This window comes from Bradyrhizobium sp. P5_C12 (assembly GCF_054049735.1).
This window is the reverse complement of the sequence record NZ_JBFULU010000058.1, coordinates 1-41,137: the sequence shown is the minus strand read 5'-3', so window position 1 is coordinate 41,137 and position 41,137 is coordinate 1. Positions and strand designations below refer to the sequence as shown.

Genomic DNA, 41,137 nt, shown 5'->3' with positions numbered 1-41,137 from the left:
CTCCCCGCAAGCGGGGAGAGGTGAAGAGCCGCCTGCGCCCGTGGCTACCCCCCTCCCTGCCCCTCCCCGCAAGGGGGGGAGGGAATGAGAGAGCGGTGCGTCTCTCACTTCGAATGCGCGCTCTTTCGAAAATCCTCCACGCCAGCACCGACTTGTCCCGTTTCACCGGCATCGCCCGGCCAAGCGCGGTTCTACTGTGCATGGGGTTGTTTGCGACTTTTTTGCCACCAGGACGCGGCGAACAGCATTCAGACCCCATTCATCCCGGTTCCGGTTCCATAGGGCCGTTCACGGAGAGGGACCTCACTTATGTACATTTCCAACGAAGGCCTGCTCGTCATCCTGTTCGTCGGCCTGGTCGCCGGCTGGCTGGCCGGCAAGCTGGTGCGCGGAACCGGGTTCGGCATCATCGGTGACATCGTGGTCGGCATCGCCGGCGCGCTGGTCGCGAGCTTCCTGTTTCCCAAACTAGGCATTCGCATCGGCACCGGGCTCGTGTCCGAGATCGTCTATTCCACCATCGGCGCGGTCATCCTGCTCGTGGTGGTACGGCTGGTGCGCGGCGGCGGCCGGTTCTAGCGGTCGGGTCCAGTCGATCGGAACTTTCCGCCTCTCCCCGCCTGGGGAGGGGCAAGATGTCTGCAAGAAAAAGCCGTAAGCCTGTGAGATTCCGGATTTGCGTGCGAGGCCGGTCGGGGTAGATGTGGGCCAAAGGGGTCCTGGATTATTCGACTGCGTTGGACAATTGGCGCAAACGCGATCTTAATCCGGGTCAAGTACCCCTGAATTTGCCTTTGAAATCAGGGGTGTTGGCCCCCACCCGAAAGAGATCAGACTGATGGCAGCCGTTCCCGGCCTCCGCCGTTCAGAGCTCGGTGACGCTCTGCGTGCCTGTCGCACGGCGTTTGTCGGCGTCGGCTTGATGAGCTGCATGATCAACCTGCTCTATCTGACCGGGTCGATCTTCATGCTGGAGGTCTATGACCGGGTGCTGCCGAGCCGCAGCATCCCGACGCTGGTCGGCCTGATCATCCTGGCCGGCGGCCTCTACATGGCGCAGGGCGTCCTCGACATGATCCGCGGCCGGATCCTCGGCCGGGTCGGCACCGCGCTCGACGAAGCCCTGAACAAGCGCGTGTTCGACACCATCGTGCGTTTGCCGCTGCTGGTCGGCAACCGCAATGAGGGTCTCCAGCCGCTGCGCGACCTCGACAATGTTCGCTCCTTCCTCGGCGGCATGGGACCGAGCGCGTTCTTCGACCTGCCCTGGCTGCCGCTCTATCTCGCCATCTGCTTCGCCTTCCATGTCATGATCGGGGTCACCGCGCTGATCGGCGCCGTCATCCTGGTCGGACTGACGCTGGTCACCGAGTTCATGTCCCGCCAGCCGGCCCGCGAGGCGATGGGGCTTGCCAATCAGCGCAACGATCTTGCCCAGTCCAGCCGCCGCAATGCGGAGGTGATGGTGTCGATGGGCATGGCCGGCCGGATGAACCAGCGCTGGAGCGAGGCCAACGAAAAATATCTCGCCGGCAATCAGCGCGCCAGCGACGTCGCCGGCGGGCTTGGCGCGGTCGCCAAGGTGCTGCGCATGATGCTGCAATCGGCCGTGCTCGCGGTCGGCGCCTATCTCGTCATCCACCAGGAGGCGACCGCCGGCATCATCATCGCGGGCTCGATCCTCTCCGCCCGTGCGCTGGCGCCGGTCGATCTCGCGATCGCGCACTGGAAATCCTTCGTCGCCGCCCGCCAGAGCTGGCACCGCCTCAGCCGCCTGCTCGAACAGATGCCGGCGCTGGCGACGCCGACCCAGTTGCAGGCGCCCACCAGGCGGCTCTCGGTCGAAGCCGTCTCCATGGTGCCGCCCGGCGATCAGCGCCTCATCGTCCAGGACGTCACCTTTGCACTCGAAGCCGGCAATGGCCTCGGCGTCATCGGGCCGAGCGGCTCCGGCAAATCGTCGCTGATCCGCGCGCTGGTCGGCGTCTGGCAGCCGGTGCGCGGCAAGGTGCGGCTCGACGGCGCGGCGCTCGATCAATGGGCCTCCGACATGCTCGGCCGCCACATCGGCTATCTGCCGCAGGACGTCGAATTGTTCGGCGGCAGCATCGCGCAGAACATCAGCCGCTTCGATCCCGACGCGACCTCCGACGCCATCATCGCCGCGGCGAAAGAGGCCGGCGTGCATGAGATGATCATCAAGATGCGCGAGGGCTACAACACGCAGGTCGGCGAGCAGGGCACCTCGCTCTCCGCAGGGCAGGCGCAGCGCGTGGCGCTGGCGCGCGCGCTCTACGGCAACCCCTTCCTGATCGTGCTCGACGAGCCCAATTCCAATCTCGATACCGAAGGCGACGAGGCGCTGACCCGCGCCATCCGCTCGGCGCGCGAGCGCGGCGCCATCGTCATCGTGGTGGCGCACCGGCCGATCGGCGTCGAGGCGGTCGACCAGATCCTGGTGCTGCGCGACGGCCGTGTGCAGGCCTTCGGGCCGAAGGAGCAGGTGCTCGCCCAGGTGCTCCAGCCCCGCGTCGCGCCGCCGGCGCCGATCAAGATCGTCAGCGAAGGCGGGGTGGCCAAACCATGAGCACGATGGCGATTGGCGGCGGGAAGCCCGCCGCGAAAAGGAGCGTGCGAGAGTCCATCCGGTTTCACCTGATTCTCGGCCTTGCGATCGTGCTTGTCCTCGCCGTCGGTCTCGGCGGCTGGGCCTCCACCGCGCTGATCTCCGGCGCGCTGATCGCGCCGGGCCAGATCGTGGTCGAATCCAACGTCAAGAAGGTGCAGCATCCGACCGGCGGCGTGGTCGGCGAGCTGCGCGCCCGCGACGGCGACGTTGTCAAGGCTGGCGACATCGTCATCCGGCTCGACGACACCGTCACCAAGGCCAACCTCGCCATCGTGACCAAGAATCTCGACGCGGCGCAGGCGCGCGCAGCGCGACTGCAGGCCGAGCAGCGCGGGATCGACAGGATCGAGTTCCCGCAATCGCTGCTCGACCGCGGCAACGATCCCGACGTCAAGACACTGCTCTCCGCCGAAACCAAGCTGTTCGACGTCCGCGTCAACGGGCGCGCCGGCCAGAAGGCGCAGCTTCGCGAGCGCATCCAGCAGCTCAACGAGGAGATCGAGGGCCTCTCCGCGCAGGAGAGAGCCAAGGACAGGGAAATCTCCCTGGTGCAGCAGGAGCTCGTCGGTGTCCGCGATCTCTATGAAAAGCACCTGGTGCAGATCTCGCGCCTGACCACGCTCGAGCGCGACAGCGCCCGCCTCAATGGCGAGCGCGCGCAGTACATCGCCTCGCGGGCGCAGGCCAAGGGCAAGATCACCGAGACCGAGCTCCAGATCATCCAGGTCGACAAGGACATGGTCAGCGAGGTCTCCAAGGATCTGCGCGAGACCAACGACAAGATCGGCGAAATGATCGAGCGCAAGGTCGCGGCCGAGGATCAGCTTCGCCGCGTCGATATCCGCGCGCCGCAGGACGGCATGGTGCTGCAATCGACGGTGCACACGGTCGGCGGCGTCATCACCGCCGGCGACGCCCTCATGCTGATCGTGCCGCAGGCCGACGATCTCCAGGTCGAGGCCAAGGTCAATCCGGTCGATATCGACAAGCTCCAGATCGGCCAGAAGACGCTGCTGCGCCTCTCCGCCTTCAACCAGCGCACCACGCCGGAGCTCACCGGCGTCGTCAGCCGCGTCTCGCCCGACGTCACCACCGACCAGCGCACCGGCCAGAGCTACTACACCATCCGCGTCTCGCTGCCGGCGGAAGAGATCGCCCGCCTCGGCGACGTCAAGATGATCCCCGGCATGCCCGTCGAAGCCTTCGTCCAGACCGGCGACCGCACCATGCTGTCCTACCTGATGAAGCCGCTGCACGACCAGTTCATGCGGGCGTTCCGCGAGAAGTGACGCGCGAAAGCGCGTCATCCCGGAGCGCGCTTGGCGCGCATCCGGGATCCCGCGCCGCGCGCTCGATCTCGTAGGGTGGGTTAGCCCTGCGGCTGCGCGGAGCGCAGCTCGCTAGCGTAACCCACCTCTTTGGTTTCCGCAGGAGCAGAAGTGGTGGGTTACGCTACGCTAACCCACCCTACGCTTCCCCATCTTTGCTATAGTTCGACTCAAGCCCCAGCAACCCGGCGTCGAACCATGCAGACCCCGCCTTCCATCGCCACCGAATCCTTCTCCGACGCTGGCCTCGCCGTCGCCCGCCTCGAACAGATCTACGAGCGCAACACCAAATTCCTGCGTGACCGGTTCGAGGCCTACGTCAACGGCGAGGCGATCACCACGCGCGTGCGGGCCTTCTATCCCTTCGTCCGCGTCACCACTGCGACATATGCGCGGCTGGATTCGCGCCTCTCCTACGGCTTCGTCGCCCGGCCCGGCGTTCATGAGACCAGCGTGACCAGGCCGGATCTGTTCCGGACCTATCTCACCGAGCAGATCGGATTGTTGATCCAGAACCACGGCGTGCCCGTCGAGGTCGGCGAGTCCAGCGAGCCGATCCCGGTTCACTTCGCCTACCGGCGCGACATCAACATCGAGGCGGCCATCACCACCAGCGAGAACTCGCCGGTGACACGATCGCTTCGCGATGCGTTCGACGTGCCCGACCTCGCCACCATGGACGATTCGATTGCCGACGGCACCTTCGAGCTCCAGCCCGGCGCGCCCGAGCCGTTGTCATTGTTTCGCGCCGCCCGCGTCGACTACTCGCTGCGCCGGCTCTACCACTACACCGGGACCGATCCCGAGCATTTCCAGAATTTCGTGATCTTCACGAACTATCAGTTCTATGTCGACGCCTTCGCGCAGCTGTGCCAGCAGCGGCTCCAGGCTGGCGAGGCCGGCCTCGATGCCTTCGTCGCGCCCGGCAACGTCATCACGCTCTCCGGCGGCGCAACGACGGGCATGGCACCCGCGCGCGCGCCGCAGATGCCGGCCTTCCATCTGGTCACGCCCGGCTATCGCGGCATCACCCTGATCAACATCGGCACCGGGCCCTCGAATGCGCGGAACGTCACCGACCACGTCGCGGTGCTGCGGCCGCATGCCTGGCTGATGCTCGGCCATTGCGCGGGTTTGCGCAACACGCAGCGGCTCGGCGACTACGTGCTTGCCCATGGCTATGTGCGCGAGGATCACGTGCTCGACCACGAGCTGCCGCTATGGGTGCCGATCCCGGCACTGGCCGAGATGCAGGTCGCGCTCGAGGAGGCGGTCGAGGACGTCACCGGGCTCGAGGGCTTCGAGCTCAAGCGCCTGATGCGCACGGGCACGGTGGCGAGCGTCGACAACCGCAACTGGGAGATCAGCGGGCCCGAGGTCATTCGCCGGCTGTCGCAATCGCGCGCCGTCGCGCTCGACATGGAATCGGCGGCCATCGCCGCCAACGGCTACCGCTTCCGCGTCCCCTACGGCACCTTGCTGTGCGTCTCGGACAAGCCGCTGCACGGCGAGATCAAGCTCGCGGGCATGGCCAGCGAATTCTACCGCCGCCGCGTCGGCCAGCATCTCGAGATCGGCCTGAAGGCGCTGGAGCGGCTCAAGCAGCAGGAATCGGAGCGCCTGCATTCGCGAAAACTCCGCAGTTTCGCCGAAGTGGCGTTTCAGTAGCGCGTTCCCTCCGACTTGCCGGCAGGATCGGGCAGCAAGACTGTCGCACGCACGACACTGACGTCTCCGTGAGAACGCAAGCATCCCGGAATATCGCTGCCAGAGCAGGGTTATCACCTCGTCCGGGGTCGCGTTGGCAGAAACAGGAGACAGCAATGATCAGATCGATGATCAGATTCGTCGTGCTGGGAATGTTTGGAGCCGCGCTGTTCGCTTCGCCGGCGTTGGCCGCGGGCGGTGGCGGAGGCGGCGGTGGTGGTGGTAGCGTCAGTTCCACGGATCCCTATGCGGGCGCCTATTCAGACCAGAAAGCGCAGCCAGCCTACCCGAGACGCTCCAACCCAAAGGCAACCCAGAAGGGCAAGAAGCCAAACAACCAGTCCAGCATCGACGATCCCGCATTCGCGGCCGGTTACCGCGTGGCCTATGACACGATCTACGAGCGCAACGACTACGCGGCCGCGATCGAGCAGTTGAAGGCGCTTGACCATGACGATCATCCGAACGTCGCCAACCTCATCGGCTACTCCTATCGCAAGCTCGGCGACTACGAGCAGTCGCAGGTCTGGTACGAGCGCGCATTGAAGGCCGATCCGAACCACGTGCTGACCTGGCAGTATTATGGGCTCTGGCAGCTCGAGCGGGGCAACCGCGAGCAAGCGCTCTATCACCTCGGCCGGATTGCATCCATCTGCGGGACCGATTGTGAGGAGTACCGTTCGCTGGCTGCGGCGCTCGATAAGCCGACCGGCACGGCGTTGGCCTACTGAAGGTGGAGAGACGCCGTCTCATGGCGCTGCGCTGGATGGGCTTCGTATGACTGCCATGTCCTCCTGGCGCGGATGGTGACAACGCGTCAGATTTTCAGCATTGTCCCGTTCGGGGGTGCGAACGGGACAATTGGATGCCGCTGACGCGCGACAAAATCATCGGCCATGATCTCGAACGGCTGGCCTTTCGCTTCACGATGTTGAACGACGGCGAGGTCGTGCCGTGTCAGATCAGCGACGCCGCGATGGACGAACTTGCGGGCATGCAGGGCACCGAAAGCAGCGCGCGGCAGGCGCAGTTCTTGTCCCTGCGCGAGACCATCGAGCGGATCGCGTCGGATCTCTACGACGAGGCGCCGCGGTTTCAGGGCTATGTGGTGCGGATTTTCATGAGGCATTTGGCAAGGTAGATGGCCGGGCATGCGGGCAACTTGCCATGGCTGCGAAAGGAATCATTAAGGTCAGCCTGTAGTTGCGTTGGATGGGGGTGACGCGGCGTGAGATCATGCCCGGCAGTAGCCCACGCCATAACGCTCGCATGACCAGACGATCCATATTGCTGCTCGTAGCCGCCGCCCTGCTGGCCGGAAACCTGGTGTATACGCTCCTTGCCGGGCCAAGCGCGTTTGCGCGCGATTTCGATCAGAACATCGCGCGTTTTCCCTTGGCTGCGTCGATCGCCCGCAGCGATCGAAGCCTCAGGGATGTCTTCCTTCGGGAGACCGAAAAGGCGTTCAACGGTGGCGGATGGCCCGCCGCCAATGGTGCGCTCAACATGATCCTGGCTAACGAGATGGAAGCCTATGCCGACGACGAGCACATCAATGCTCTTGACCGGGCGGAGCTGGCGACCTTTCTGAAGCTCGCGAGCAATCCATTGGCGTGCAAGTCCTACCTTTTGGCGGGTTTCCAGCGCGGTGAGTTTCCAGACGCAGCGCAAGAGCTTGCGGATCTTGCGTCGGCACATGGAGCGGCGATCGCAAACGGATTCGAACGTAAAACGAATGGTGTTGCCCGGGCGCAGGCAAGCGACGCGGAGATCACGGCGATCGAAACGCAATTGCGCCTGGGGCCGTTCGCGGAGCTCACCCGGCAAGAACTCGGAGCCCAGGCAAGGTATCTCGACGGCAACCCTGATCTCCTGTGCAGCGCGGCCATCAAGAAGCAGCTCAATCTGCTTTCAGCAGACAGCGCGTACGCTGCTTACGTCTCGCGCATGCGGAGAGCCAGGGAGTGCAAGATTGATATTGTCGAGGTTCGCGCGAAGCTGTGCCGCGAGCCTGGCAGCGGCTTGTCCTGCTCTTAGCGGGGTGCGGTGACACGCCGGGCCGTGGGCTGCGTTACGGCTTGGCGCTGTCGGCGAGATGCTTGCGAAAGAATGCAACAACGTCCGCGTGAAGTCGTCGATGGAAGTCAACGCGATCGAAACCCGGCGCATCGGTGCAGACTGCGGGGGGCTCCTGCGCTTCCTTTGGGGTGCAGGTCGCGAGGAAGGAAAAATGCTTGGCATTTTCCACGAAATGGTAGTCTGGCTTTGCCGGAAGCCTCTGATTCATGGCTGCCGCGCAGCATCCGGATAGACCGTCGGCATTCTGCGCCGGGTCAGAACTCCACAATTGGACCGGCACCGTTATTCCCTTCAGCTTCTCTTCAGGGAAGACGAATACCGGGTAGGGATCAATGATGACGGCGGCCTTGACGCGCGGGTCATGGGTCGCCGGTTGATCAGGAAGCTCGCCGCTTTCGAGTTGTTTGCACGCCTTCAGGCCGGACGTCTCGCAATTCGGCAATCCTTTGCGGAGATCGGGGTTGCCGCCGATGACGACAAGACCGGTGTAGCCACCAAACGAAAACCCGTAGAGCCCGATATGCTGAGTATCGATGCGTGACGCGTCCGGCCACCCTTCCAGCATATAGTCGATCAGCCGGCTCATATCTGTGGGACGCTCGACGAGGACCGAAAGACTATCGGTGCGGCTGGTGTCACGCCAGGTGTCGCCGGGGTGATTGAGCGCTGCCACGACGAATCCAGCGTCCGCCAAAGCCGCCGCAGTGTCGTGGTGACCGCCGAACCATCCTCTCCTGCCGTGCGACATCACGATGAGCGGAAGCTTTTCTCCGGTGATCGGACATGCGGGCACAGCGAAAAAGGTGGCGCCACGTGCATCCATCTCTCGAGGAGGCTCTGCACACGGGGTCCAAACCAACAATCTGATTGCCCGTCCCGCCGGACCGGCCGGAATGTCGAAGTTTTTGACACCGGCCGCTTGCGCCGTTGTTATCCCAAGGACAAGCAGGATAGCGAAGATGAACGCAGGAAGTTGCATCGTTGCTCCTATCGAGCCTGCGCGACGACGCGCAGGCATATAAACCAGGTACGGCGGTCAGAGCATCAGAGGCTCGGCGCGAGTTGGTTCCCCATGCGAGGGCGTTCATCTCTCCAAATTCCGCAGCAACAGCCTCAGCGCCGTCGCCGCGAACACCTGCATATTCGCAAACCGGTCGTTGCTGCCCGTCTCCAGCGTCATCACCTCGGCAGCCGGCCCAGCGACGGCCATGCAGCTGTGGCCGGCGGCATCGCCGTAGCGGTTGCCGGTGGGGCCGGCGGCGCCGGTTTCGGACAGGCCCCAGTCGCAGTTGAAGCGGCTGCGCATCTGCTCGGCGAGCAATGTCGCATAGGGCTCCGAAGACGAACGAAAGCCCTTCATGCCGTCATCCGAAATATCCATCAGCACCCGCCTGGCATCGCGGGTGTAGACCACGGCGCCGCCGAGGAAATAGGCCGACGCGCCGGGCACCGCGAGCAGGCTCGCCGAGATCAGGCCGCCGGTCGAGGATTCCGCGACCGCAATGGTCTGCTTGCGCGCGATCAGTTTGGCGGCGACCTGTTCCGCAATGCCGACGAGATCCTTCATGTCCTGCACCTCTCCATCCCGCAACCGAGCTGCGCCTTCCTAGCATATGACAGCGGCATTGGCCGAGTTGCGGATGACGGGCAGGCCTGCTTGAATGGCAGGGGCAAGACGGCGCGACGAAGCGCTGCGCAAACGTCAAGAGGAAACGAACAAGGGAGACGTCATGGCGTCCCTGATCGCCGGCGGGGTGGATTGCGACGTGCATCCGGCCGTGCCGCATCTGACCAGCCTGCTGCCGTACCTGAACGACTACTGGCGCGATCAGGTGACGACGCGCGGCATGGTCGATCTCGTTTCGCAATCCTATCCGCAGAACTCGCCGATCACGGCGCGGCCGGACTGGCGGCCCGAGAGCGGCAAGCCGGGCGAAAGCCTGGAGGACATGCAGCGCCATGTGCTCGATCCCTTCCAGGTCTCTCACGCCATCTGCAATCCGCTCTACGGCGTGCAGATGGTGTTTTCGGAGGACCTGCAAGCCGCCTTCTGCCGTGCGCTGAACGACTGGCTGGTGAAGGAATGGCTCGATCGCGACAAGCGGCTGCGTGGCTCGATCGTCATCCCCACGCAAAGCGTCGAGAAAGCCGTCGCCGAAATCGAGCGCTGCGCGGAGGACCGGCGTTTCGTCCAGGTGCTGATGCTGGTGATGGGCGACGTGCCGCTCGGCAAGCGCGCGCTGTGGCCGATCTATGAGGCCGCGGAACGGCTGGAACTCCCTGTCGGCGTCCATGCCGGTTCCGCCTATCACAATCCGCCGACCGCGGTCGGCTGGGGTTCCTATCACATCGAGGACTATGTCGGTCAGGCGCAGGCGTTCCAGACCCAGCTCACCAGCCTGATCGTCGAGGGCGTGTTCGTCCGCCATCCCCGGCTGAAGATGGTGATGCTGGAATCCGGCATCTCATGGATCTCGCCCTTTCTCTGGCGTCTGCACAAGTTCTGGCGCGGCGTGCGGATGGAGACGCCCTGGGTCGATCGCGCGCCGCTGGAAATTGTGCGCAGCAACATCCGCTTCTCGTTACAGCCATTTGATGCGCCGCCAGATGAAGTGACATTAATTCGCCTGTTTGATCATATGCAGTCGGACGAATTGGTCCTATTCTCCACGGACTATCCGCACTGGCAGTTCGACGGCCAGGACGCGCTGCCCGAAGGTCTCACCCCCGATCTCGTGCGCAAAATCATGATCGACAATCCACACGCAACCTATCCCCGCCTGACGTGAGCCCACTGCCAAAGGAGGCAAGGCGATGAATATCCAGTTCCGCGAGAGCACCGAAGCCGCTTCCCCCCTGACCGCCAAGGCCGCGATCGCGGACTGCGACATCCACCCGGCACGCGCCACCCGCACCGAGCTCTATCCCTATCTCGCCAAACGCTGGCAGCATCATCTCGAAGTCTACGGCGTCCATGCCTATCAGGGCATGATGGAAGGCCCGCCCTATCCGAAGGCCCAGCCCAATGCGTCGCGCCGCGATGCCTATCCGCCGGAAGGCGGCCCGCAGGGCTCCTCGCTCCCGTTCCTGCAGAAGCAGCTGCTCGATCCCAACAATATCCAGTTAGGGGTGCTCAATCCGCTCAACACCGGGCAGGGCATTCGCAATCACGAGCTCTCGGCCGCGCTGTGCTCGGCCATCAACGACTGGCAGATCGACAAATGGACCTCCAAGGACAAGCGGCTGAAAGCGTCGATCGTCGTCTGCAATGAGGATGGGCTGTCGGCCGCCGCAGAAATCCGCGAGCGCGCCGGCGACAAGAATTTTGTTCAGGTGCTCTTGCTCAGCCGCAATGTCGAGCCGCTCGGCCAGCGCCGCTACTGGCCGATCTACCAGGCCGCGGAAGAGGCGGGTCTGCCCGTCGGCGTCCACGCCTTCGGCTTCGGCGGCAATCCGATCACGCCATCGGGCTGGCCGAGCTACTACATCGAGGAGATGGTGGGCCATTCGCAGTGCCAGCAATCGGCGCTCGCGAGCCTCGTGCTCGAAGGTGTGTTCGAGCGCTTCCCGAAATTGAAGATGGTGATGATCGAGGCCGGCTTCGGCTGGGCGCCGTCGCTTGCCTGGCGGCTCGACAAGGTCTGGCAGCGGCTCCGGAGCGAGGTGCCGCACGTGAAGCGGCCGCCGTCGGAATATATCCGCGAGCAGGTGTGGTGGACCACGCAGCCGATGGAAGATCCGGAGCGCCGCGAGGATCTGTTCGACGTCATCAAGTGGATCGGCTGGGACCGGCTGCTGTTCGCGACCGACTATCCGCATTGGGACTATGACGAGCCGTCGCGTGTGCTGCCGGCGGGCGTGAGCGAAGCCAATCGCGATGCGTTCTATCTCGGCAACGCGAAGAAGCTGTACGGGATCGCCGCGTGATCCAAGAAAGTGCGAAGCGGTTTTTCCTCGCGACGAACGCGGAACGCGTTTGCGCGGCGATCATGCGGAGGACATGAAGCATGGCGCGGCATGTGATCGCGCCGGTCGATGAGCTTCCGCCGGGCACGCGAAAATTCCTCGAGATCGAGGGACGGCCGATCGCGGTCTTCAACATCAAGGGCGAGTATTTCGGCCTGATGAACCGCTGCCCGCATCAGGGCGCGGCGTTGTGCGAGGGCCCGCTGATCGGGCTTGCACAGTCGAGCGACCCCGGCGAGATCGAATACACGAAACTCGGCGAGATCATCCGCTGTCCCTGGCATGGCTGGGAGTTCGACGTCCGCACCGGCCAGTCCTACTGCGATCCCCGCCGCTTCCGCGTCAAGGCGTACGCGGCCCATGTCGCGCCGGGCGCGGCTGTCGTGAAGGGACCGTACGTTGCCGAGACGATTCCGGTGAAAGTCGAGAGCGACTACGTGGTGGTCGAACTCTAGTCTCGCCGCACCAGAACTGGGCTCCCTCGCCCCGTTCCTAGATCAGGCAGCATCTGATTGTCTTGAGCGGCGATTCTCTCAGAGCGTGCATGAAGCGTACGACAATCGGCCAAGCCCGCGGCTCGCCGTGGATGCATCTTCTCCAGCTTTGATTCGCCCCAGGGTCGTGACGATCGGCCGCACCCTGTGTGAATTGAGGCACTTCTGGCTTCATTTCGCTGCCCTTGCGACTTAGGGGAGCGCGTGGATCGCTCCTCTAGCTGCATCTAGCTGCATCCGATGCTGTCATGCCTCCTCTGTCATCAAATGGCATCTATAATTTAATCGTCGCGGCAACAAAAAACTACAATGCCGCGACGCACAAAAGTGGCAGAATGGACCGGGGCGCATGACTGTGATCAGCAGCGGAGCTGAGGCGTGACGATGGAATTGAGCCGGCGTGGACTTTGTATCGAAACCGGCGCGATTGGACTGTGGACCGTTTCGCCCAGTGTCTTCGCCATGCGAAGCGAAGCACGCCTGCGATCGCATCGAGCAGGCATGTAGGGCGCCGCGCTGACAGCGAAGCCGGCAAGTCCGGGCAACCGCTGACGGCGCCATTCGGAGACAGATATGCAAGGGGATCATTGGCCTCACGGCGCGTGCGATCACGCCGGTCGAAGCCTGGCACGCGTGCGGAATCGCGCGTCCGATTTTTTCGAAAACCTGTCCGTCGCGGAACTTGCGCGCGAGGCGCACAGGCATCTGTGGGTTTCGGACTGGTTGAGGGTTGCAGACGACTACCGGATATTCGCCGAATCCGTGCGTGAAGATGATTCCGTTCTGATTGCGCGGGAAGCGTGGCTGTGCTCGCTGACGGCCGTTGAGGTCGCGAGAAGGTTGTCTTGTCCGGAAGATCTCGAGAGTACCGACCTCGCAGACAAGGTCGATATCAGCCTGACGGGCTTCGAGGATGGTGCTGGTCCAGCGATCGAGCGCGTGAAGATTGATGGCTTCGATCAGGGGCCGTTGACCGGCTTGTTTCTGCCGGCGTGCCGTCATGAGCGGCCTTCCGCACCCGCCGTCATCTGCGTCAGTGACGAGGAAATGACGGTGGGCTCGATGATGAGCAGGCTGTTGCCGGCCGCACTCTGCCGGAACATGTCACTCCTGCTCGTCGATGCCCGCAATTTGTCTGGTCGTCGCCTCTTCAAGCCGGAGCATATCCTGCAATGCTGGGTGGACTATCTGGAGGCCCGCCCGGATGTCGACCCGCAACGGATCGCAATCTATGGCGAAGGGGCGGGCGCCAGTCATGCGTCCCGCCTGGCCCTCGCGGATCGCAGGATAGCTGCCGCCGTGTGCGACGGTGGCCTGTTGACGTCGGTCATGCGTCGAGCGTCGCTTCGCTGGATGACCGGCGCTGCGCAGGCCGTCCATGACGGGACCTCGACGGGGTCGTTGCTGCCGTCGCGTCGCATACCCTGTCCGCTGCTCACGGTTGTCGGAAGTCGGTCGATGGTCCGGGAACAAGAAGCACTCGAGCTGCAAGCCGGCTATCGGCAGGCCGGCGCTGATTGCTCGATCGTCGTGCCGAACCGCATCCCGCACCCTCAGGGCGAGGTCGAGAACTTCATCGCCGTGGACAATTTCGTTTTCCAATGGCTCGACAGCAAGCTTGGAGCGGCCCGTCAGCTCGATCCCGTAACCTACCTCTAGCACGTGATGAAATGAGGTTCGGTCGACTGTCCGCGGTTCACCTCTCCCTACGGGAGAGGTGATTCGAGTTCTGGGTCCGCACCGATTCAACCAGAACCTCATCGCGCTTTAGCCGCGTCAGCCGGGCACCGGCGTCTCACGAGACGTCGATAGCCAGCAATCGCGCAGCCAGCCGGGCATTCTTGGCAATGGTTGCGAGCGCAGCATTCAGATCAGCCAAGGTCTTCTCGTCGAGCTCGTTGAACATGGTCGAGTTCAAGGCGAGCTTTCTCTTGGACAGTTTTTCGATTTCCGCCGTCGCCTTTGCCGTCAGCGACATCATGACGAAGCGCGCGTCGTCGGCTCCCGGGCTCCGCGACAGGAAGCCGCCCTTTTCGAGGGTCTTGGTCTGGTTGGTCACGAAGGCCGGATGGACCCGCAACTTGTTCGCAACGTCGATTCCGGCGACGCCTCGTCCCTCGTCCAGTTCGGTGATCGCCATCAGGATCAGCCACTGCGGCTCGGTAATGCCCAGCAGTCCGGCCCAACTGGTGTGGATGTCCTCCAGCTGAGAGTGGATCTCGACGACGTTCCAGATGAAGTCCGTAATTGCCCTGTCGAGTTTCTTCTCGATCATGTGGCTCCTCCCCGTTCCCTTAGATCAGTCTTTTAATGGGATATTGGGGAGGCGTCTCGCATATCGCGCATTGACGATAGTGGTATGTCGCACCGTGGGAACGGTCTGCTTGTTTAGTGCTTGCAAAAAACAATTAATTAAATTACGTCTGATCGCACTCAATTTTGCTGCTCTTGACCTTGTCGACGGACAGCGATGTGAGACCTCCAAGAAAGCCCTCGGGATGCCCCCTGAGGGCTTTTTGCTTTTATGATCTGATACTTATTCGCCGCTATGGCCGCCCCTGTTGCTCTTCGGCAACATCCTCCCCCGAACTTACGATTCACTAAATCAATAAATTGAGGCGATTGTTTTTATAAACTATATGTGAAGCACGACGGAGGGGGGGCACCTCACTGTCGTTTCGGTCCGGACCTYCAGTGCGGATCTGAATTGAGCGGAAATTGAGAGGGTAAAGCGGCCTCCACCGAGGATCCGAGCCCCCTGAACCGACCCTGGAGGTTTACTGATGAAGTTGACGAAGACACTCTTTCTCGGCTCGGCTGCCGGCCTGATGGCCGTCTCCGGGGCGTTCGCTGCCGATCTTCCCGTGAAGGCCAAGGCGGTCGAATACGTGAAGATCTGCTCGCTGTACGGCGCCGGTTTCTACTACATCCCGGGCACCGACACCTGCATCAAGCTCGGCGGTTATCTGCGTGCTGATGCGAACCTCAATACCAACTCGGACTTCAATCCGAACCAGGGCGGCGTTGCCGGTGCTCGCAACCGCCTGATGAACTACTACACCTTCCGCGCTCGTGAAGACCTGAACATCGACACCCGCACCGCGACCGAGTACGGCGTGGTCCGCACCTTCTTCGACGGCGTCTTCACCTGGACGACCGGCAACTATTCGGGCACCGGTTCGGCCACGGGTGGTACCCAGTACAGCGGTTCGCTCGGTCTCAACGCTGCGGGCACCGGCCTCGTCGGTTCGAACGGCTCCGGCTCGGTGAACGGCACCGACGGCAACACCTCGGCCGGTGCACTCGGCGTGTACTACGCCTTCATCCAGTTCGCTGGCTTCACGATGGGTAAGGCCGTGTCGCAGTTCGACGCGCCCTGGACCAACTATCCCGGCAACATCACCGACAACCTCGTCGGCGGCAGCGGCACCGTGACCGGCGTTACCCAGTTCACGTACACGGCCGACTTCGGCCAGGGCATCACTGCGGCGTTCTCGGCTGAAGATGCGACCCAGTACTATCAGGCTGGCAACATCAACATGACCGGCGCGACCGCGGCTGGCATGATCGGCGGCTCGTACGGCACCAACGCCATCGGCGGCTCGCGTTCGCCGAACCTCGTCGGTATGGTGCGTGTCGACCAGGCTTGGGGCCTGTTCCAGGCGTCGGTGGCTGCGCATGACAACCACGTTGGCTATTACGGCGCGACCGAGCCGACTGGCCACCCCGACGACAAGTGGGGTTGGGCGGTTCAGCTCGCTCTGTCGATCAAGAACATCCCGACCGGCGCGGGTGACACGATCAACATCCAGGGCGTCTACACCGACGGTGCGACTCGCTACAACTTCCAGAACCTCTCGGGCAGCTCCTACGCGCTGTACGGTAGCTCGGGCGTTGCCTACCAGAGCATCGGCTTCGCCAGTGCTCCTGACACGGTGTTCGTGACYGGCAGCCAGCAGGAAACCGTCAAGACCTGGGGCTTCCGCGGTGCTTACACCCACAACTGGGATCCCTACTGGAACTCCGCGCTCTACGGTGCCTACGCTCAGGCCCAGTTCGGCACGCTGGCCAAGACCACCCTCTGCGGCGCCGGTGGTGCTGGCGGCGTGTTCGGTGGCCTGGCTGGTGTTACCTCGTGTAACCCGAACTTCGCGATCGGCCAGCTCGGTATCGTCACCCGCTGGACCCCGGTCAAGAACCTGACGTTCTCGGCTGACCTGTCCTGGACCCACCTCGACCAGAAGTACTCCGGTACGGTTGGCGTCACCCCGAACGTCGTGACCGCCAAGCCGACCGCGGCCTACGAGCTGAAGGATCAGGACTCGATCGCCATGATCCTCCGCGCTCAGCGCAACTGGTAAGATCTGTCGAAGTCCACGTGAACGAACACCCGGCGGGAAACCGCCGGGTGTTTTTCGTTGTGCAAGGTACGGCGCCAGCCAACCATGACCGGCGCGCGGCGAGATATGGGCCTGCGCACCGGTCCTTCTGAGGGACGATACCCGGGACTACGAGCGTCGATTTCAGGACGCCGAAAGAGCTGTCCCAAAATCGGCGGTGCCGGCCGTTTACGCCTGTTGTCCGGCGTGGCCGCCGACCGGCTCGGCCACCGCGTCGTATGTCGGCACCGCCTTGCCGCCGCCGCGATAGACGACGGAGGCCGCGATGATGCCGAGCAGCGCCGCGAACATCAGCCAGAAGCCGGGCGAGGCCTTGTCGCCGGTGTGCTCGATCAGCAGGGTCGAGGCGAACGGCGTGAAGGTGCCGAACAGCGCGGCCGCGAGCGCGAAGGCGAGCGAGAAGCAGGTGGTGCGCACATGCGCCGGCACGATCTCGACCAGCGCGCCCAGCATGGTGCCGCTGTAGACGCCGAAATAGAACGAGAACATCATCTCGACGGCGAGCAGCTTGCCGAAGGTCGGCGCCGCCACCAGCCAGTGCAGCGCCGGATAGGCGGTGACGAGCGCCAGGCCGGCGATGGTCAGCAACACCGGCTTGCGGCCGATGCGGTCGGACAGCGCGCCGCCGACCGGATTCCAGAAGAAATTGGTCACCGCCACCAGCAGGGTGACGAGCAGGGCGTCCTGCGTCGACAGCTTCAGCACGCTCTTGCCGAAGGTCGGCGTGTAGACGGTGACGAAATAGAACGTCGTCGTGGTCAGGACCGCGATCATCATGCCGAGGATGACGATGCGCCAGTTGGCGAGCGCGGAGGCGAACACCTCGTCCGCGGTCGGATGCTTCTTCATGGCGAGGAAGGCCGGCGTCTCCTCGAGCGTCCGCCGCAGGAAGAAGATCAGCGGGATGATCATGCAGCCGACAAAGAAGGGGATGCGCCAGCCCCAGGCGGCAACGGTGTCGGCCGGCATCACCTCGGACAGGATGTAGCCGAGGATCGAGGCCACGAAGATCGCGACCTGCTGGCTGGAGGACTGGAACGAGGTGTAGAAGCCGCGATTGCCGGGCGTGGAGATTTCCGCGAGGTAGACCGACACGCCGCCAAGCTCGACGCCGGCGGAGAAGCCCTGCAGCAGGCGGCCGAGCAGCACGATGACCGGCGCGGCGATGCCGATGGTCGCGTAGCTCGGGCAGAACGCGATCACCACGGTGCCGGCGGCCATGATGGCTAGCGTGACGATCAGGCCCTGGCGGCGGCCGATGCGGTCGATATAGGCGCCGAGCACGATCGCCCCGACCGGGCGCATCAACGCGCCGAGCCAGAACACGCCGAAGGTGTTGAGCAGCGACGCGGTCTCGTTGCTGGACGGGAAGAACGCCTTGCCGATGGCGGCGGCATAGAAGCCGAACAGGAAGAAGTCGAACTGCTCGAGGAAATTACCGCTGGTCGCGCGCAGGATCGCGCCGATGCGTGACTTGATCTCGGGCGGATTGGTTGTTGCTGTTGGTCCAGCCATTGGCGTTGCTCCCCTTCAAGACGTGGCCGGACCGGAACTCATATTCGCGGTGCGCGACAAATTGTGCCTGCGACAATCTGTCATACCCCTCTCGCGCGGGGACCCGGGAGTCAACCGATTTTGCGGGCGAAGCTGATGATTTTTCAGGCTTTATTCTGCGTTGCAGCGATCATCCAATCGCGGAACGCGGTGAGCTTCGGCGCCTCGCGGCGGCCCTCCGGCACGACCAGGTAGAAGCCGGCATCGGCCGGCAGCGCGATCTTGAAGGGGACCACGAGCCGGCCCTTGGCGATGTCGTCCTGGACGTAGGAGGTCCGGCCCATCGCCACGCCGATGCCGTCGATCGCGGCCTGGATGGTCATGAAGATCATGTCGAAGGTGATGCCGGGCTGCTTGGCGATATCGGCCGGCAGGCCCGCCGCCGTCAGCCACAGCCGCCAGTCGTCGCTGTTGGCGTTCGATGTGTGCAGCAGCGGATAGCCGCGGAGATCCTCCGGCTGGCGCAGCGGCCTGTCGCCGCGCAGCAGCGAGGGGCTGCACACCGGAAACAACTCGTCCGCCATCAGCCAGTCGGCGCGCAGGCCCGGCCACTGGCCGCGGCCGTAGCGGATCGCGGCATCGACGTTGTCGCGCTGGAAGTCGACCAGGCTGGTCGAGGTGGTGATGCGGACGTCGATGCCGGGGTGCTGCTCCTGGAAATCGGTCAGCCGCGGCAACAGCCATTTTGCCGCGAGCGAGGCCAGCGTCGAGACCGTCAGCACCTTGTCGTCGTCCTTGCGCAGCAGGCGGTCGGTCGCAAGCCTGAGGTCGTTGAACGCGGCGCGGACGCCCGGCAAATAGTCGCGCGCCTCCGGCGTCAGCGCCAGCGCGCGGTTCTGCCGGATGAACAGGCGGATGCCGAGCTCCTCCTCGAGCCTGCGGATCTGATGGCTGATCGCGGTCTGCGTCACGTTCAGCTCGGCCGCGGCCAGCGTAAAGCTGAGATGGCGCGCGGCCGCCTCGAACGCCCGCAACCCGTTCAGGGACGGCAATCTGGCAGTCATTTGGCAGCAATATGCATGAGCTTATTTCATGCGAAGGGGTACAAATTGTCGTTTGTCGAAGCGCGGGGCCAGGCAGATATTAGCATCCAACTTAGCTCCAGGAGCTTACAATGTCTGTTTTGACCCAGAATTCAATGACAAATCATCATGCGCCCGGCGTGCTCTCCCAGATCGGTGAGACCCTCCATGTCTGGCATGAGCGCTACCGGACCCGCCGCGAGCTCGCCAACTGGACCGCCCGCGATCTCCATGACGTCGGCCTGTCCTGGACCGACATTGCCTATGAGGCCGACAAACCCTTCTGGCGGGCCTGATTGGCCGCCAGGCCGGCGCCGCCTGATCACAGGGGCGCCGGCGGTCCCTTTTTCCTCGGGTCATGTGTCATGAGCACTCTCCGTCTGGAAGACCTGAAGCAATATTCGGACACGCTGCGCACCCGGCAGGGTGAGGCGCTCAACGTTCGCTTCGTCGAGCCGCGCGACACCGACGAGCTTCAGCACTATTTCCGTTCGCTCACGACCCGCTCCCGCTACAACCGCTTTTTCGGCGCCATCAGCGAGCTGCCGAAGGGCCTGCTGAGCGAATTCCTCGATGTCGGAGCGCGCGAGCGCTTTACCGTCGTCGCGACCAAGATGGTCGACGGCTTCGAGACCATCGTCGCCGAAGCGCGCTACGCTTTCCATGCCGAGACCTCGACGCTGGAGTTCGGCCTGTCGGTCGACGATCGCTGGCAGGGCCACGGCATCGCCACCGCCCTGATGAAGAATCTCGAATGCCGCGCCGCCGCGCTCGGTGCCGAGCACATGTTCGGCGACACGCTGCGCTCCAACGAGACCATGATCTCGCTCGCGCGCAAATCCGGCTTCGCCTTCGTCAACCATCCGGACGACTGGAAGCTGGTGCGCTTCGACAAGGAGATCAACGTCGCTCCAAAGGACATTCCCTGCGCGAGCTGGCGTCTCGTCGCCCTTTCCCGTCAGGCCGATAGCCCCTCAGCCGCGGCCTGACACCACTGCGAGCCCGGCCTGGTCATCCAGAGCCGGGCATTTTTTTCGTAGCCCGGATGGAGCGCAGCGCAATCCGGGATTCGGGCCGCAATCGCAGGCTTTCCCGGATTTCGCTGCGCTCCATCCGGGCTACGACAAGGCCTATTCTTCCTCGATCCGAATACCCCGCTCGCTTAAAGCCGCGAGCACGGCTTCGATGTCTTCCGGCTCCGTCTTGGTGGAGGGCATCAACTCGTTCAGTTGATGGAACGTGACGTAGCCCGTCTTCTCCGCGAGGAGAGCGGCCTGTCGCACCACCTCAGGCCAATCCATTCCGTCCTCCTGAAAATGGGGTCCTACTATATGGAATGATCTGATGGTCGGGACCGCGTAACCCGGATGGAGCGCAGCGCAATCCGGGATTCGTGCCACGTCGCCGGCTTCCTCGGATCAACTGATTGTCAAACGGACAGTCGCCCTCTAGCTTGACGGAGGGGGCCGCTCGGCGCGCCTATTTATCCTACCCGTGAGACTAAAGAAGCCGCTTGTCATATGCGCGTTGCCATTTTTGCTCTCTCGCTGCTTGGTGTTCTGGCGTGGCCGGAAAAAGTGGAAGCGCTGGATTGCGCACTTCCGCCGAACATTTGGTCCCGGCCGGCCGGCAGTGATGAGATCGCCCGGGAGCAGCAACTTCGCGATCAAGAGGATCGCCTTAGCATCTATCGGCTGGAGCAGGCGCCCATCATATTCCGCGGGCGCGTCGCTTCAGCGCGCTATCTTTCCGATATTCGCACGACGAATACCCCGAGCAGCCTGCTCGTCTTCGACCACGTTGAAATTCTGAAGGGAGGGTTATTTACGGCTTCCAGGGATCGAAGGGCCTTTGTGATCAGCGAACAGTGGTGCGATGCTAGTTGCATCGGCAAGCCATCACCGAAGACGACATGGCCTACGGGCAAGATGGTTGTCGTCGGGGCGCACCCGAACAATTTCGCTGATTCGTCGAAGGCCGTGGAGTTTCCCGACAAGCGTGTCGTTTATCGGGGACGAATCGACGCCACGTTGGGTATGTGTGACGGTGGCCCACTGAGCGATCGGGCGGTGGAGATATTGAATGATCCCACCGAAATGGCTCGCCTGAAGCGAGAGAGCCGCTGAAGGAGCGGCCGCCTCAGGGTGACGGACAAAGATTTTCGAGTGCGTCTACTTCCCCGTGAACACCGCTTTCCGCTTCTCGATGAACGCCTGCACGGCCTCCTTGTGATCGGCGGTCGTGGTCAGGCGGATCAGCCGCTCGGCCTCGTGGTCGCGCGCGGTTTCGAAGTCGAACTGGATGGCTTCGTCGAGATTGTCCTTCATGTAGCGCAGCGCCAGGCGCGGGCCTTCGGCGAGGGACTTTGCCAGCGCAAAGGCCTCGGCCTGCAATTTGTCGTTGGGCACGACGCGGTTGACCAGGCCGATCGCCTCGCAGCGCGCGGCATCGACGCGATCTCCGGTGAACATCAGCTCGCGCGCCCTTGCGGTGCCGACCAGCCGGGTCAACAGCCAGGCGATGCCGTAATCGCCGCTGAGCGCGATGCGAGCGTAGCCGGTGGCGACGAAGGCCGATTGTGCGGCGATGCGGATGTCGCAGGCCATGGCGATGGCGAGCCCAGCGCCGACCGCGGGGCCGGGCAGGGCGGCGATGGTCGGCTTGCGCACCGACACCAGCGCGCCGGTGAGCAGCCGCTGCCGTTCCTGGAGATCGGCGACCTTGTCGTCAAACGACATATCGAGCTTGGCTTTGTCGCGATGCGCGCCCATGCCCTTGACGTTGCCGCCGGCACAGAACGCTTCGCCCGCGCCGGTGAGCAGCAGCGCGCCGACATTCGGATCCTCGCCGCAGGTGCGGATCATCGTCCGCAGCGCCGGCGTCAAGGTGTCCGACAGCGAGTTGCGCGCCTCCGGCCGGTTCAGCGTGATCACCGCGACACGGTCGCGGATGACGCAGAGCAGCTCATTGGTGCCGGTGTCGATGGTGGTGTCCGTGGTCATGATTCCCGCCCTTGTAGGGTGGGCAAAGCGAAGCGTGCCCACCATTTGTTTTCTCGTCATTGATGGTGGGCACGGCGCCAACGCGCCTTTGCCCACCCTACGGCAGCTTGTCTCAAAACTTCTCCACCCAGGGCCGCAGCTCCAGCTCCCAGCTCCAGGCGCTGCGCGGTTGCTGCAACACGTTCCAATAACTCGCCGCGATCGCGTCGGGATCGAGCATGGAATCCGGCTTGTCGGCTGCTTCCGTGCGCGCCGCGCTGCGGATGCCGCCGTCGATCACGAAATGCGCGATGTGGATGCCCTGCGGCGAGAGTTCGCGCGCCAGGCTCTGCGCCAGGCCGCGCAGGGCGAACTTGCCCATCGCGAACGAAGCCGACTGCGCATAGCCCTTGACGCTGGCCGAGGCGCCGGTGAACAGGATCGCGCCGTGCTTGTCCGGCAGCATACGCTTTGCCGCCTGCTGCGCCACCAGGAAGCCGCCAAAGGCGCTGACCGCGATCGCCTGCGCGACGTCGGCCGGGACCAGGTCGACGAACGGCCCGCGCGTGCGGCCGCTGGCGTTGTAGACGACGAGGTCGGGCGTGCCGATCTCGCGCTCGACGAGGCCGAACAGGCGTTCGACCTCGTCAGGGTCGGTGGCGTTGCAGGCATAGGCCTTTGCGCCCGTCTCGCTGCAGAGCGCGCCGAGCTTCTCGATCTTGCGCGCGGCCAGCGCCACGCGAATGCCTTGGGCTGACAGCAGCCGCGCCAGCGAGGCACTCAGTCCCTCACCGGCTCCGACGATGAGCGCGATCTTGTATTTCGGGTGTTCCATGGCGTGATTCCCAGGAGATAAGGAGCCGCTGATCTATGCATGGGCCGCGCGAACGACCAGTCGGGTAGCGGCCCAGTTGATCACAATTCCGCAGAGCGAATTGCTCCCTCACGGCGATCATGCCGCCCTGACAATTTGCGGCTTTATCCATATCCTCGACTGGAGCATGATCGACATCATCCAAAGCGGCAAGCGCTAAAGCGGCGCAAAATGACCGCAGGGCGCGGAAACGAAGAGGACGATCATGCGACAGCCGGCCCCAGCGCAGCCAAAAAATGTCGCGGCCGAGCCATCCGGCCTGCTGGCGCCCGATACGTCAGGCATGAATTTCTACCGCGCCGATCCGGCGTTGACGGATCTGTTGCGCATTCATCTGCCGGACACGCTGTTCCGCCACATCGAGCCGCATCTCGACCGGCTTGGCGAGCTTGCGGGCGGCACGCTCGACGAATGCGCGCGGCTCGCCGACCGGCACACGCCGGTGCTGCACCAGCGCGACAAGTTCGGCCGCGACGTGCAGTGGATCGAATACCACCCGGCCTATCGCGAGCTGGAGAAGGCGGCGTTCGGCGAGTTCGGCATCCATGCGCTCTCGATCCGCAAGGGCATCATGGGCTGGCCGGACAAATATCCCGTCGTGGCCAAGCACGCCTTCACCTTCCTGTTCAACCAGACCGAATTCGGCATGGGCTGCCCGATCAACGTCACCGACGGCTGCGCCAAGTTGCTTTCGAGTTTCGGCAGCGAGGCGCTGAAGGCAAAATATCTCGATGGTCTCACCCAGACCGGCATGAGCAAGCTGACGCAAGGCGGCCAGTTCATGACCGAGAAGGAGGGCGGCTCCGACGTCGGCACGCTGACCACGCGCGCGGTGCAGGAGGGCGACCATTGGCGCCTCACTGGTGAAAAATGGTTCTGCTCGAATGCGGATGCGAAAGTCGTGATGCTGCTGGCGCGCCCCGAAGGCGCCGGCCCCGGCACGCGCGGCGTYGGCCTGTTCCTGATGCCGCGCTTCCTCGACGACGGCTCGCAGAACCACTACCGGATCGTGCGGCTGAAGGACAAGCTCGGCACCCGTTCGATGGCCTCGGGCGAGATCAAGCTCGAAGGCGCGATTGCGTACGCGGTCGGCAAGCTCGACCGCGGCTTTGTGCAGATGGCCGAGATGGTGAATTCGTCGCGGCTGTCCAACGGCGTCAAGTCCGCCGCGCTGATGCGCCGCGCCTATCACGACGCCATGACGGTCGCGAAGAACCGCGTGGTGTTCGGCAACCGCATCATCGACCTGCCGCTCGGCCGGCGGCAGATGCTGAAGATCATGCTGCCGGTCGAGCAGGCGCTGTCGATGAGCTTCCTCACCGCCGACGCGCTCGACCGCGCCGAGGCCGGCAGCCAGGATGCGGCGGCACTGCTGCGCATTCTGACCCCGACCCTGAAATTCCGGGCCACGCGCGATGCGCGAAAAGTCTGCGGCGATGCGCTCGAGATGCGCGGCGGCATCGGCTATATCGAGGAATTCGCCACCGCGCGGCTGCTGCGCGATGCGCATCTCGGCTCGGTCTGGGAAGGCACCGGCAACATCGTCGCGATCGATGCGCTGAGGCGCGCCGTCGGCCGCCATGGCGCCGAAGCCGCGCTCGCCGCCGATCTGCATGCCCGGCTCGATGACAGTGCCTCGGTCCCGCAGGCCTGGCGCGACCGCCTGCGCGGCCTCACCGATCGGGCGATCGGCTTCGCGCGCGAAGTCGCGGGCAAGGCCGACAACGAAGCCGATGCGCGCCGCGCCACGAGCCTGCTCTATCATGTCGCAAGCGCCGTCGCGCTCGCCTGGGAATCGCATCGCATCCACGCCATGCGCGGCGATGCGCGCCGGCTGCTGCTCTCGCGCCTCGTGATCGACCATCGCGTGTCGCCGAGCGATCCGTTCCGGCTGACGGAAAATGCCGTCCAAGCGAAGATCGCCGCGCTGCTGCTCGGCGATCGCGATGCAGCCATGAGCGAGGTTGGCGAACTGGTTCTGGCAGCGTAGGCTGCACGCCACGCTCAAACCAAAAAAAGCGATAGGGAGTGCTCGATGAAGGCCGCCGTCCTCTATGAAGTCAACAAACCGCTGGTCATCGAGGATGTCAGCCTGCCGAAGCCGGGCCCGCGCGAGGTTTTGATCCGCACATCGGTCGCCGGCCTCTGCCACTCCGACCTGCACTTCATGGAAGGCCTCTATCCGCATCCGCTGCCCGCGGTGCTCGGGCATGAATCCGCCGGCGTGGTCGAGCAGGTCGGCTCCGACGTCACCTACGTGAAGCCGGGCGACCACGTCGTCACCTGCCTGTCGGTGTTCTGCGGCACCTGCGACAACTGCACCACCGGCCGTACCGTGCTCTGCACCGATACCACGGTGAAGCTGCTGCCGGGCGTCTCCGACCGCATGCAATGGTCGCGCTCCGAGAAGCTGCACCAGTTTCTCAATCTTTCGTCGTTCGCCGAGCAGATGCTGGTGCACGAGAACGCCATCGTCAAAATCCGGAAGGAGATGCCGCTCGATCTCGCCGCGCTGATCGGCTGCGGCGTCATCACCGGCTATGGCGCGGTGGTGAACACGGCGAAGGTGACGGCCGGCGAGACCGTGGCCGTGATCGGCTGTGGCGGCGTCGGCATGGCCGCGATCAACGGCGCGCAGATCGCGGGCGCCGGCCGCATCATCGCCATCGACACCAATCCCGCAAAACTCCAGCTCGCGACCAAGCTGGGCGCGACCGACATCATCAACCCCGCCGACGGCGACGTGGTGAAGCAGGTCCGCGACCTCACCAATGGCGGCGTGCATCATTCCTTCGAGGTGCTCGGCCGCAAGGAGACCGCGGAACAGGCCTTCGGCATGCTCGCTTCCGGCGGCACCGCCACCATCGTCGGCATGATCCCGTTCGGCCAGAAGATCGAGCTGCACGGTTTCGACTTTTTGCGCGAGCGCCGGATCCAGGGTTCGTCGATGGGCTCCAACCATTTCCGCGTCGACATGCCGAGGCTGGTCGATTTCTACCTGCGCGGCCGGCTGCACCTGGAAGACTGGATCTCGGCGAAGCTGAAGCTGTCCGAGATCAACGAAGGCTTTGCCAACATGAAAGCCGGCAAGACGCTGCGCAGCGTGATCGTGTTCGATAGTTAGTCAGCTCGTCATGCGCGGGCTTGACCCGCGCATCCATCTTCTCGAGCGATGGATTGCCGGGTCAAGCCCGGCAATGACGACTTAGCGCGACACGTGCGCCGACACCGCGAGCCACTTGCCGTTCTTCTTCGCCCAGCAATCGGTATAACGGCCTGAGGCCTGCTGACCGTCTCCCGTGGTGTAGCTTGTCGCCGCGTGGATGATGGCGAAGTCGCCCATGAGGCGGATGATGACGTCGTGCTCCCGCAAGTTCCGGATCGCGATCGGCCGTGCCGTCTGCGCCAGGAAGGCAGCACGGTCGACCAACGTCTTGTCGGGATTGGAGCAATAGAACTCCGGCGCCAGGATCTCGTCGAAACGCCTGACGTCGCAGTTCTGCACGGAGGCGACATAGTCGCGGTTGAGTGCGGCGAGCTCTTCCATGTCCTGGCTCATGGCGTTTTTCTCCCTTGTTGCTCCTCATGGTGAGCAGGCGCGTCAGCGCCGTCTCGGACCATGAAGGCCCGGACTTGGCGTCCGGACTTGGCGCGCGGCCATCCTTCGAGACGACCGCTGCGCGGTCTGCCCAGGATGAGGTCTGACTAATCATCAAACAAAGGCGGCGGTGTGAAGCCGCCGAACTCGCGCTCGATCAGCTCGGCGAGCTTGAGCGGGGTGCGGTCCTCGAGGAACGGGCCGACGATCTGCACACCGACCGGCAGGCCTGCCCCGGATAGCCCGAGCGGAATGGCCGTGGAAGGCAGGCCGGGAAGCGTCGCAATGCCGGGCCAGGCGAGCTGGTCGGAATAGGGGTAGTCCTTGCCGTCGATGCTGATACGTCGCAGGCGCTGTTCCGGCGAATGATCATGCGGAAAGGCTGGCGTCGGCATGATCGGGCAGATCACCGCGTCGAAGTGCTTGAACAGCGCGCGCCATCGCGCCCGCAGGACGGCGCGGGCGCCGGCGTCGAGCACCCAGGCGCGGTGGCTTGCAGTAATGCCGCGCAGTCGCTCCGCGCCGAGGCTCCGGTCATCCGGCGACAGTTGGCTCGCTCGGGCTTGCGAATCCGCCAGCTCGTCGGGCAGGAAGAACGCGCCGAGGAAGCCCAGCAGCATGCGCATGTAAAGCCGCGACGTCTCCGCGAAGTCCGGAAGCAGCGCGCTCTCGCGCGCAACCGTCACGCCGGCCTTCGTGAGGTCGGTGGCGAGCTTGTCGATCGCGCCGCGCACGTCCCGGTCAGTCGGCAGCAGCGGATGGCTCTCGATCACCAGGACACGAAAATCGCGCAGCGACTGATGCCGCGCGACAGGCAAATCGAGTTTGTAGGCGACGCCGGCATCGAGCGGATCCGGTCCGGCCATGACGTCGAGCAGCAAGGAAAGATCCGCTGCCGTGCGCGCCATCGGACCGATGACGGCGAGGTCGCCTTCGCGCGGAATGGCCGGAAACGGCGGCGGGGTTTCGCCGCGCGCCGCGCAGAGATTGAGGGTCGGCTTGTGAGCGAAGATGCCACAGTGAAATGCCGGCACGCGCAGGGAGCCGCCGATGTCGGAGCCGGTGGCGAGCGCGCAATAGCCCGCGGCAAGGGCGGCCGACGATCCCCCGGATGATCCACCCGGTGTGCGGCCGAGATCATAGGGGTTGTTCGTGGTGCCGTAGATGTCGTTGTAGCTCTGCCAGTCGGCAAGACCCACCGGCACATTGGTCTTGCCGAGGATCACGCCGCCGGCCTGTTTGATGCGTGCGACCGCCAGCGCATCCTCCGCCGGCTTGAAATCCTTCTGCGGCACGAATCCCCAAGTCGTAGGCAGGCCGACGATGTTGAAAGATTCCTTGATCATCGAGGGCAAGCCGAGCAGCGGCCTGCTCTCGCCGCGAGCAAGTGCCGCGTCGGCAGCGCGCGCCGCATCGAGCGCGCGATCGAAATCCCGCACGCAGATCGCATTGACCTTGCCGTCGTGCCGTTCGATGCGGTCGATCGCGTCTTGCGCGAGCTCGACCGCGGAGACCTTCTTCGCGGTCAGTGCCGCCGACAGCTCGACCGCGCTCTTGAAACTCCATTCGGATTTGGCCACGGCGCTTCTCCCGCTCTGGTTGTTGGATGATGATGCGCAGTTTGGCCGAACGCTGCAACCGCCGTTTGATGGCGATTGCTATGTGGGTGGGTCCGAGCGAAAAGGAGGACAATGGGCGCGATAGGGGCGCCACGAATTCCACTGTCGTCCCGGCGAAGGCCGGGACCCATRCCGCGTGATCCATCGAGAGTGCGCGGTGCGAGTTGCTGTCGCACGAAGTAACTGAGGATCTTCGCCAAATTACTTCCCGTGGTTATGGGTCCCGGCCTTCGCCGGGACGACAGCAGAGGTATGGAGGGCGAGGCTACGCCGCCCCGATCAATATCCCCACCGCCAGCACGATGGCGCCGCCGAGCACGATCTGGAAAACCGCCTGGAGGAACGGCGTGTCCATGTAGCGCGAGCGGATGAAGGCGATCGCCCACAATTCGAAGAACACGACGACGCCGGCGATCGCGGTTGCGATCCAGAACGCGTTGGGCCAGCTGTCGGGCACCAGATAGGGCGCGGTGTGACCGAGCCCGCCGAGCGTTGTCATCAGGCCGCAGGTGAGACCACGCAGCCAGGGCGAACCGCGGCCGGTGAGCGAGCCGTCGTCGGACAGCGCTTCGGCGAATCCCATGCTGATGCCGGCGCCGATCGAGGCGGCGAGGCCGACCAGGAACGCTTGCCAGTTCTGATGCGTGGCGAAGGCGGCCGCGAACAGCGGCGCCAAAGTCGAGACCGATCCGTCCATCAGGCCGGCGAGGCCCGGCTGCACATATTGCAGCACGAACATGCGGCGGTTGGTGCGGTCTTCCTCGGCGCGCACGTCGGAGCTCAGGATCTGGTCCGTCAGCTTCGCGGCGGTCTCTTCGTGGCCTTTCTCGGCTTCGGCGAGATCGCCGAGCAAACGGCGCACCCCGACATCCTGCGCCTGTTCGGCGGCCTTCACGTAGAAGCGCTCGGCCTGCATTTCCATGGTCTCGACCTCCCTGCGGATGGTGTCGAGCGGCAGGTTCTTGGTGAGCCAGACCGGGCGGCGGCGCAGGAAGCCCTTGACGTCCTCGCGGCGGATTGGGGGCAGATGTGGACCGAAGCGCTGCTCGTACAATTCCAGCAGCATGTGGCGATGTCCGCGCTCTTCCTCGGCCATCTGCTCGAAGATCTTGGCTGAGTCGGGATAACGCTCCTTCAGGTCCTCGGCGAAGGACATGTAGATGCGGCTGTCCTCCTCCTCCGAGGAAATCGCGACCGCCAGCACCTCGCGCTCGGTCAGATCGGCAAAATTCTTCACGACGGCCCTTGTCTATAATTTAGAATGGTTCTAAATTATATAGAGCGCTGGGGTTCCCGGGTCAAATCAGCCGGTGCTGGCCTTGGCGAGGAAGTCGAGCAGCAACCGGCTGACCTCGGCCGGCTGTTCCTGCTGCACCCAATGGCCGGCGCCGTCGACGAGATGGCAGCCGATCATGTTGGTGCAGGCGCTGGCCTGCATGGCTTCGAGCACGCCGGGGCGCTGATAGATGCCCCAGTCCTGCCTGCCGGCGATGAAGCAGGAGGGCACGTCGATGGTCCGGCCGCTGAACAGCTGAAGCTCGGCGTTGAAATCGCCCGAGGTGCCGCAGCGATACCATTGCAGGCCGCCCTGGAATCCGGTGCGGCCATATTCGGCGCTGTAATAGGCGAGCTCGTCGTCGGGCAGCCATTGATTGGCGGCGATGGCGGCCGGCGACGGCATCTCCTTCGCCACCGTCTCCGCCATCGTCTCGCCAGCGTCCATCACATAGTAAGTCGGCAATTTTGCCAGCTCGCGCGCCGACCATGATTCAAGCGGAGTGGGCTTGTTGTCGGCCCAATCCGCGCTCTTGTGATGGTAGTAGGCGCGCAGGAAATCATGCACGCCCTGCGGCGCGCGCTGCATGTCGGCATTGGCCGGGCGCGTCGAGTAGTACCATTGGTAGTGCTTTCGCGGGCGCGGCAGGGCCGCGAGTCCGCGATGCACGGGATCGACGTCCTGCGGCTTCGCCGCCGCGTCCGCGGTGTCGAAGGGCAGGCGCGGCGCTCCGCCGAACGGCGCGCTCATCATCACCACCGAGCGGAACACATCCGGCCGCATCAGCGCGCACCAGGCTGCGACCGGGCTGCCGAAATCGTGTCCGACCACGTCGACCTGCCGGTAGCCGAACGCCGACACCAGCCCGAGCGCATCGCGGACCAGGTTGAAGAATCGGAACGGCGCGAGATCGCCATCGTAATCCGCGCTCCATCCCGTGGTCCGGCCGTAGCCGCGCTGGTCCGGTGCGATCACGTGATAGCCGGCGGCGGCCAGCACCGGCATTACCTTGCGCCAGGAGAAGGCGAGCTCCGGAAAGCCGTGCAGCAACAGGATGCAGGGCCGGCCCTTGGTCTCGAAGCCGGCCTCAAGCACATGCATGCGCAAGCCGTTGATGCCATCGACATAGCGCGAGCGAATTCCGGCGGGCAGGGGGATGTCGGGGAGCGTTGTCATCGTTTTCTCCACTCGGGTGGAATCGTAGGGTGGGCAAAGGCGCGCGCTTCGCGCGCCGTGCCCACCATTCTTTAACGCGTCTGGCATGGTGGGCACGCTTCGCTTTGCCCACCCTACGATTGCGGCGCGCTACACCGCCGCGCAGACGAACCCGCTGCCCTTGCGTTTGATCTTCCCCACCGACGGTGACGGGAAATGCGCCGTGCAGCACAGCGTGTCGGTGTCGCAATAGCGCTCGAGGAAGCTGCGGCGCGTGGAGGCCGCCTGCGCCGGGTCGGTGTCGAACTTCACCGACATCTCCGGATAGAGCGTCTGGATCGGCGAATGCATGAGATCGCCGGAGAACACGGCGTCATCCTTGCCGCGGCCGAAAGTGAAGGCGACGTGGCCGGGGGTGTGGCCCGGCGTCGGCAGGATGCGGACGTGATCGCCGATCTGGTGATCATTGCCGACGATCTCGTGACGCTTCGCTTCAACCACCGGCAAGACGCTGTCCACGAAGGGCGGCACCGCCGCCTTCGCGTTCTGAGCCGACCAATGGTCGAACTCCTGCTTGGCGAAGACGTAGCGCGCCTTGGGGAAGGTCGGCACCCAGCGGCCGTTCTCCAGCCGCGTATTCCAGCCGACGTGATCGACATGCAGATGCGTGCACATCACGAAGTCGATGTCGTCAACGGAGAAGCCGGCGCCGGCCAGCCCGCGCAGATAGGTGTCGTCGGTCTTCATGTTCCACTTCGGCCGCGGCCGCGGCTTGTCATTGCCGATGCAGCTGTCGACCAGGATGGTATGGTGCGGCGTCTTGATCACATAGGATTGGAAGCACAGGATCAGGACATCCTGCTCGTCCAGCGCCTTCGCCTGGCGCATCCAGGCGCGGTTCTCGGCCAGCACCTCCGGCGTCAGGCCGGGCAAGAGCTCCAGCGCCGGCAGGAAGGTTGTCTCCTGCTCGATGACGCGATGGATGGTGAGATCGCCGACCGAGAACTTCAGACTCATGACAACACTCCGCGCGTTACGCCGCCGGCGGCACCGAGATTTTCACCGAGGGCCGCTCCAGCATCTTCTGGTGGAAGGCGTCGAGCTTCGGATAGGCCTTGCGCCAGCCGCAATCGGCGAAGCGGAAGTCGGCATAGCCGAGCACGCAGACGAGGCCGATCTGCGAGATGTCGAACGGCCCGTCCAGCACATCCGGCATGTTCTCGAAGCGCGCCATGCCGGTCCAGGCCCGGTTCCAGTGGTCGTCCGACCACGCCTGCCATTGCAGGCCCTGCGGCCGCACCATCTTCTCGTAGCGGCACAGCAGCATGGAATCGAGCATGCCGTTGATCAGCGAGTGGTTGGTCTTGGCCTTCCAGCGCTGCGGACCGTAATCCGGGATCAGGCTGCCGCCTGCCAGTTCGTTGAGATATTCGACGATGACGTAGGAATCCAGGATCACGTCGCCGTCATTGGTGATCAGCACCGGCAGCTTCTTCAGCGGCGTGATGCGCGAATAGTCCTCATTGGCCGTGCCCGGCGCGACGGTTGCGGGCGTCAGCTCGATCTTGTCGATCAGCCCGAGCTCGATCGCGGCGATGCGCACCTTGCGGGCGAAGGGCGAGGCGGCGGAGAAGGAGAGTTTCATTGCTGGGTCCTTGCTGTCATTCCGGGGCGATGCGAAGCATCGAACCCGGAATCTCGAGATTCCGGGTCTGGCGCTCACGCGCCATCCCGGAATGACAAAGGGTGCGGTTGCGGCTTACGCCGCGATGATCTCCTGGCGCTGCTCGCCGAGGCCTTCGATGCCGAGGGTGACGACGTCGCCGACATTGAGGAAGGTCGGCGGCTTCATGCCGAGGCCGACGCCGGGCGGCGTGCCCGTGGTGATGATGTCGCCCGGCAGCAGCGTCATGAACTGCGAGACATAGGAGATGCACTTCGCCATCGAGAAGATCATGGTCTTGGTCGAGCCGGTCTGGCGGCGCTGGCCGTTGACGTCGAGCCACATCGACAGGTTCTGCACGTCCTTGATCTCGTCCTTGGTCGCGAGCCAGGGCCCGACCGGGCCAAAGGTGTCGTGCGACTTGCCCTTGGTCCACTGACCCAGGCGCTCGGTCTGGAAGTTGCGCTCGGAGACGTCGTTGCAGACGCAATAGCCGGCGACGTAGTTCAGGGCGTCAGCTTCCGAGATGTATTTGGCGCGGGTGCCGATGATCGCGGCGATCTCGACCTCCCAGTCGAGCTTGGTCGAGCCGCGCGGCTTCTCGACCGCGTCGTTCGGGCCGGACAGCGAGGTGTTCGCCTTCATGAAGATGATCGGCTCGGTCGGGATCGCGGCGCCCGTTTCCTTGGCGTGGTCGCTGTAGTTGAGGCCGATGGCGACGAATTTCGAGATGCCGGTGACGGGCGCGCCGAACCGCGGCTTGCCGGAGACGGCCGGCAGGGAGGCGGGGTCGAGGGCCGCCAGCTTCTTCAGCGAGTCAGGCGAATAGGCCTCGCCGGTCAGGTCCTTCACATGCGCCGACAGGTCGCGCAACTGGCCGGATTTGTCGATCAGGCCGGGCTTTTCCGCACCCTTTTCGCCGTAACGAACAAGCTTCATTCTCGTTTCTCCCTGGAGATGGACCGATCGGTTGAATAGCTTCATGGAACAGGGCGGCGGGAAATTCAACCGCTCAAACAGGGGCGCATTGCAGCCCTTCCTTCGTAGGGTGGGTTAGCCCTCGGATGCGCGACGCGCAGTCCAAAGGCGTAACCCACCTCTTTTGCTTCCGCGAGGCAGACGATGGTGGATTACGCTTCGCTCATTCACCCTACGATTGCAACGCCACAAACCTGAACGCATCCCCATCCCGCCTGATATGCCCGGCGGAAAAATGGCCGCCGATCACCAGTGTCGGCGTGTCGGCAAAGCGGGCGAACAATTCGCGCCGCGTCGCGGCCGATTGCGCCTGGTCGGAATCCACCGTCGAGGACCAGTCGAGATGCGCCATCTGGCAGGGGTGATGGGCAACGTCGCCGGTGAGCAGCGCCTGTTCGCCGTCCGACTGGATCAGGACGCTGATATGGCCAGGGCTGTGGCCCGGGGTCGGGATCAAGCTGATCTCCTCGCACAGCCGGTGGTCGCTGGGGATCAGGTCGGCGCGGCCGGCATCGACGACCGGCTTCACGGAATCGTCGAACACGGCCTGCTTGTCCGGCTCGGTCGAATGGTCGCGCCAGTGCTCGTATTCGGTCCTGCCGAACACATAGCGCGCGTTGGGGAAGGTCGGCACCCATTGGCCGTCGACGAGCCTGGTATTCCAGCCGACATGGTCGACATGGAGATGCGTGCACAGCACGGTGTCGACGCTGTCGGGGGCAAAACCCGCGGCCGTCATCATCTCAGGGAACGGCGTGGTGCGGTTATTCCAGATCGGGATGTTGCGGCCCTGCTTGTCGTTGCCCAGCCCGGTGTCGACCACGATGCGCCGGCCAGGGGGCTTCACCAGCAGCGAATGGATCGACATTTTCAGCCGGCCTTCCCTGGTCGCAAAATGCGGGATCAGCCAGGGCAGCTTCTGAATCGCGTCGTTGCTCGCCTGCGGCAGGATGAAGCGGGTCGAGCCGACCGTCTCCAATTCCACGACCCTGGTGATCTCGACCCTGCCGATCGTCCACCGCATGCGGCGTATCCCATGTTCTTGCTTTGCGCCTCGCGGTCATTCCGGGGCGATGCGCAAGCATCGAACCCGGAATCTCGAGATCGTTGTGTGAGATTCCGGGTTCGCGACTACGTCGCGCCCCGGAATGACGAGAGAGGACGCTTTGGCGCCGAAACATGCGGGTTTCCGCCATCCAGCGCAATGGATCATCTGGCGCGATGCGGCGTTATCGCGGGAACCCAAAACACTCCGAGAGACACTCTAAAAGACACGCCGAAAGGGAAGCCATGCCAGAGCTCGCAATTTCCGCCGAGAAGGTGGCCTTCATCATCGAGAAGGCGCGCGAATTCGACGTCAAGGAGGCGGATGTCGATCCGGACTCCGGCTCGAACCCGACCGATGACGATGCGGTCGATGTGTTGGAGGATGATGGCTCCGACCCGGTCGCCAACGAGCTGGGAAGCTTCATCATCGCCCTGAACGAGGACGAGCAGCTCGACCTCGTCGCGCTGACCTGGCTCGGACGCGGCGACGGCACGATCGATGATTGGGACGATTTGCGCGCCCGCGCCGTGGAGGCGCGGGCCGAGTATCGCAGCGCCCGCCGGGAAACGGTGCACTATCTGCTCGGAGAGCCGATGCTGGGCGATCTGCTGGCAGACGGGCTCGCGGCGTTCGGCATCGACTGGACCGACGAGCGGCTCACCGCCGATTCCTCCGATCCCAGCGAGCGGGATGAGGATGAGCCGACGAAGCAGCGGTGAGGGGCTTACCTCGCCCCGCTTGCGGGGAGAGGTCGCGAAGCGCCGGGTGAGGGGGAGTCTCCGCGAGTCCGATTGCCACTGTCTTTGCCGAAACGGCCCCTCACCCCGACCCTGTCCCCGTAAGAACGGGGCGAGGGAGTGCATCTGCGATCGTGGCTACAGCGTGCCCGGGAAGGCGCCGCCGTCGAGCAGGATGTTCTGTCCCGTGATGAAGCCGGCCTTGGCGCCGCACAGGAAAGCGCAGGCATAGCCGAACTCGTCGGGCTGGCCGAAGCGGCCGGCGGGGTTGAGCTTGGCGCGCTCGGCCAGGATCTGCTCGGGCGTTGTGCCGCGCTTGTCGGCCTCGGCCTTGGCGGTGCCGGTCAGACGGTCGGTCTCGAACGGGCCCGGCAGCAGGCCGTTGATGGTGACGTTGTTGATCACGGTCTTGCGCGACAGGCCGGCGATGAAGCCGGTGAGGCCGGCGCGCGCGCCGTTGGAGAGGCCGAGGATGTCGATCGGCGCCTTCACCGCGGCCGAGGTGATGTTGACGATGCGGCCGAACTTGCGCGCCATCATGCCGTCGACGGTCGCCTTGATCAGCTCGATCGGGGTCAGCATGTTGGCGTCGATCGCCTTGATCCAGTCGTCGCGGGTCCAGTTGCGGAAATCGCCGGGCGGCGGGCCGCCGGCATTGTTGATCAGGATGTCCGGCTCGGGGCAGGCCTTCAGCACGGCCTCGCGGCCCGCCGGCGTCGTGATGTCACCGACGATCTCGGTCACCGTCACGCCCGGATAGGCCTTCCGGATCTCGTCGGCCGTCTTCTTCAGGGCCTCGGCGCCGCGCGCGGTCAAGGTGACATGAACGCCTGCATCTGCAAGCGAGATGGCGCAGGCGCGGCCGAGGCCCTTGCTGGATGCGCAGACGATGGCGCGGCGACCTTTGATCCCAAGATCCACTGTTTCACTCCCGTAATGTCAGGCAGGTTTTAAGACGGCGCCACTCTAGCCAATCGTGGTGGCGCTGATAAGGGACGGGCTCGCATCAAAATGCATGCGCGCTTGCGCTGCGATGCAAATGCGCCTGATCAGATGCGCCGCTCCTGCTTGATGCGGTCGATCGCGGACGCGGCCTCCGGCGGCAGCGACTTGAAGCCCATCTGGCCGACCGCCGAGAACAGCGGCCGCAGATGTGAGCCGGCAAGGAAAGGCGGCTGGCGGTTCGTCGGCACGATCTGGTCGAACACCAGCACCAGCGTGGTGGCGACGAGGCCGACCCTGATGGCGCCGAGCGCGGCGCCGCCGAGGCGGTCACCGATGCCGGCCTCGCCGATGGTGTCGTTCAGCGCGACGCGGCCGATATGTCCGAACAACATGCCGACGACCACGAAGATGCCGAAGAACCAGATCCAGTTCTGCAGCAGCGGCGCGTTCGGATTGGCTGCGAGCTGCGGCGCAATCAGCGGCATCAGCGCGATCGCGATCGGCGCGGCGATGAGATAGGCGAGGATGGTCATGGCGCTGCGGAGCAGGCCGGTCCGGAAACCGAACCCGACCGCGACCGCGAGCGCCGCATAGACCGCGAGATCGAAACTGTTCATTGCGAGAGCCCTGCCATGGAACGAATGAACGCCCGACCGATCATTCCGGTTTCAGACCGCTAAAATCGTCTGTATTGATGGGCTCCAAAAGCGCGGGAACACGTCCAGGGAAAGCGTCATGTCAGACCTATTCGACGTCAGTAAAGAAACCATCCTCGTCACCGGCGCGAGCCAGGGGCTGGGGCGGCAATTTGCCCGGGTTTTGGCGGCGCATGGCGCAGCGGTCGCGCTCGCGGCACGGCAAACGGACAAATTGAAGAATCTGGAACTGGAAATCCGCGGCAGGGGCGGGCGCGCCGCCGCGGTCGCGCTCGACGTCACCGACACCGCCTCGATCGCCAAGGCCGTCGACGCCGCGGAAGCCGCGCTCGGTCCGATCACGGTGCTGATCAACAATGCCGGCATCGCCGTCGAAAAGCTCGCGACCGAGCAGACCGAGGCGGACTGGGACGCGGTGATCGGCGCCAATCTCAAGGGCGCCTATTTCCTGGCGACCGAGATCGCCCGCCGCATGATCGCGCGCAAGCAGGACGGCAACATCGTCAACATCGCTTCCGTGCTCGGCACCGGCGTGTTGAAGGCGGTGTCGCCTTACGCGATCTCCAAGGCCGGCATCATCCAGGCGACCAAGGCGATGGCGCTGGAACTCGCGGGGCAGAACATCCGCATCAACGCGCTGGCGCCCGGCTATATCGACACCGAGATGAACCACGCGTTCTGGTCGACGCCAGCAGGCGAGCGATTGGCAAAACGCATCCCCCAGCGCCGCGTCGGCGCCGAGTCCGATCTCGACGGCGCCATCCTGCTGCTGGCCTCAAAGGCGTCGCGGTACATGACGGGGAGCGTGGTGACGGTGGATGGCGGGTTCTTGTTGAACTAACCACCGCCGTCGTAGTCGGAAAGCGAACTTTCCCCCCAACGTCGTCCCGGCGAAGGCCGGGACCCATAACCACAGGATCGCGTTTGGCGAAGACTCGTGGTTGCCAGCCTCGTACCACAACTTCTCCCTGTGGTTATGGGTCCCGGCCTTCGCCGGGACGACCCCGTTGAGGGACCGGCGCCTAACTCGCCCGCATCTCCGCACCTATCATATCCGCCGCCTTCTCCCCGATCATGATGGTCGGCGCATTGGTGTTGCCGCCGATCAGCGTCGGCATGATCGAGGCGTCGACGACGCGCAGGCGGTCCATGCCGTGCACCTTCAACGCCGGATCGACCACGGCCATCGCGTCCGTGCCCATCTTGCAGGTGCCGACGGGGTGATAGACGGTGTCGACGCGATCACGCAGGATGGCGCGGATGTCGTCGTCCGTTCTCACATCGGACGTGAACATGTCCTTCTTCTGCAACGCCCGCAGCGCCGGCGTCTCCATCAGCCGTCGCGTGGTCTTGAAACCCGCGACCATCGTCTCGAGATCCTCCGCCTCGCCCAAGAAGTTCGGATCGATCATGGGGGCAGCGAGCGGATCGGCGCTCTTCAGCCAGACGCTGCCGCGGCTCTTCGGTCGCAACAGGCAGACATGGCATGAGAAGCCCGCTTCCTTATGCTTCTTGCGGCCGTGGTCGTCGAGCATCGCGATGACGAAGTGGAGCTGGATGTCGGGCACGTCGAGGTGGGCCTGCGTCTTCAGGAAGCCGCCACACTCGGCGAAATTGGTGGTCATCAGGCCGCGCCGCTCGCGGCGGTAGCGCTGGATGGCGCGCAGCAGGGATGGCAGCCGGCCGAGCGATGAATGAACGAAGTGCGGATAGTCGGAAGCGTAGACGAACACGAAGTCCGGATGGTCCTGCAGATTGCGCCCGACGCCGGGCAAATGATGCACGACGCCGATGCCGTGCGCGGCAAGCGCATCGCCGTCGCCGACGCCCGACAGCATCAGCAACTGCGGTGACTGGAAGGCGCCGGAGGCGAGGATCACCTCGCGGCGGGCGCGCAGCTGCTTCTTCTGCTTGCCCTGCACATATTCGATGCCGACCGCGCGCTTGCCCTCGAACAAAATGCGCGTGGCATGCGCGCCCGTCTCGACGCGCAGGTTCGCCCGCTTGCCCATGTGGGGATCCACATAGGCGCGCGCCGCGCTCCAGCGCTCGCCATTGTGCTGCGTCACCTGGTAGCTGCCGAGCCCTTCATGGTCCTCTTCATTGAAGTCCTCGCGAATGCGGAACTGCGCCTCGCGCGCGGCCTGGTGGAAGACGTCATGGATCGGATTGTCCGAGCGCAGTCTGTTGACATGCAGCGGGCCGCCCTTGCCATGATACGCGCCGTCGAAATCGGTGTTGTTCTCCGAGCGCTTGAAGTAGGGCAGCACGTCGGTGTACGACCAGCCGGCATTGCCGAGCGAGGCCCAGTGGTCGTAGTCGGCGCGATGGCCGCGGATATAGACCATGGCGTTGATCGCCGAGGAGCCGCCGAGGCCCTTGCCGCGCGGCTGATAGCCGATACGGCCGTTCAATCCCTTCTGCGGCACGGTATCGAAAGCCCAGTTGGCCGCGCTGTAAGGCAAAGCGAGTCCGAATGGCGTGGTGATCCGCCAATTGTCGTTCCGTCCACCCGCATCGAGCAGCGCCACCGATGTCGCCGCATCCTCCGACAGCCGGCCCGCGACGGTGCAGCCGCCAGAGCCCGCGCCCACGACGACGAAGTCGAATGTGTCCGTCAATGTTGTTTTCCCCCGTTATTGTCATTCCGGGGCGCGCGCAGCGCGAACCCGGAATCTCGAGGCTCCCGGTTCGCTTCGCGCCCCGGAACGACCACCCCTACGACATGAACCGCATCAGCTTCTCGAGCCGCGCGATCTTGCCGCCATAGGGCGGATAGAGGTCGGCGAGGCGGTTGAATTTCGAGCGGTAGAACACCGGCTTCAGCTTGCTGAACGTGCGAAAGCCCCATTCGCCGTGATAGGCGCCGGTGCCGGATGCGCCGACGCCGCCCATCGGCTGGTTGATTTGCGTGAAGTGGAACAGGCAGTCGTTGACGGTGACGCCGCCGGAGACGGTGCGCGACAGCACCTCGTCGCGCGCGGTTCGGTCCTTGCCGAACCAGTACAGCGCCAGCGGCCGGTCGCGGGCGTTGACGAAGGCGATCGCGTCAGCCGGATCGCGATAGCCCAGCACCGGCAGCACGGGGCCGAAGATCTCCTCCTGCATCACCGCCATGGCTTCGGTCGCGCCGACGATCAGCGTCGGCGGGAATTTGCGGTGCGCCTTCCAGTTCGGGTCGTCGGGCCTTGCCGGTTGCAGGATCTTTGCGCCGCGCTCTGCGGCGTCCGCGACGAGACCTTCGAGCCGCGCGTAGTGCCGGTCGGAGATCACCGAGGTGTAGTCCTTGTTGGCGGGATCGGTGCCGAACATGCGCCGCATCTGCGCGCGCACCTTCTCGGCGAAGGCCTGCAACGAGCGCTCCGGCACCAGCACATAATCCGGCGCGATGCAGGTCTGCCCGGCATTGAGCAGCTTGCCGTAGGCGATGCGCTCGGCCGCCTCTTCGAGATCGGCGGAGGCGTCGATGATCGCCGGCGACTTGCCGCCGAGCTCGAGCGTCACCGGCGTCAAATTGCGCCCCGCCGCCTCCGCGACCAGCCGGCCGACCCGGGTCGAGCCGGTGAACACCAGATGATCGAACGGCAGGCTCGCGAAAGCCTTTGCGATCTCGTCCTCGACGCCGGTGACCAGCAGTTCGCTGGCATCGAACCTCTCGGCGATGGCCTGCTTCAGCAACGCCGAGAAGTGCGGCACGAGTTCGCTCGGCTTGATGATGATGCGGTTGCCGGCGGCGATGGCGCCGATCGCGGGCGCGAGCGTGAGCTGGAGCGGATAATTCCAGGGCGCGATGATGCCGACGACGCCGAGCGGCTGCGGCATCAGCCGGTTGCGCGCGGGCAGGAATTGCAGCGCGGTCGCCACCCGCTGCGGCGCCATCCAGCTCTTCAGATGTTTGCTGGCGTGCCGGATCTCGGAGAACAGCAGCATGGTCTCGGCGATGGTGGTCTCGACCGCCGAGCGGTGGCCGAAATCGGCCGAGATCGCCTGCCGGAAGCGCTCCTCATTGTCGGCGACGATGGCGCGCAGGCGCGCCAGCCGGTCGAGCCGCTCGGCGAGAGTCGGCGCCGGCTCGGCCCGCGACCGCGCGACCATGGCACGAAAGGAATCCTCCAGGGCCAGCTGCGCGGCGCTCGCCGGGGATCGATCCAAGGGGCGGTCCAAGGCGCGGTCCAGGAATCGGTCCGAGAAGCGGTCCAGGCCGTTCTCCCCTGACATGGCATTTCCCTTCGCTTTGTTGCCGCAAGCTGGCCCTTTGCGGAACTTCTGGCAAGAGCGCGCCAAACCGGCCGGAATTCGGTCCATCGCCCTGTCATAAAGTCGAAAAAAACGTCCCCGCAGCCCTTTCCAAAGGCAGCCCGGGTTGGTACATACTCGAAAAAAACGTCCCCGCAGCCCTTTCCAAAGGCAGCCCGGGTTGGTACATAC

At 64.4% G+C, this 41,137-nt stretch carries 39 protein-coding genes; 19 read left to right on the top strand and 20 right to left on the bottom strand.

Features of this window, described 5'->3' with window-relative positions; all coding sequences use genetic code 11:
- Positions 1-309 precede the first annotated feature (309 nt).
- From ACXJMY_RS33085 to ACXJMY_RS33055, 7 genes are all read left to right on the top strand, one after another.
- The gene (locus ACXJMY_RS33085; RefSeq protein ID WP_456623545.1) at positions 310-579 is read left to right on the top strand and encodes a GlsB/YeaQ/YmgE family stress response membrane protein; all 270 of its coding nucleotides are present in this window, start codon (positions 310-312) and stop codon (positions 577-579) included.
- Between the two features lie 259 nt (positions 580-838).
- On the top strand, positions 839-2,587 hold the full coding sequence (locus ACXJMY_RS33080) for a type I secretion system permease/ATPase (protein ID WP_456623544.1): 1,749 nt from the start codon (positions 839-841) through the stop codon (positions 2,585-2,587).
- The gene (locus tag ACXJMY_RS33075) at positions 2,584-3,918 is read left to right on the top strand and encodes an HlyD family type I secretion periplasmic adaptor subunit (protein WP_456623543.1); all 1,335 of its coding nucleotides are present in this window, start codon (positions 2,584-2,586) and stop codon (positions 3,916-3,918) included. Before ACXJMY_RS33080 ends, ACXJMY_RS33075 begins: the two co-directional genes overlap by 4 nt.
- Positions 3,919-4,155: 237 nt before the next feature.
- Positions 4,156-5,625, top strand: coding sequence for an AMP nucleosidase (locus ACXJMY_RS33070; protein WP_456623542.1), 1,470 nt, complete (start codon positions 4,156-4,158; stop codon positions 5,623-5,625).
- A gap of 155 nt (positions 5,626-5,780) precedes the next feature.
- Entirely contained in the window at positions 5,781-6,395 is a 615-nt protein-coding gene (locus ACXJMY_RS33065) for a tetratricopeptide repeat protein (protein WP_456623541.1), read from the top strand.
- Between the two features lie 134 nt (positions 6,396-6,529).
- Positions 6,530-6,805 carry a DUF1488 family protein gene (locus ACXJMY_RS33060; RefSeq protein ID WP_456623540.1) on the top strand — a complete coding sequence of 92 codons (276 nt, stop codon included), beginning with the start codon at positions 6,530-6,532 and terminating at the stop codon, positions 6,803-6,805.
- Positions 6,806-6,951: 146 nt separating this feature from the next.
- Positions 6,952-7,701 carry a hypothetical protein gene (locus ACXJMY_RS33055; RefSeq protein ID WP_456623539.1) on the top strand — a complete coding sequence of 250 codons (750 nt, stop codon included), beginning with the start codon at positions 6,952-6,954 and terminating at the stop codon, positions 7,699-7,701.
- A gap of 34 nt (positions 7,702-7,735) precedes the next feature.
- On the opposite strand, the gene ACXJMY_RS33050 is transcribed toward ACXJMY_RS33055, so the two are convergent.
- A complete protein-coding gene (locus ACXJMY_RS33050) occupies positions 7,736-8,722 on the bottom strand; it encodes an alpha/beta hydrolase family protein (protein ID WP_456623538.1) in 987 nt (328 codons plus the stop codon).
- A 105-nt stretch (positions 8,723-8,827) separates the two neighbouring features.
- On the bottom strand, positions 8,828-9,310 hold the full coding sequence (locus ACXJMY_RS33045; RefSeq protein ID WP_456623537.1) for a CinA family protein: 483 nt from the start codon (positions 9,308-9,310) through the stop codon (positions 8,828-8,830).
- 163 nt (positions 9,311-9,473) lie between these two features.
- Here ACXJMY_RS33045 and ACXJMY_RS33040 point away from each other — a divergent pair, with 163 nt between their 5' ends.
- The 4 genes from ACXJMY_RS33040 to ACXJMY_RS33025 all read left to right on the top strand — a co-directional run bounded on the left by ACXJMY_RS33040 (position 9,474) and on the right by ACXJMY_RS33025 (position 13,862).
- Positions 9,474-10,532, top strand: a complete 1,059-nt coding sequence (locus ACXJMY_RS33040) for an amidohydrolase family protein (protein ID WP_456623536.1) — start codon at positions 9,474-9,476, stop codon at positions 10,530-10,532.
- A 25-nt stretch (positions 10,533-10,557) separates the two neighbouring features.
- A complete protein-coding gene (locus ACXJMY_RS33035; protein WP_456623535.1) occupies positions 10,558-11,670 on the top strand; it encodes an amidohydrolase family protein in 1,113 nt (370 codons plus the stop codon).
- A gap of 80 nt (positions 11,671-11,750) precedes the next feature.
- Positions 11,751-12,164, top strand: a complete 414-nt coding sequence (locus ACXJMY_RS33030; protein ID WP_456623534.1) for a Rieske (2Fe-2S) protein — start codon at positions 11,751-11,753, stop codon at positions 12,162-12,164.
- Between the two features lie 612 nt (positions 12,165-12,776).
- Positions 12,777-13,862 (top strand): alpha/beta hydrolase, encoded by a 1,086-nt coding sequence (locus ACXJMY_RS33025; protein WP_456623533.1) that lies wholly within the window; start codon positions 12,777-12,779, stop codon positions 13,860-13,862.
- Between the two features lie 136 nt (positions 13,863-13,998).
- Here ACXJMY_RS33025 and ACXJMY_RS33020 read toward each other — a convergent pair whose 3' ends face one another.
- The gene (locus ACXJMY_RS33020) at positions 13,999-14,478 is read right to left on the bottom strand and encodes a MarR family winged helix-turn-helix transcriptional regulator (protein WP_456623532.1); all 480 of its coding nucleotides are present in this window, start codon (positions 14,476-14,478) and stop codon (positions 13,999-14,001) included.
- Between the two features lie 508 nt (positions 14,479-14,986).
- Here ACXJMY_RS33020 and ACXJMY_RS33015 point away from each other — a divergent pair.
- A complete protein-coding gene (locus ACXJMY_RS33015) occupies positions 14,987-16,564 on the top strand; it encodes a porin (protein ID WP_456623531.1) in 1,578 nt (525 codons plus the stop codon).
- A 207-nt stretch (positions 16,565-16,771) separates the two neighbouring features.
- Here ACXJMY_RS33015 and tcuC read toward each other — a convergent pair whose 3' ends face one another.
- Both tcuC and ACXJMY_RS33005 read right to left on the bottom strand, forming a co-directional pair.
- A complete protein-coding gene (gene tcuC, locus ACXJMY_RS33010) occupies positions 16,772-18,118 on the bottom strand; it encodes a tricarballylate/proton symporter TcuC (protein WP_456623530.1) in 1,347 nt (448 codons plus the stop codon).
- Positions 18,119-18,261: 143 nt separating this feature from the next.
- A complete protein-coding gene (locus ACXJMY_RS33005; protein WP_456623529.1) occupies positions 18,262-19,161 on the bottom strand; it encodes a transcriptional regulator GcvA in 900 nt (299 codons plus the stop codon).
- A gap of 110 nt (positions 19,162-19,271) precedes the next feature.
- Between ACXJMY_RS33005 and ACXJMY_RS33000 the strand changes: the two genes are divergently transcribed.
- Both ACXJMY_RS33000 and ACXJMY_RS32995 read left to right on the top strand, forming a co-directional pair.
- Entirely contained in the window at positions 19,272-19,475 is a 204-nt protein-coding gene (locus tag ACXJMY_RS33000) for a DUF1127 domain-containing protein (RefSeq protein ID WP_456623528.1), read from the top strand.
- A gap of 69 nt (positions 19,476-19,544) precedes the next feature.
- Positions 19,545-20,168 carry an N-acetyltransferase family protein gene (locus ACXJMY_RS32995; RefSeq protein ID WP_456623527.1) on the top strand — a complete coding sequence of 208 codons (624 nt, stop codon included), beginning with the start codon at positions 19,545-19,547 and terminating at the stop codon, positions 20,166-20,168.
- Positions 20,169-20,309: 141 nt separating this feature from the next.
- Here ACXJMY_RS32995 and ACXJMY_RS32990 read toward each other — a convergent pair whose 3' ends face one another.
- Positions 20,310-20,480 carry an RNA polymerase sigma factor region1.1 domain-containing protein gene (locus ACXJMY_RS32990; protein ID WP_456623526.1) on the bottom strand — a complete coding sequence of 57 codons (171 nt, stop codon included), beginning with the start codon at positions 20,478-20,480 and terminating at the stop codon, positions 20,310-20,312.
- Between the two features lie 219 nt (positions 20,481-20,699).
- Between ACXJMY_RS32990 and ACXJMY_RS32985 the strand changes: the two genes are divergently transcribed.
- Positions 20,700-21,305: a hypothetical protein gene (locus ACXJMY_RS32985; protein WP_456623525.1), complete on the top strand. Its 606-nt coding sequence runs from the start codon at positions 20,700-20,702 to the stop codon at positions 21,303-21,305.
- Positions 21,306-21,350: 45 nt separating this feature from the next.
- On the opposite strand, the gene ACXJMY_RS32980 is transcribed toward ACXJMY_RS32985, so the two are convergent.
- Entirely contained in the window at positions 21,351-22,181 is an 831-nt protein-coding gene (locus ACXJMY_RS32980; RefSeq protein ID WP_456623524.1) for an enoyl-CoA hydratase, read from the bottom strand.
- 112 nt (positions 22,182-22,293) lie between these two features.
- On the bottom strand, positions 22,294-22,995 hold the full coding sequence (locus ACXJMY_RS32975; RefSeq protein ID WP_456623523.1) for an SDR family NAD(P)-dependent oxidoreductase: 702 nt from the start codon (positions 22,993-22,995) through the stop codon (positions 22,294-22,296).
- A gap of 244 nt (positions 22,996-23,239) precedes the next feature.
- Here ACXJMY_RS32975 and ACXJMY_RS32970 point away from each other — a divergent pair, with 244 nt between their 5' ends.
- Positions 23,240-25,024, top strand: coding sequence for an acyl-CoA dehydrogenase family protein (locus tag ACXJMY_RS32970; protein WP_456623522.1), 1,785 nt, complete (start codon positions 23,240-23,242; stop codon positions 25,022-25,024).
- A 45-nt stretch (positions 25,025-25,069) separates the two neighbouring features.
- Positions 25,070-26,158 (top strand): Zn-dependent alcohol dehydrogenase, encoded by a 1,089-nt coding sequence (locus ACXJMY_RS32965; RefSeq protein ID WP_135175574.1) that lies wholly within the window; start codon positions 25,070-25,072, stop codon positions 26,156-26,158.
- A gap of 81 nt (positions 26,159-26,239) precedes the next feature.
- Here the strand turns inward: ACXJMY_RS32965 and ACXJMY_RS32960 are convergent, their stop codons facing one another.
- The 8 genes from ACXJMY_RS32960 to ACXJMY_RS32925 all read right to left on the bottom strand — a co-directional run bounded on the left by ACXJMY_RS32960 (position 26,240) and on the right by ACXJMY_RS32925 (position 34,347).
- Positions 26,240-26,593, bottom strand: a complete 354-nt coding sequence (locus ACXJMY_RS32960; protein WP_456623521.1) for a nuclear transport factor 2 family protein — start codon at positions 26,591-26,593, stop codon at positions 26,240-26,242.
- Between the two features lie 146 nt (positions 26,594-26,739).
- Positions 26,740-28,212: an amidase gene (locus ACXJMY_RS32955; protein WP_456623520.1), complete on the bottom strand. Its 1,473-nt coding sequence runs from the start codon at positions 28,210-28,212 to the stop codon at positions 26,740-26,742.
- A gap of 304 nt (positions 28,213-28,516) precedes the next feature.
- Positions 28,517-29,488, bottom strand: a complete 972-nt coding sequence (mbfA, locus tag ACXJMY_RS32950; RefSeq protein ID WP_456623519.1) for an iron exporter MbfA — start codon at positions 29,486-29,488, stop codon at positions 28,517-28,519.
- A gap of 66 nt (positions 29,489-29,554) precedes the next feature.
- The gene (locus ACXJMY_RS32945; protein ID WP_456623518.1) at positions 29,555-30,703 is read right to left on the bottom strand and encodes an alpha/beta hydrolase; all 1,149 of its coding nucleotides are present in this window, start codon (positions 30,701-30,703) and stop codon (positions 29,555-29,557) included.
- 129 nt (positions 30,704-30,832) lie between these two features.
- Complete coding sequence (locus tag ACXJMY_RS32940) at positions 30,833-31,699, bottom strand: MBL fold metallo-hydrolase (RefSeq protein WP_456623517.1); 867 nt, start codon at positions 31,697-31,699, stop codon at positions 30,833-30,835.
- A gap of 16 nt (positions 31,700-31,715) precedes the next feature.
- Complete coding sequence (locus ACXJMY_RS32935; protein WP_456623516.1) at positions 31,716-32,327, bottom strand: glutathione S-transferase family protein; 612 nt, start codon at positions 32,325-32,327, stop codon at positions 31,716-31,718.
- Positions 32,328-32,441: 114 nt separating this feature from the next.
- Positions 32,442-33,284 carry a fumarylacetoacetate hydrolase family protein gene (locus ACXJMY_RS32930; protein WP_456623515.1) on the bottom strand — a complete coding sequence of 281 codons (843 nt, stop codon included), beginning with the start codon at positions 33,282-33,284 and terminating at the stop codon, positions 32,442-32,444.
- Between the two features lie 211 nt (positions 33,285-33,495).
- Positions 33,496-34,347: an MBL fold metallo-hydrolase gene (locus ACXJMY_RS32925; protein ID WP_456623514.1), complete on the bottom strand. Its 852-nt coding sequence runs from the start codon at positions 34,345-34,347 to the stop codon at positions 33,496-33,498.
- Positions 34,348-34,613: 266 nt separating this feature from the next.
- Here ACXJMY_RS32925 and ACXJMY_RS32920 point away from each other — a divergent pair, with 266 nt between their 5' ends.
- On the top strand, positions 34,614-35,090 hold the full coding sequence (locus ACXJMY_RS32920; RefSeq protein ID WP_456623513.1) for a DUF3775 domain-containing protein: 477 nt from the start codon (positions 34,614-34,616) through the stop codon (positions 35,088-35,090).
- Between the two features lie 156 nt (positions 35,091-35,246).
- Here the strand turns inward: ACXJMY_RS32920 and ACXJMY_RS32915 are convergent, their stop codons facing one another.
- The gene (locus ACXJMY_RS32915) at positions 35,247-36,029 is read right to left on the bottom strand and encodes an SDR family oxidoreductase (protein ID WP_456623512.1); all 783 of its coding nucleotides are present in this window, start codon (positions 36,027-36,029) and stop codon (positions 35,247-35,249) included.
- 128 nt (positions 36,030-36,157) lie between these two features.
- The gene (locus ACXJMY_RS32910) at positions 36,158-36,670 is read right to left on the bottom strand and encodes a CvpA family protein (protein ID WP_456623511.1); all 513 of its coding nucleotides are present in this window, start codon (positions 36,668-36,670) and stop codon (positions 36,158-36,160) included.
- A 118-nt stretch (positions 36,671-36,788) separates the two neighbouring features.
- Between ACXJMY_RS32910 and ACXJMY_RS32905 the strand changes: the two genes are divergently transcribed.
- Entirely contained in the window at positions 36,789-37,550 is a 762-nt protein-coding gene (locus tag ACXJMY_RS32905; RefSeq protein WP_456623510.1) for an SDR family oxidoreductase, read from the top strand.
- Between the two features lie 181 nt (positions 37,551-37,731).
- Here ACXJMY_RS32905 and ACXJMY_RS32900 read toward each other — a convergent pair whose 3' ends face one another.
- A complete protein-coding gene (locus ACXJMY_RS32900) occupies positions 37,732-39,330 on the bottom strand; it encodes a GMC family oxidoreductase (protein ID WP_456623509.1) in 1,599 nt (532 codons plus the stop codon).
- Positions 39,331-39,427: 97 nt separating this feature from the next.
- Positions 39,428-40,861: a coniferyl aldehyde dehydrogenase gene (locus tag ACXJMY_RS32895; RefSeq protein WP_456623508.1), complete on the bottom strand. Its 1,434-nt coding sequence runs from the start codon at positions 40,859-40,861 to the stop codon at positions 39,428-39,430.
- Positions 40,862-41,137 lie beyond the last annotated feature (276 nt).

Bases quoted from the DNA above. Each gene is read 5' to 3' on its own strand.
- ACXJMY_RS33000 (WP_456623528.1), top strand. From the start codon at position 19,272: ATGTCTGTTTTGACCCAGAATTCAATGACAAATCATCATGCGCCCGGC.
- ACXJMY_RS32940 (WP_456623517.1), bottom strand. From the start codon at position 31,699: ATGAGTCTGAAGTTCTCGGTCGGCGATCTCACCATCCATCGCGTCATC.
- ACXJMY_RS32960 (WP_456623521.1), bottom strand. From the start codon at position 26,593: ATGAGCCAGGACATGGAAGAGCTCGCCGCACTCAACCGCGACTATGTC.
- ACXJMY_RS33035 (WP_456623535.1), top strand. From the start codon at position 10,558: ATGAATATCCAGTTCCGCGAGAGCACCGAAGCCGCTTCCCCCCTGACC.
- ACXJMY_RS32990 (WP_456623526.1), bottom strand. From the start codon at position 20,480: ATGGATTGGCCTGAGGTGGTGCGACAGGCCGCTCTCCTCGCGGAGAAG.
- ACXJMY_RS33020 (WP_456623532.1), bottom strand. From the start codon at position 14,478: ATGATCGAGAAGAAACTCGACAGGGCAATTACGGACTTCATCTGGAAC.
- ACXJMY_RS32920 (WP_456623513.1), top strand. From the start codon at position 34,614: ATGCCAGAGCTCGCAATTTCCGCCGAGAAGGTGGCCTTCATCATCGAG.
- ACXJMY_RS32980 (WP_456623524.1), bottom strand. From the start codon at position 22,181: ATGACCACGGACACCACCATCGACACCGGCACCAATGAGCTGCTCTGC.
- ACXJMY_RS33085 (WP_456623545.1), top strand. From the start codon at position 310: ATGTACATTTCCAACGAAGGCCTGCTCGTCATCCTGTTCGTCGGCCTG.
- ACXJMY_RS33005 (WP_456623529.1), bottom strand. From the start codon at position 19,161: ATGACTGCCAGATTGCCGTCCCTGAACGGGTTGCGGGCGTTCGAGGCG.
- ACXJMY_RS33040 (WP_456623536.1), top strand. From the start codon at position 9,474: ATGGCGTCCCTGATCGCCGGCGGGGTGGATTGCGACGTGCATCCGGCC.
- ACXJMY_RS33070 (WP_456623542.1), top strand. From the start codon at position 4,156: ATGCAGACCCCGCCTTCCATCGCCACCGAATCCTTCTCCGACGCTGGC.
- ACXJMY_RS33075 (WP_456623543.1), top strand. From the start codon at position 2,584: ATGAGCACGATGGCGATTGGCGGCGGGAAGCCCGCCGCGAAAAGGAGC.
- ACXJMY_RS32975 (WP_456623523.1), bottom strand. From the start codon at position 22,995: ATGGAACACCCGAAATACAAGATCGCGCTCATCGTCGGAGCCGGTGAG.
- ACXJMY_RS32905 (WP_456623510.1), top strand. From the start codon at position 36,789: ATGTCAGACCTATTCGACGTCAGTAAAGAAACCATCCTCGTCACCGGC.
- ACXJMY_RS33060 (WP_456623540.1), top strand. From the start codon at position 6,530: ATGCCGCTGACGCGCGACAAAATCATCGGCCATGATCTCGAACGGCTG.
- ACXJMY_RS33080 (WP_456623544.1), top strand. From the start codon at position 839: ATGGCAGCCGTTCCCGGCCTCCGCCGTTCAGAGCTCGGTGACGCTCTG.
- ACXJMY_RS33025 (WP_456623533.1), top strand. From the start codon at position 12,777: ATGCAAGGGGATCATTGGCCTCACGGCGCGTGCGATCACGCCGGTCGA.
- ACXJMY_RS32985 (WP_456623525.1), top strand. From the start codon at position 20,700: ATGCGCGTTGCCATTTTTGCTCTCTCGCTGCTTGGTGTTCTGGCGTGG.
- ACXJMY_RS32930 (WP_456623515.1), bottom strand. From the start codon at position 33,284: ATGAAGCTTGTTCGTTACGGCGAAAAGGGTGCGGAAAAGCCCGGCCTG.
- ACXJMY_RS32935 (WP_456623516.1), bottom strand. From the start codon at position 32,327: ATGAAACTCTCCTTCTCCGCCGCCTCGCCCTTCGCCCGCAAGGTGCGC.
- ACXJMY_RS33045 (WP_456623537.1), bottom strand. From the start codon at position 9,310: ATGAAGGATCTCGTCGGCATTGCGGAACAGGTCGCCGCCAAACTGATC.
- ACXJMY_RS32965 (WP_135175574.1), top strand. From the start codon at position 25,070: ATGAAGGCCGCCGTCCTCTATGAAGTCAACAAACCGCTGGTCATCGAG.
- ACXJMY_RS33030 (WP_456623534.1), top strand. From the start codon at position 11,751: ATGGCGCGGCATGTGATCGCGCCGGTCGATGAGCTTCCGCCGGGCACG.
- ACXJMY_RS32925 (WP_456623514.1), bottom strand. From the start codon at position 34,347: ATGCGGTGGACGATCGGCAGGGTCGAGATCACCAGGGTCGTGGAATTG.
- tcuC (WP_456623530.1), bottom strand. From the start codon at position 18,118: ATGGCTGGACCAACAGCAACAACCAATCCGCCCGAGATCAAGTCACGC.
- ACXJMY_RS32910 (WP_456623511.1), bottom strand. From the start codon at position 36,670: ATGAACAGTTTCGATCTCGCGGTCTATGCGGCGCTCGCGGTCGCGGTC.
- ACXJMY_RS32945 (WP_456623518.1), bottom strand. From the start codon at position 30,703: ATGACAACGCTCCCCGACATCCCCCTGCCCGCCGGAATTCGCTCGCGC.
- ACXJMY_RS33050 (WP_456623538.1), bottom strand. From the start codon at position 8,722: ATGCAACTTCCTGCGTTCATCTTCGCTATCCTGCTTGTCCTTGGGATA.
- ACXJMY_RS33065 (WP_456623541.1), top strand. From the start codon at position 5,781: ATGATCAGATCGATGATCAGATTCGTCGTGCTGGGAATGTTTGGAGCC.
- ACXJMY_RS32995 (WP_456623527.1), top strand. From the start codon at position 19,545: ATGAGCACTCTCCGTCTGGAAGACCTGAAGCAATATTCGGACACGCTG.